Here is a 55381-nt window from a genome sequence, read left to right as displayed (position 1 = left end):
CCGGCGTGGTCACCGCGGCCGCGCTGTGGCGGCTCGCCGCGGACGAGGTGGGGGAGCGGGACGCCCGGTTCGCGGTCGTCAGCCTGATCTGTTTTCCCTACGCCGTCTTCCTGTTCGCCGCCTACTCGGAGGGTGTGTTCCTGGCCTTCGCGACCGCCTCGTGGCTGGCCGCCCGCCGCGAGCGCTGGTGGCTCGCCGGGCTGCTCGGGGCAGGGGCGGCGTCCGCCCGGATCAGTGGCGTCGCTTTCGGCGTGGCGCTGGCGGTGCAGTACGTCGTCTCCCGCCGGGCTGCGGGCCGTCCGGTGCTCGCCTGGCCGGCGCTGTCGCTGGCGCTCCCGCCGATCCCCGTCGTCGCCTACCTGGGCTACCTGCGGGTGCGCACCGGCGGGTGGGGGTCCTACACGGACGCCATGCGGGTCGGCTGGCACCGCGAGGTCGACTGGCCCTGGTCGGGATGGTCGGCCACCTGGTCGGCGGCGGTCGACGGCGACGGTCAGTCGGCCTTCGTCTGGTTCTGGCGCGGTGAACTGCTCGCGGTCGTCGTCGGCGTGGCGCTGACGATCGCCCTGCTTGTCGGGCGACGGTGGGGAGAAGCCACGTTCCTCGGCGTGATGACCGCGATCATGGCCTGTACGAACTACTACGCGTCGGGAATCCGCGGCATCCTCGTGGCCTTCCCGCTCTACCTGATGCTTGCCCGGCTCGCCGCCCGCTGGCCCTGGGTGGCCTCGACGTATCTGTGTGTGTGCGGGCCCGTGATGGTGGCGTTCGTGGTCGCCTTCACCCAGGGGAAGTGGGTCGACTGAGGTGGACGGGGGCGACGGAGTGGGAGTCGGCGACGCCGCGGACGGGGAGCGGGAGAGCGGCGCGATGGGCGCCGCCCAGGCCAGCGCCGGTCGGCCCGGGAACGCCGCCCGGTCCGCGCCGGGAAGCACCGTCTGGGTCCTGGTCGGATGTGCCCTGCTCGCCGTGCTCACCACGATCGTGCTGGCGGTCGCGGATCCGGCTCCGTCCCGGCATGTGCGCGGGCTGCTGGTGACCGCGGACCTCGTCTGCCTGGCCGGAGTGGGGACAGCCTGGCTGCGCGTGGTCCTGTCGGTTGGCGCGCCCAGGTCGACGGACCGGATCGAGTAAACTCACCGAGACATGCCGTGCGCTGGCGCACGCGCCCGTCTGCTGGTCAGGCCCCGATCGATCACCAGATCGATCGCCCTGCCGCGATCGGGTGCCGTGCCCTGGTGATCGTCCGGATGCGTCGCTGGTCCAGCCAACCCTGGTTGTGCCGCCTGGCGCGTTCGCGGCGACGCAGATCCGGTGCGCGGTCCCTCCTGCCACGGACGATCCGTGGCCGCTGAGTCCACAGGAGGTGGGTTCAACCTTGGCACGCCATTACGAGCTCATGGTGATCCTCGATGCCGATCTCGAGGAACGCACCGTGTCGCCGTCCCTTGACCAGTACCTCGGAGTCGTCCGTCAGGGCGGCGGCGTGGTGGAGAAGGTCGACGTGTGGGGCCGGCGGCGGCTCTCGTACGAGATCCAGAAGAACCATGAGGGCATCTACGCCGTCATCGACCTGCACGCGGAGCCGGCCGTGGTCGCCGAGCTCGACCGGCAGCTTCTGCTGAACGAGTCGGTCCTGCGTACGAAGGTCATCCGGCTCCCCGAGCCGAAGAAGCCTCGTCAGCCCCGCCGGGTAGCGGCATGATCCGGTCCACCCTGACGGCGGTGCTCCCGCTGTCGTGGGCCGCCGAAATTGGAGAGGGCGCCCATGGCCGGTGAGACGATCATCACCGTCGTTGGCAACCTGACCAGCGACCCCGAACTGCGGTTCACGCCCAACGGGGCGGCCGTCGCGAGCTTCACCGTGGCGTCCACCCCCCGCACGTTGGACCGTCAGTCCAACGAGTGGAAGGACGGGGAGGCGCTGTTCCTGCGCTGCTCCGTCTGGAGGCAGGCCGCGGAGAACGTCGCCGAGTCTCTGCAGAAGGGAGCCCGAGTCATCGTGTCGGGACGGCTGAAGCAGCGTTCGTTCGAGACCCGTGAGGGCGAGAAGCGAACCGTTATTGAGCTCGACGTCGACGAAGTCGGCCCGAGCCTGCGTTACGCGACCGCCAAGGTCGTCCGCGCTGCCCGCGGTGGCGGCGGTGGCGGATTTGGTGGCGGTGGTGGCGGCGGCTACGAGGCGCCCACCGGCGGACCTTCCGGTCCCCCGGCTGGCGGCGGCTTCGGAAACGCGGCGCCGAACGATGACCCCTGGTCGCAGCAGCCGGCCGGTGGCTACTCAGACGAGCCTCCGTTTTGAGCGGGCGCTCGTCGTCCTCCGCGAGGACGGCGCAACGGGGCCGTAGCACTTCCATGGCCAAGGCAGCCGTACGCAAGCCCAAGAAGAAGGTTTGCGTCTTCTGCAAGGACAAGGTCGACTACATCGACTTCAAGGACACCTCGCTGCTGCGCAAGTACATCTCCGACCGGGGCAAGATCCGTGCCCGGCGGGTCAGCGGCAACTGCAGCCAGCATCAGCGGGACGTGGCGACAGCGGTCAAGAACAGCCGCGAGATGGCGCTGCTGCCCTACACCGCGACTGCTCGCTAGGGGGCGGCGCGATGAAGCTCATCCTCACTCAGGAAGTCCCCGGGCTCGGTAGCCCCGGTGACATCGTCGAGGTCGCGAACGGCTACGGACGCAACTACCTGGTCCCGCGCAAGTACGCGATCCTCGCGACCAAGGGCGCGGAGCGTCAGGTCGAGCAGATCAAGCGGGCCCGGGACGCGCGCTCCGTGCGCGACCTGGACCACGCCAAGGAGATCTCCGGCCAGCTCGGCGGTCTCAAGGTCGAGCTCACCGGCCGTGCAGGCAAGGAAGGCCGGCTGTTCGGCTCGGTCACGGCGGCCGACGTGGTCGCAGCGGTGACCGCGGCCGGCGGTCCCGAGCTGGATCGGCGGCGGGTCGAACTGACCACCCCGATCAAGGCGCTCGGTTCCTACACCGTCGCCGTGCACCTGCACCCCGAGGTCACGGCCTCGGTCAAGGTCCAGGTGCGCAAGGCGTAAGGACGGCTGCGAAGCACCCAGGCCCGGCGCATGCCGGGCGTGTGGTGAACGTGGGCCGGCCCGGGTGGCCGGGCCCTCGTGCTGTGGAACTCCCCCGGATCGACTCGCCCGTGTGGCGGTCGGCCCGGGGGAGTTCGCGTTCCCCGGCCCGACCGTTCCCAAAATCTTTTTGCCGGCTAGTTATCCACAGGCGGGTTCCCGGCGGGGCCGCGCCGCACCTGGATTTGTCCGGGATGCCGACTCCCGTTATCCACAGGAGAGGCACGTTCGTCCCGAGCTTCTCCCCAGGTTCGCGGCAGTTACCCACAGCTTTTCCACAAGAGCCTGTGGATAACTTTTTGGCGGGGGTGGCTGCCGATCCATAAGGTCAGGCCGCCAGACTGGGGTGCCATCCGCGCGGCGGCCACCCCACGGCGGTGCCGCGCACCATGCGGCGCGGCCCGTTGACCGCCGCTCCGGCCTGTACGAACATGTGTTCGAATACGGATCTCCGGGCAGTCAGATCACTGGGCACTTCAGATCTTTGGGTAGATGGATCGCTGCAGGCGGGAGGGCGCGTCATGAGCGTCACTGAGATCTCGCGCGCAGGCGGGGGCGCCGCGGAGTTCGACCGAACCCCGCCGCAGGACCTCCCGGCCGAGCAGAGCGTGCTCGGCGGCATGCTGCTGTCGAAGGACGCCATCGCCGACGTGGTCGAGGTCCTGCAGATCGGGGACTTCTACCGGCCGGCGCACGGGATCGTCTACGAGGTCATCGGTGACCTGTACGGCCGGGGCGAGCCCGCCGACGTCATCAGCGTCGCCGCCGAGCTCAGTCGTCGCGACCAGCTCGAACGCGTCGGCGGCCCGGGCTACATGCACACCCTGATCTCCAGTGTGCCCACCGCCGCCAACGCCGGTTACTACGCTCGCATCGTCGCGGAGAAGGCGGTGCTGCGCCGCCTCGCCGAGGCGGGCACCCGCATCGTCCAGCTCGCCTACGGCGCCGCGCCCGACGTCAGCGACGTCGTCGACCGCGCCCAGGCCGCCGTCTACGAGGTCACCGAACGGCGGTCGAACGACGACTACGCCGCGCTGGCGGACCTGCTCCATCCCACCCTGGAGGAGATCGAGTCGATCGCCGGTCATGAAGGGACGCTCACCGGCGTGCCGACCGGCTTCACCGACCTCGACGAGCTCACCAACGGCCTGCACGGCGGCCAGCTGTGGATCGTCGCGGCCCGTCCGGCCGTGGGCAAGTCGACCCTGGGCCTGGACTTCGCCCGGGCGGCGTCGATCAAGAACGGGATGACCTCGGTCATCTTCTCGCTGGAGATGAGCCGGATGGAGATCACCATGCGGCTGCTGTCCGCGGAGGCGCGGGTGTCGCTGCAGAACATCCGCACCGGCCGGCTCACCGATGACGACTGGGGCCGACTTGCCCGCCGGATGGGCGAGGTGTCCGAGGCGCCGCTGTTCATCGACGACAGCCCCCATCTGACCATGATGGAGATCCGGGCCAAGGCCCGACGGCTGAAGCAGCGCAACGAGCTGCGCCTGGTCATCCTCGACTACCTGCAGCTCATGTCGTCGCCGAAGAAGGTCGAAAGCCGCCAGCAGGAGGTCAGCGAGATCTCCCGGTCGTTGAAGCTGCTGGCCAAGGAGCTGGAGGTCCCGGTCGTCGCGATCTCGCAGCTCAACCGTGCCTCCGAGCAGCGGGCGGACAAGCGTCCGCAGGTCTCCGACCTGCGCGAGTCCGGAAGCCTTGAGCAGGACGCGGACGCGGTGATCCTGCTGTACCGGGAGGACACGGTCGAAAAGGAGTCGGCCCGCGCCGGCGAGGCCGATCTGATCATCGCGAAGCACCGCAACGGGCCGACCGGCACCGTGACGGTCGCCTTCCAGGGGCACTACTCCCGATTCGTCGACATGGCCAACTAGTCGACGGTGTCGGTCAGGTGCGCCGGTCGGCGGACCATGGGCCGCCAACGGTGACACACTGGGCGTCACGACCCCGGCCGGTCGGGTCGCCCCCCGGGGGGGCCAGGGCGGACAGCGAGGAGTGTGACTGGTGAGTGACGACGGAGCTGGCGCCGCGGCCTCGGGAGTGCTGGAAATCGCTCGGATCACCGTGCGCCCGGGCACCGAGCTGGAGTTCGAGTCGGCCTATCGGCAGGCGCGCCCGGAGATCCTCGGGACGCTCGGCTGCCGGTCCGCTCGGCTGACCCGGCTCATCGAGGAACCGTCGGGCTTCGTGCTGCTGGTCGAGTGGGACTCCCTCGACAGTCACCTGCGAAACTTCCGGGAGTCCGAGCGTTTCGTCCGCTGGCGAGCGGCCCTGGGGCCGTACTTTGTCGACCAGCCGTTGGTGGTGCACGGCCGGGACGTCCCAGCCGAGTCCGACCCGGCCTGACCCGCGCCGAACGCCTGGACCCGCGACCATGGCAACGTTCTTCGCCTATCTTTTCCTCGCTCCGCTGACGGCCGTCTTCTTCGGCTTCCTCATCTGGCTGTTCCCCGCCATGTTGCTGCGGGACAGGATGAGCCAGTTCCGGATCCGGCCGTTCGCCTTCTTCGTCACCGGCTACGTTTTCACCGTCGTCCAGGCGATCTACCTGCTCGTCAGTCGGGTCTGGATCGCGCCGATCGCCGGGACCGTCGCCTCGCTCGGGCTGGTGTGGGTCGCCCGCGACCAGTGGCGCCGCCGCCGTCCGGCCGGGGCGGGGAAGCTGTTCCGCGCCCGTCGCGGCACGGGCCAGCCGTCCCCGGCCGACCCGAACGCGGCGCCCGGCCAGCAGCAGCCTCCCTGGGGCTACCAGGGCCAGCCGCCGGCGCCCGGCCATCCGGTGCCACCCGGCCACCCCTACTACGGACCGCCGGTGCCCCCTGGCGCGCCGCAGCCGCCGGGGTATCCGCAGTGGTCGGGTAATCCGCCGCCACCGGGTCAGCCCGGGCCGGCCCAGTCCTGGTCGGGACAGTCCTGGCCGGGACAGCCGTCGCAGGGACCGCAGCCGGGGCAGCAAGGCCCCCAGGGGTCGTCGCCCGCACCCGGCTGGGCCGGTGGTAAGCCGTGGTATCCGCAGCCGGGACCGGGCGGCGCCGACGGAGGCCAGCCGCCGGCCGCCACGCCGCGACCCGGGCAGGGGGGCGTCCCCGCAGTCGATCGACCCGGTCCGACGCCGACGCCGGCAGGGCGTCCCGGCGGCTCGTGGCCGCCGCCGCCCGGGCCGCCGTCGCAGCCCCCGGCGGACGACTCCCATCCCGAGCTTCCCCAGCTCGACGAGCCACTGCTGATCCCCGACTACCCGCCGAACTTCGACGACCTTCCCGCACCGCCCATGCCGGAGCGCAGGCCGAGGCCGGCGGGCTCCCCGCATCGGGACGGCCGCGACGTTCCCGCCGACGCCGGGGACGGCGCCGACGCGGGAACCCTCCCGGGCACCACGACGCCAGCCGCCGACGACGGCCGGGGCGCCTCCACGGGTCCCGGCGCAGGGCCCGACGTGCCCCCGCCGTCTGGCCGCGGTCCGGGGCGGCGCGCCGCCGGCTATCCCTGGGCGGCGCCGCCGCCGGGCGAACCGCCGAACCCCGGCCCGGAACCGCCCGATCCGGACGACCGACCCCTGACCTGACCTCTGACCGCCAGCTCAGGGCGGAATCTCGGTGGCCGTCCCCGGTCGATCGTGGTTCTGCGCGGTGGAGACGGCGATGTGGCGTACCGTCGTCTCATCGCCAGATAACCGCCGTCGGCGACCCCCGTCGCGGCGCTGCCGACGTGATGCTCGAGGTCGAGATGCCCCCTCTGCGCTCCCGAACGACCACACACGGTCGGAACATGGCCGGTGCCCGCGCCCTGTGGCGGGCCACCGGCATGACCGACGACGATTTCGGCAAGCCGATCGTCGCCGTGGCGAACAGCTTCACCGAGTTCGTCCCGGGCCACGTGCACCTGCGTAACCTCGGGGCGCTGGTCGCCGGCGCGGTGGCCGAGGCCGGCGGGGTGGCGCGGGAGTTCAACACGATCGCCGTCGACGACGGCATCGCGATGGGCCACGGCGGGATGCTGTACTCGCTGCCGTCGCGCGAGCTCATTGCCGACAGCGTCGAGTACATGGTCAACGCGCACTGCGCGGACGCGTTGGTGTGCATCTCCAACTGCGACAAGATCACCCCGGGGATGCTGCTCGCGGCGCTGCGGCTGAACATCCCGACCGTGTTCGTCTCCGGCGGGGCGATGGAGTCCGGCAACGCGGTCATCTCCGAGGGCACGGCGCGGTCCAAGCTCGACCTGATCACCGCGATGTCCGCGGCGGTGAACCCCGACGTCTCCGACGACCAGCTCGCGACGATCGAGCGGTCGGCCTGCCCGACGTGCGGTTCCTGCTCCGGCATGTTCACGGCCAACTCGATGAACTGCCTCACCGAGGCGATCGGCCTGTCGCTGCCCGGCAACGGTTCCACCCTCGCCACCTCCGCCGCCCGCCGGGAGCTCTTCCTGGAGGCGGGCCGGCTGGTCGTCGACCTCGCCCGCCGGTACTACGAGAAGGAGGACGAGGCGGTCCTGCCCCGCGCGATCGCCAGCGCCGCCGCCTTCCGCAACGCCTTCGCCGTGGACGTGGCGATGGGTGGCTCCACGAACACTGTGCTGCACCTGCTGGCCGCCGCCGTCGAGGCCGGGGTCGACGTGACCCTCGCCGACATCGACCAGATCTCCCGCACGGTGCCCTGCCTGTCCAAGGTCGCGCCGAGCTCCACCCGGTACTACATGGAGGACGTGCACCGCGCCGGAGGGATTCCGGCGATCCTCGGCGAGCTGGACCGCGGCGGCCTGCTCGACCGGAACACCCATTCGGTGCACGCGGCCAGCCTGCGCGAGTTCCTCGACCGCTGGGACGTCCGCGGCGCCAGCCCGTCACCGGATGCGATCGAGCTGTTCCACGCGGCGCCGGGTGGCGTGCGGACCATCGAGCCGTTCAGCTCCACCAACCGCTGGGAGTCCCTCGACACCGACGCCGAGAACGGCTGCATCCGCTCGGTCGAGCACGCCTACTCGGCCGAGGGCGGCCTCGCGGTGCTGTTCGGCAACCTCGCCCTCGGCGGCGCCGTGGTGAAGACCGCCGGGGTGGACGAGGCGCAGTGGAGCTTCCGCGGCCCGGCGCTCGTCGTGGAGAGCCAGGACGAGGCCGTCGACGCCATCCTCAACAAGCGGGTCAAGGCCGGCGACGTCATCATCGTGCGCTACGAAGGCCCCCGCGGTGGCCCCGGCATGCAGGAGATGCTCTACCCCACGGCCTTCCTCAAGGGCCGCGGCCTCGGCCCGAAGTGCGCGTTGATCACCGACGGCCGGTTCTCCGGCGGCAGCTCCGGCCTGTCGATCGGCCACGTCTCGCCGGAGGCGGCCCACGGCGGGATCATCGCCCTGGTCCGAGACGGAGACGTCATCGACATCGACATCCCGACCCGCCGCCTGGAACTCCTGGTGTCCGAGGAGGAGCTCGCCCGTCGGCGGGCCGAGCTGGAGGCAGCCGGTGGCTACCGGCCGGCGGACCGCCAGCGCATCGTCTCCGCGGCGCTGCGGGCCTATGCGGCGATGGCCACCTCCGCCTCCACCGGCGCCGCGCGCGACGTCGGCCTGCTCGGCGGCTGACCGAGCCCGGCCGGTCCGGCCGGGCTCGAGCAAGCTCAGACCGGGGCGCCCGTGGGGACGGACGACGGGGTCGCGAGGGTGACCGCGAAGTCTCCCTCCGGGTCGGTCCACCGCTGCGCGGTCGCCCAGCCAGCCTCCGCCAGCTCCGCGCTGATCCCGTTTGGAGTGAACTTCGCGCTGATCTCGGTGAGCAGGTCCTCGCCGCGCTGGAAGTCGATGGTCAGCGCGAGGGCGTTGATGGTCACCTGCTGGTCGCGGACGGCCCGCAGCCGCATCTCGATCCAGTTCTCGGCCGCGTTCCACAGCGCGATGTGGGCGAAGCCGCGGACATCGAAGTCCGCCCCGAGCTCGCGGTTGATCACACTGAGCACGTTGCGGTTGAAGGCCGCGGTCACCCCGGCGCCGTCGTCGTAGGCGGCGACCAGCCGGTCGGGACTCTTGACCAGGTCCGTGCCGAGCAGCAGCGCGTCGTCGGTCGACGCCTGCTCGCGCAGCGTCAGCAGGAACTCCCGGCGGGCGGCGGGACGCAGGTTGCCGAGGGTGCCGCCGAGGAAGGCGGTCAGCCGCCGCCCACCGCTGGGCAGGTACGACAGATGCCGTTCGAAATCACCGACGACGGCGTGCACGGACAGGTCCGGGTAGGCGTCGAGCAGTCCGTGCCCGGCCTTGGCCAGCGTGGTCTCGTCGACGTCGAACGCGACGAACCGTTTCAGGCTGCCGACGTCGCGCAGCGCGTCGAGCAGCAACCGGGTCTTCGCGGAGCTGCCGGAACCCAGCTCGATGAGGGTGTCCGCCGGGCAGGCCGCCGCGATGTCACCCGCGTGCCGGTCCAGGATGGCCCGCTCCCGGCGGGTCGGGTAGTACTCGGGCAGGCGGGTGATCTCCTCGAAGAGCATCCCGCCCGTCGCGTCGTAGAACCACTTCGGCGGTAGCTCGCGGGGGGCCGCGGTGAGTCCGGTGAGGACGTCGCGAGCCAGGGCGACGGCGCGGTCCTCCGCTCGCAGGTGCCGGTCCAGGGTGAGGCGCGAGCCCGTGTCCGGCTCGCTGGCCGACGGTGCCGGACCACTGCCACTGACAGTGGTCGCCGTCGGGGGGATGGCCGTCCCAGTGGGGGCGGTCGTCGGAGTCCTCGCTGTCATCGTGGCGTCCTCCATCGACGTTTGTGCAACCCACAGTAACTGTTCTAGGCGATCAAACTACGAAGAGTAACTTTGTGCGTGTCGGCCACCAAAAGATGATGGTCCGGAACAGTGATCCAGCCTGATTCGTCATCATCGGCTTCGCTGGCGACGAGCACGCCATCCGCCTCCACCCGGTAGCAGAGTGTGTCCCCCCAGGCGGTCGCCACGAGGTGCGAGCCATCGGTGACGAGCAGGTTGAGCCGAGCCCGCCCGAGTGCCGGCCGCTCGGTCCGATCCGGTACGGACCCAGTCGGTTCGGGGCCCGCCGGTTCGGACCCGGCCGGTTCGGGGGCCGGCAGTGCGGGGGCCGGCGGTTCGGGGCCGGCCGACCAGTCGACGGCCCAGGGCGTCGCGGTGCCCGCGCTGTCCGCGAGGTCCGCGGCGGCCAGGGAGGTCACGACGTCGGCGACCGCGTCGGCGAGCGGGGCTGCGCCGGCCCGCTCCCACACCAGCGCGGCCAGCAGCGCCGAGTCGCAGGTCGACTCGGGCGGCGGGGCGCCCGGCCGCGCGCGCAGCAACGCCCGCACGGCCGTCGCGTCAACCCGTCCGTTGTGGCTCAGCAGCCGGGTGCCGTCGGTGAACGGCGCCGTGGCCGACTCCTCCACCGGCATGCCGACGGTCGCGCTGCGCACCGCCGCCAGGACACAACCCGACGCGATCACGCCGGCCATTGACGCGTAGGACGCGTCCGTCCACATCGGCACCGCCCGCCGGACGCGGGCGGGCGCGGCCCGCAGCTCCGGGGCGTACCAGCCGGCGCCGAAACCGTCGGCGTTGATCGTGCCGTACCGCATCTGGCGCGGCGCCCAGGACTGCCGCAGCAGGCTGTGCGGCCGTTCCAGGGTGAGACGGGCGAGCGTCCGCGGCGCTCCGATCCAGGCGAGATGGCGGCACACGCACTGCTCCTTCCCACGACGCTGCTACCGCTCGCGATGTCGCTCGACCCGGCGGTGCTCAGTCGGCGTCCCGGGCCAGCCGGAAGCCGGCGAAGATCTGCCGGCGGATCGGGTAGTCCCAGTTGCGGAAGGTGTTGCGGACGGCGGTGGCGTCCGCCGCCCAACTGCCGCCGCGCAGCACCCGGAACGACGACGGCTCGCCGGGCTTCGGGAAGAAGACCTCGCTGTACTCGCGGTACGGATAGGACCGGAAGCCGGGGTATGGCGTGAATCCGCTCGCGGTCCATTCCCACACGTCCCCGATCATCTGCTCGGCTCCGCAGGGACTCGCGCCCGCGGGGTAGGCCCCCGACGGGGCGGGGCCGCTCGTGCGATGCCCAAGGTTGGCATGGTTCGGCGTCGGATCGGTGTCACCCCACGGATAGCGCAGTGAACGTCCGGTGACCGGGTCGTGTGCGGCTGCCTTCTCCCACTCCGCCTCGGTCGGCAGCCGCCGGCCCGCCCAGCGGGCGTGCGCCTCGGCCTCGTACCAGCAGACGTGCTGGACCGGCTCGTCCAGCGGCACCGTCTCGACCCGGCCGAAGCGGCGACGCAGCCAGGTGTCGCCGTCGCGCTGCCAGAACGCCGGCGCGGTCAGGCCCTCCCGCTGCCGCCACTCCCAGCCGGCCGGTGACCACAGCCGTTCGTCGTCGTAGCCGCCGGCCTCGATGAAGGCGATCTGCGCCCGGTTGCCGACCGGCAGAGTGTCGATCCAGAAGGCCGGCAGGTCCACCTGGTGCGCGGGTCGCTCGTTGTCGAGGGCCCACAGGTCGGAGCTGGTGCCGAGGGTGAACGGCCCCGCCGGCACCAGCACCTCGCGGTGCGGCACGGCCCGGCCCGGCGGTGGCGCTGCCCCCGCGTCGAGCAGCGGCGGCCCGGCGCGAAGCTGGTGGGTGGCGAGCATCGTCTCGTCGTGCTGGTGCTCGTGCTGGATGACCATGCCGTAGACGAAACCGTCGGTCAGGAGCCGCGCGGCGGGGTCGGCGTCGGCGGAGTGTGTGTCGGCCGGCAGGGGTGTGAACCGTTCGAGCAGGTCGAGGGTGCGGCCTCGAACCTCCCGGAGGTAGTCACGGGCGCCGTCCGGACCGAGCAGCGCGAGGCGGATCCGGCTGGCGCGGCTGTGCCGGAAGGCGTCGTAGATGTCGTCCAGACCGGGCCTGGTCGGGTCGGCCGCGCCCAGGGCCCGCACCAGCCACAGATCCTCGTAGTTGCCGATGTGGGCGAGGTCCCAGACCAGCGGCGACATCAACGGCGAGTGCTGGCGGACCAGCTCGTCCGCGTCGATGTCGGTGTAGGCGAGGGACCGGCGCCGCGCGCGGTCGAGGGCGTCCGCCACGGCCGCGGCGGTGACCGGCCGCAGCGGCGCCGACGGGTCGCGCCGGTCCCGCTCGTCCCCCGTGGTCGTCCTGTCGTCCGTGGTCGTCCTGTCGTCCGTGGTCGTCTCGGGCGCCGGGGTCGGCGCTTCGGGGGTCAGGCGACCGGATCGCACAGCTGTGCCTCCTCGTGCAGCACCGCGGCCGGCCCGATCCGGTCGAACCGCTCGGACAGCTCGTCGGCAGGACAGCGACCCCGCAGGGTATACCGCTGCGCGAACACCTCGGCGGACTCGGCGAGTTCCGGTTCACCGGCCCGCCGCAGTGCCGACGTCGCCAGTTCCAGGCAGCGCGCCGCCGCCCGCCGCAGCGGTTCGTCCGCCAGACCGCGCGAGGAGGCTGCCTGCCAGCTGCGGGCCACCGGAGCGCAGGCCTGCGCGGCGCCCGCCGCGGCGATCGGGTCGTCGAGCAGCGCGGTGGCGACCGCGACCGCCACCCGCCACCCCTGCCCGGGCTGGGCGTCGAGGTAGCGCAGCTCCCACCAGCCACGCGGGCGCACCGGCGGAAACAGCGTCGTCGCGTGGTACCGGAGGTCGTCGAGGGTGGGCGTCCGGCTGACCGGGCCGCGGCCGTCGAGCCAGTCGGCGAGCGTGTGGCCACCGGTCGCCGCGCGGAAGTGATGCTCCTCGCCGGGCGTGACCGGGACGGTGGCGCCGTCGAGGTCGGCTATCAGCATGAGCCGGGCGTCGCACAGGTAGCGGGCCCACCGTTCGGCCACCTCGGCCGGCGGCGGGGCCCCGTCGTCCTCGGCGGGGATGCCGCCGGCGCGGTCCGCCAGCTCGAGCACGGCGCCGGTGCGGCTGGCGTGGATGCCGGTCCAGATCCGCTGGCGGGACGAGCACCAGCCGGTGCGCCGCCCGGCCAGCGCGGGGGACGCGGCGAACATCGCGGTGAGCACCGGCCCCATGGTGTGCGCCAGTCGGAAGCGCTGTGCCGCTTCCCCCGCGGTCGCGCCCAGGTCGAGATTGACCTGGACGGACGCGGTGGAACGCATCATGTCCAGCCCCGCGGCGCCGCCGCCGGCGCGGAAGTGCTCCTCCATCGCCGCGTACCGGGACGCGGCGGTGTGCCGCACCCCGGCCCGCAGCGGATCGGTGCCCATCCCGACGATCGCCAGGCCGTCCTCGGCCAGCGCCGCCCGCACGAGCCGCAGGTCCTCGGCGGTGGACCGGATGGCGGCCGCGAGGTACGCCGGGGGTCCCGACAGCTCGAGCTGCCCGCCCGGCTCGAACGTGATCCGGCTCCCGCCGGGCAGGACCGATCCGGCCGCGAGGACCGCCTCCCCGGTGTCATGGCCGCCGCCGATGGCCGACAGCGCCCGCAGGGTCCGGGCCGGCTCGACCGGTCGGTGGACGTCCTGGCTGTCGACGACGAACCACTCTGTCTCGATCCCCACCCTCGTCCCCAGCCCGGCGGCTGTCCCCGGATCGGCGTTTTTCCCCAGTCCGGCGCCGGACGGGCCCGGGGCCGTCGAAGGGAGAACACAGTCGGCCGCGAAGGCGAGTACCGCGTCCCGGTTCAGCCGCAGTGCGCGGGAGACGCACCCGGGGCCGTCCCCGAGGCCGCTGCCGGCGGGGAGGGACACCTGTCGGGTGGCGGACGGTCGAGGCGCGGACGGGTGGGCCGTCGTCTCGACCGACGTGCTGTGGTCAGGGGGCGACGCGTCGGCCCCTGACCCCCGAGGTGTCGCGTGACGTGGCATCCTGCGGCTCCTTCTCGGTGCTGCAACCGGTCCGTGCCGCGTCCGATGGCGGCGGCCCCGGGTGTTCTCCCCAGCGCCGCCGGGTCCCTACCCGACCTGTCCACGCGGTGTCGTCTCGGCGGCCCCGCCGATGGGTGGTATAGATGTGGGTTTAACGTGGTTCTCTCTCGCATATTCCACGTCCTTGACCCTGTCGCTGTTGTGAATTCCATGGAATGGTGACCGGGATGGACCAGAAAGCCGGTGGCGCGTCGTGACTGACCGCCACCTGATCGGGTCCCGCCCCCGGAGACAGCACCAAGCGCGGCGGCGTCCTGACGGCGCCGGGAGGTGGTGACCGCGGCGTGTCCGATCGGCAGTCAGCGGGGCGTTCGGCGATGGCCGAATACCTGCGGCGCAGGGAGTTGTACTCCGCTGAACGCGGAGATCACAGACCGCGGGCCCTGATCCTCGCGGGAGTCGTCGCGGCCGCGGCGGTAGCCGTCGTCGTTCTGCTGGGCAGCGCCGCCGGACTAGCGGCGGGAGTAACCGTGCAACTGTCGGTACTCGCCGTGCTCGCGGTCGGCATTGTCGGGGCCGTGCGTTTCCTGCGCACTCCGCCCGAGATCGAGGCGTGGCGCCAGGACGCCGAGGCCGAACGCAGCACCGCCCGCGCCCTGGACCGACTGATCCGAGCGGGCTACACGGTGCTGCACGACCGGGCCCTCGCGGACTCCGCGGGCAACATCGACCATCTCGTCATCGGGCCGTCCGGCGCCTGGGTGATCGAGACCGACGCCCATCAGGGGCCGGTGCGGCAGAACTCCGCGGGCGTCTGGGCCGGCAAGGTGCCGCTGCGCGCGATGCTCGGGCTCGTCGCCTGGATGGGGGAGGAGGCCACCGCGCAGCTGCTCGGCGAGCTGCCGGGCGGGTGGCAGCTCGAGGTCCAACCGGTCGTCGCCTTCGCCCGCGCGGAGGTGCCCGCCGGGCTCGCCCTGGTCGAGGGCGTGCTGCTGCTGCCCGCGGCCGGCGTGGCCGACTACGTCCTGTCCGCTGGCGTCGTGCTGCGGCCGATCGATGTCGCGATGCTCGTCGACGTGGCCGAGCGGGCCTTCCCCGCCTACGAGGTGGCCGGTCCCCCGCCGTCCTGGCCGACCCGTTCCCGGCTGCGGGGCCTGCTGCGCCGCTGAGCCGCCGCGCCGGCCCCCACCTGGATCAACGACCGGCTGGATTCACGTGGAGCAATGGCCGTCGCCGGCAGGTCCGCCGCACATCGGACAGCCCGTCAGCGCCGGGATACCGTGGTACTGATCCAGCCGTCGCGGGCTGGACCGTCGCTGACGCGAACGCCGAGGCGAGCGCCGAGATGAGGGAGTCGACATGGCCCGCAAGATGACCGTGCTGGCGCTGCTGGCTGGTGCGGGAGCGGCCGTCACCGCCGTCCGGCGGCGGGCTCGGGGCGGCGAGGAGATCGACCTGTGGCGCGAGGCGACCTCCACCACCGGCACCCTGTCCGGCCAGCGCTGACGTTGTCGGGTCTGCGCTGACCCTGGCCGGGTCGCGCTGACGCGGCCGAAAGTCGGCTGACGGCAGGGCAGCGGATCGGGCACCATGAACGTCATGGTGCCCCGGGAGATCCAGGTACGCCCGGGGCTCGTGCTGCCTGCCGGCGAGCTGCGCTGGCGGTACTCCCGCTCGTCCGGTCCGGGCGGGCAGGGGGTGAACACCGCCGACTCCCGGGTGGAGCTCTCCTTCGACCTCGCCGGTTCGCCGACGCTGTCGGCGGTGCTGCGGGAGCGGGCGATGACCCGCCTCGCCGGCCGCCTGCACGACGGCGTGCTGACCATCGTCGCAAGTGAGCACCGTTCGCAGCTGCGCAACCGGGAGGCCGCGCTCGAACGGCTGGTGGACACGTTGCAGGCCGCCACCGCCCGCCCGCCGCGCGCCCGACGGGCGACCGCGCCGTCCCGAGGGTCCGTCGAACGTCGCCTGCAGGCGAAGAAACGCCGGTCCAGCACCAAGCGGAACCGGCGTTCCGGGCCGGGCGACGAGTAGGTGCGCCGACCGCGGCCTGAGCCTGACGCGCAGGTCCTGGCGGTCGGAGGTTCGGCCGGTGGCGGGGGTGGGCCCGGGCCGGCTTAGAGCTCGACGATGCCGACGTCGGCGACCAGGGTGCCGACCAGCCCCGCCGGTGCCGCCAGGTGCAGCTCGACGTGGGTCTCGGGGGTCAGGTCCTGGATGACACGCAGCGGGACGTGCACGGAGGCGCGGGCGCCGATCGGGAAATAGCGCATCGGTGTGCCGTCGCGCTGCAGGATCGCGCAGACGAGCTCGTCGGTGGAGTTGCCGCCGCGAAAATACAGCGGCTGCGCGGTGATGCCCGCCGGGACCACGTAGCTGAACTGCGCGCCCAGAGAGAACGGCGCGTCCAGGCCGCGGCCCTCGAACGGGACGATTCCCTGCAGGAAGCGAGGAGTCGTGAACATCCGCCCACCCTTCCGTCCGTCGCCTGATGAGACCCGCGACCTCAGCCTAGGCCACCACCGCGGCGACGTTACGATCATCATTCGCGCCGGGTGGATCAAACCGGCGGGAATCGATGTCGTCCCCGCCGGACCGTTGTCCCCAGTCGGCGATTTCCCCTGGCGTTACGCGGCCGCAGGGTGCAACGTGGGGCTATGGCTGCCCCCTCCTCATCCCGTCCCGTCGACACCGATGTGAGACCGGCCCAGGAGACCGGCCTCGAGTCCGCGGACGCCGCGGCGACGCCCGGGCACGTGCTGTCCGGTTCGGGCTATCTGCCCTCGGTCATCCCCCACGACCTGCTCGCCGGGGTCGTCGCCGCCCACCGCCGGCTGCTCGACCTGGCCGGCGGCCTCCACGACGACGTGCTGCGCCGCCCGAGCGGCCTGCCCGGCTGGAGCGTCGCCCACCTGCTCACCCATCTTGCCCGCAACGCCGACGGCCACCGCGGCATGGTCGAGGCTGCGTCGTGCGGCGAGGTTCGCAAGCAGTACCCGGGCGGCCAGCAGCAGCGCGACGACGACATCGCCGCCGGTCAGGACGTGACTGTCGAGGCGGCCCGCGCCGAGCTCACCGAGGCCGTCGCCAGCCTGGAACGAGCCTGGGACGCGGCCCACGTCGACGCCTGGCGCACCGGCCGCGGCTGGGTCAGCTCCTATGGCGACACGTCGCTCGCGGATCTGGTCTTTCTGCGCTGGCGCGAGGTCGAGATCCACCTCGTCGACCTCGACCTCGCCGATCTGGGCGGTCCGAGCTGGACGGACCTCGGCCGCGCGTACGTCGAGGTGGAGTGGGCGTGGACGGTGCGCGGCCTGCCGGCCCGGCTGCCCGCCGACGTCACCCTGCTGCTGGCCCCCGGCGACCGACCGTCGACCGCGGTCGGCCGCGGCGACCGCCTGGTCGTCGTCGACCTCCCGACGCTGCCCGCGCTGGCCTGGCTGACCGGCCGGGAACCAGGCGCGCCGACCTGGCCGGACCTCGGCCCGTGGTCGTGAGGGGCTGACGGCCCCGGTCGTGATGGGCCGTTGGCCGTGATGGCGGCTCCTGGCGGCTGAGGGTCGCTGGGGGCCGTTGAAGGTCCGAGGTGCGGCGATCCGCGTCACCCCGCTTCGCCCGCGCGTTGCGGGAAATCCGGCAGGCGCGAGAATGCATGCCGTGTCGGACATGACGGACAGTCGGGGTGGAGTTCCTCGTAGCAGCCGCGATCGGATCGCCGAGTGATCACGATGGCGCTGTTCAACAACAAGGGCGGCGTAGGCAAGACGACCCTCTGCTACCACCTGGCCCACATGCTCCAGCGGATGGGCCATCGGATCCTCGCCGTCGACCTCGACCCGCAGGCCAACCTCACCGCACAGTTCCTCGACGAGGACGAACTGACGATGCTGTGGGGCGAGCCGGAGGACACCGCGTCGTCCGCCCCGAAGCCGTTCGACCTCGACGCGCGCGTGCTCCGCACCAGCCCCGACACCGGCACGATGGCCTCCGCGATCGCGCCGATCATGGAGGGTGTCGGCGACGTCGACCTGTGCGCGCCGGTGACCATCGAGGACGGCCTGTGGCTGCTGCCCGGCGACGTCGAACTCAGCACGTTCGAGGACCGGCTGTCCGCCGCCTGGCCGAACAGCTTCCTTGGCAAGGACATCGCCGCCCTGCGCACCACGACTGCGCTACACCGCGTGATCGAGAACGGCGCCCGCTCCGTCGGCGCCGAGATCGTCCTGATCGACGTCGGCCCGAACCTCGGCGCGATCAACCGGGCGTCGCTGCTGTCCGCCGACACGGTGCTCATGCCGATCGCCGCCGACCTGTTCTCTTTGCGCGGCCTGCGTAACCTCGGCCCGACCCTGCGGGACTGGCGCTCCACCTGGCAGGGCACCGTGCTGCCGAAGGTCCCCGACCGCATCCCCGCGCCCCGCGGCCTGATGATGCCGATCGGCTACATCGTCATGCAGCCCCCCACCCGCACCGACCGTCCCGCCAAGGCCCACGACCGCTGGCTGGATCGCATCCCCGAGGTCTTCGCGACCTCGGTCCTCGGCTCCGGCAACCCCGGCTCGCGCGACCGCTCCTTCGAGATCGCGACCCTGCGCAACTACGCCAACCTGATCCCGTTGGCCCACGACGCCCGCAAGCCCATGTTCGAGCTCCGCGCCGGCGACGGCGCCCTCGGCGGCACCCAGACCGCCGTCCGCCGCTGCTACAGCGATTTCCGCGACCTGGCGATGAAGGTCCGCGAACGCCTCGCCTACATCGACCCCACCGTCCGCCGCCCCTCCTGACAGCTGACGGGCCCGCCGCCGGCCGGCGTGCCGCTCCACCTTGCGCATGGGACAGACCCTCCGGGCCGCTTCTGCAGGGCTCCTCGCCCGTTTTGCCCCTACAAAAGCGGCCCGGACCCGCTCAGCCACGCCCGCGTCCGCGGGGGACGCTGTGTTGAGATCGCCCCCGCTCCCGCCGCCGGCCGGATGTCGTACGCTAGGAACGCGCTCCGCCGCAGCGTGACCGGCCTCCGGGCCGGCCCGCGCCAGGGCGGCGCGTCCCGAGGGGGCGTAGCTCAATTGGCAGAGCACTGCCTTTGCAAGGCAGGGGTTCGGGGTTCAAATCCCCGCGTCTCCACGCGCTGGATTCCGCTGGTCGGTGCCCTCCGGGCACCTTCCCACCTGCCGTGATGCTGGCCGGGGGGACAACCCCCCGAACCCCCCGGATGTGGCGTGGCGGCCTCCTAAGATCGTTATGTAGCCGAGCGGGTCAGGCGGTTTCTGGCTTCGACTTCGGGCTCCCGCTCGCGGCCAGCATCGGGTGTCGCAGCGTTCTACGACCATCAGGCCCACGGTGAACCCGGGTCGATCGCCGGGAATTTCTCAGCAGCAGAAAACGAATGTCGTCAGGGTGCCAGGATATGGTTTTCCCCGCTTTTTGTGAAGTCGAAAGTGTTGCTCGTGAATACCCACGTCTACGGCGCCCCCGCTGCGCACTCGCCCTTCCTGCATCTTCACGCCCGGTCCGGCGGCCTGTTCGACCATTACGCGGCGAGCTTCGAGCGAGTCTGGGCCTCCACGGAAAGAGCCTGATACCAGTGGCAGTGGCACGGATCGACTACTTCAACGACCCGAACGCCCCCAAGGCGAACAGCGCGGCCGCCGCCACCGTCCTGCAACTGCATGGGCGGCTGTTCGATCGCCACAGGATGAGCTTTGAGCGCGGCTTTACGCGATTGCGGCTATGTCTCCGTCGTCGAAGTAGATGGCCTGGTGTAGTTGGCCGCCGAGGGCGGCGGCGTAGCGGGCGACGACGTCCTGGCCGGACAGTGAGCCCCGCTCGATCTGGGAGATTCGGCCCTTGGTTACTCCCATCCGTTCTGCCACCTGCTGCTGGGTCAGTCCTCGCGCTCGGCGCACCTCGGCAAGTCGATGGCCTACCGCGACAGCGAGAAGTTCCTGTCTGCCAGCGGCGACTGCGTCTTCCCCGCCGGCTCGGGCGACCTGCTCGGCGCGGATGTCGGACCACCGTGTGTAGCCACTCATCGTCGATCGCCCTCTTCCTGACCGCGTTCCACCAGGTAGTTCTTGTAACGCTGCTCCGCGAGCGGGATCGCCTCGGCGTACCAGGCGGTCCACTGCCCGGCTTTGTCTCCGGCGACGAGCAGGATGCTCGAACGCCACGGGTCGAAGCAGAACAGGATCCGCACCGTGCCTGGCCTGAGTTCCTTCAGGTTGGGGACAGACGAGCCGCTGATCGTGTCGACGAGTGGCCTCCCCAGCCCCGGGCCGGCCTCCGCGAGAAGATCTATTGCTTGCACGACACGGGCGTGCGCTGCCGCGTCGAGGCCGTCGATCCAGTCGCGGACCTCGTCGACGAGGTAGCCGTCCCAGGGTTGCCCTCCCACCAGGCGAGTATAGCTCCTGCTATACCTCGGGCCCTCCAGGTCCCCACCTGCCTCGGCTGACAGCCACGTTGCCCGGCCTGGGCACTCTTTCGCGACCGAGTTCTGCCGCCGCCGAGCCGGCGGGCTTGCGGCTGACGTCGGGTGAGGTCGCATGCTGGCGGTATGGGGTTTGAGCGGGCGTGGAAGGTTGGGGTGCTCGCGGAGGCGAGTGGGCTGACCGTGCGGACGTTGCACCACTGGGATCAAAGAGGCACCTCACGTGAACCGAGCGTTTCCACGCTCATCGAGGTTCTGCGGGCCATGGATGGTCCGGGTCCGCACGCCAACAGCGAGGCCGTGCGAGGTCACCTGGATTCCGAGCAGCAGCGTGCCTTGCAGGACCACGCCGCCGCGGTGGGGCCGGCCGCGCACTACCTGCTGGAGGTGGAGTGGCCGGAGCTGTGTCGCCGGGCCGAGGCGCTGCGCGTCGCCGGCGTCGATCCGGGCGCGCTCGCCGTCCAGAAGCTGGTGAAGCGGATGGACGAGCTGTCCGCGCTGTTCAGCGGCGGCGATTCCCAGCTTTCGTCCGCGGTGCGCGGGGCCTGGAAGCGCGAGGTGGAAGCGGCCGATTCGGCGGCCGAGACGGTTGTGGGGGGCGGAAACGGGCGCCGAGGTCCAGGTGGAGGCGGATGCGCGATCCGGGGGAGCGGGCGGGATTCGGCCTATTCGGCCGGCGCCTGGCGGGAGCTCATCACCTATCTCGATCGTGCCCGTGCCGAGACCTGATTGTCAGCTGGACCGTTCCGAGACCGACGTCGTTTCAAAGGAGAGAGCAGCATGACCCGCCGTACACGTTTCGGCATCGCCGTCGCTTCGGCCTTGCCGACGCTCGTCGTCGCCCTGGTCATCCTCACTGTGTTGGCGTCGGCCGGAGCGGTGCCGTGGAGTGTCGAACCGGCGGTCGTCGTCGCTCTGGTGCTGCAGGCATTCATCACGTTCATCAGGCTGGGGCATCGTGGCGGCACTCGGCCGGTGGACAACGCCGGTCACTGATGATGGGCGGCGTCAGCGTCCCACCGCATCCCGTGGGACGAGGCGGGTGAGGGAGCGGTCGGTGATGGTGAGGAGGAGTAGGAGTGCGGCGGCGGCGAGGGTGAAGACGGCGAGGCTGTGCAGGCCGTGGGTGGTGGCGCGTTGGCCGTAGAAGAGGCCGCTGGCGGAGGAGGCGATCATCGCGCCCAGGTACATGAAGGTGCGCAGCAGGCCGGCGGAGGCGCCGATGCGTTCGGGGGTGGCCTGGTGGCGGAGGGCGTTCTGGTTGGCGAGGCTGATCAGGCCCTGCGGTAGGCCGAGGATCACCGTGACGAGTACCAGCAGCCAGGGGGCGCTGCCGCCGTTCAGTGCCAGCAGCAATGCGCAGGCGATGAGCTGTGACCGCGCCGACCAGCGGTTTGCCGCGGACCTCGGAGCGTCGGCCGGTCAACGCGGAGACGGCGACGCCGACGCCGAACGTCGGGAGCAGGATCAGGCCGGCGGCTGAGGCGCCGAGGCCTCGACCGTCCTCCAGCCACTGCGTGTAGCCGTAGAGGAACGCGTACGCGTTGGTCACCCACTGCAGGCTTTCCAGAGTCGCGCCGAGGTCGCGGGCGATGAACGGGTTGGCGATCGACACAACCGTGCCGTCCAGGCCCACCATGACCACGCCGAGTGCGACGCTGACCAGCGTGAGCCACGGGTTGGAGCGCGGCCGGGCCAGCAGTCCGTCGCGCGGCCACTCGTGCTTCGGGGACGAGGACGGCGCGGTGGTGACGGGGGAGGATGTGGCCACAGGGACCTCCGGTGGATGGAAGGGCCTCGGTCCAAGTCTCGGCACTCCCCACCGAAATGGCAACTGTGTGCTATTTGGCATTTATCTGCCATCAGGCTACGCTGGGAGGTCGGGAGGCAGCGATGGGCTTGCGGGAACGGAAGAAGGAACAGACGCGCAGGGCGCTCGCCAGCGCCGCCGCGCAGCTGTTCACCGAGCGTGGATATGAGGCGACGACGGTGGAGGACATTGCCGCCGCGGCCGAAGTGTCCCCCCGTACCTTCTTTCGGTATTACCCGGCCAAAGAGGACGTCGTTTCCCAGATCTTTCGCTCGGCCGGCTTCGACAGTCTCGTCGACGCCCGACCGGCCGACGAGCCCGTCGCCGAGTCGCTGCGGGCGGCTGCCTTCTCCCTGCTGCGGGTGTGCGCCGAGGCGCCGGCGCCGGCGCTGGCCGTGCTGCGCATGATCGACACCCGGCCCGAGCTGCGGGTTCGCCTCTCCGAAGTCCAGTGGGAACGGTTCGAGGCACTGACCCCGCTGGTCACCGCCCGGCTCGGCGCCGAGCCCGACAGCCCGCTGCCCGGCCTGCTGGCCAGCTGGACCCTCGCCACCGTAGACACCGTCCTCGTGCACTGGTACACCACCGGCGGACGCCTTGACCTGCTCGAACTCGCCGCCGACGCCTTCGACCGGCTCGACCCTGCCCTGCGCGCCGCAGCCGAGAGCGACTACGCCGCCACCCATCCGCGCCGGCCGGCCGCCAACCTCGCCAGCTGACCAGATCGGCCGGTCGAACGGGTCTGCCACGTTGATCTGGCCTGTCACGTTCCCAGCCCGACGGGACACAGCCCGACGGGACACAGCCCGACCAGAAGTGGAGCGGGACGCCGGGCGCATGGGTCGTCGGAACTCGGTGGCTCGGTAGCGTCGACGCATGGCCGGTCAGTCGGACGTGGAGCAATACCGCGACGCCGCCGAGGCCGCCGTCCCCTGACCCGGGAACGGCGGCCGGCCGGTGGCGTTCCCGGCCGAGCGGCCGGAGCGGCTCAGGCGCTGTCCGCGCCGGGTGTCGCGGAGGTGCTGGCGTCCGGGTGGTGGGTCTGCGCGCCGGCGGTCAGGTGGCTGCCCTCGAGGTCGAGGTCGGGCAGGATCCGGCCGAGGCGGGCGGGCAGTGCCCAGGACAGGTGGCCGCAGATCTTCAGGATGGCGGGGACGAGGGTCATCCGGACGAGGAACGCGTCGACGGCGACGCCGACGGCCAGCGCCAGGCCGATCGACTTGATGACCGCGTCGTTGCCGAAGATGAAGCTGCCGAACACCGAGATCATGATGAGCCCGGCGGCGGTGATGACCCGGGCGGTCGTCGCCATGCCGGCGGTGATGGCCTCGCTCGGGTCGTGATGGCCGACGTAGTGCTCACGGATGCGGGAGACGAGGAAGACCTCGTAGTCCATGGCGAGTCCGAACAGGATGCCGATGAGCAGGACCGGCAGGAAGCTCACGAGCGGGCCCGCGGTGTCGACGTTGAACAGGCCGCCGAGATGGCCCTGCTGGAACACGAACACGGTGATGCCCAGCGACGCCGCGATCGAGAACAGGAAGCCGACGACCGCCTTGAGCGGCACGAGCAGCGACCGGAACACGACCATGAGCAGGATCAGCGCGAGGCCGATGATCAGGGCCAGGTACAGCGGGAGCGCGCCCGCGAGCTTGTCGGAGACGTCGATGTTGGACGCCGTGGTGCCGGTGACGTAGGCCTGCACGCCCTGCTCGGCGCGGAACTTCGCGGCGCCGGTGCGGATCTGTCCGACGAGGGTCTTCGTCGCGTCGGAGGAGGGGCCCGACCGGGGGGTGACCTGGAGGATCGCGACGTCGCCGGCCTTGTTCGCGACAGGCTTGCCGACGGCGGCGACGTCGGGTGTCACCATGAGATCACCGGCGCCCCGCGCGGCGAGCGCGGCGGCGTCCGTGCGTCCGGGGGTCGACACGACCAGCGTCAGTGGACCGTTGAAGCCGGGCCCGAAGCCCTGGGTGAGCAGGTCGTAGGCGCGCCGCTCGGTGGTGGAGCTCGGCTTGCTGGAGTCGTCCGGGAGGCCGAGCTTCAGGCTGGTCGCCGGCAGGGCGAGCACGACGGTGGCCGCGACGCAGACCAGCACGGTCAGCCACGGCCGGGCGGTGACGATCCCGGACCAGCGCCGGCCGAAGTTCATCCGGTCGCCGCGGGTCGCGGCCGTGACCCGGCGGGAGAGGAAACCGATGCGCCCGGCGTTCACCCGGGTCCCGAGGGCCGCGAGCATGGCGGGCACGAACGTCACCGCGATCAGCACCACGATCGCGACGGTGGCCGCGGCGGCCAGACCCATCACGGTGAGGAACGGGATGCCCATGACGGACAGCGCGGCCAGGGCGATCACCACGGTGAGCCCGGCGAAGACCACCGCGCCGCCGGCGGTGGCGGTGGCCAGGGCGATCGAGTCGTCCACGGCCATGCCGTCGGCGAGGTTCTGGCGGTGCCGCGACAGGATGAACAGCGAGTAGTCGATGCCGACGGCGAGGCCGAGCATGAGGGCCAGGGTCGGCGCCGTCGAGCTCAGCGAGACTGCACCGGAGATCGCCTGGATGCCCAGCAGCCCGAGCGCGACACCGACCAGCGCGGTGATCATCGGCAGGCCGGCGGACACCAGCGCGCCGAAGGTGATCGCCAGCACGACGAACGCGATGAGCAGGCCGTAGACCTCGGTGTTGCCCTCGGCTGCGGTGGTGGCGACGACCCCGCCGGAGAACTCGACCTGCAGCCCGGCGGCGCGCACCTCGGCGGCGATGGCGCGCAGGGCGTCCTTCGAGGCGTCGCTCACCTTGTCGACGGGCACGGCGTAGGTGATGTCGCCGAACGCGATCCGGCCGTCCTTGCTGACCGTGGCCTTCGCGGGGGTGACGGCGCTGATGACCTGCGGGGCCTTGGCGACCTGGGCGAGGGCGCGTTCCTGGACCGCCTGGTACTGCGGCTCGGACAGCTTGTGGCCGGCGGGGGCGGCGACGACGATGCGGGCCGCCGCGCCGCCGGTGCCGGGAAACTTCTCGTCGAGCAGGTCGATCGCGCGCTGCGACTCGGTGCCGGGGATCTGGAAGGCGCTGCTCGTGGGCCCGGAGAAGGTCGCCGCGCACACCCCCACGACGGCCAGGACGACCACCCAGCCGGTGATGACGAACCACCGCCGCCGTACGGCGAAGCGACCCAGTCGATGCAGCAGGGCTCCCACGGGCCCACCTCCTTCACGTCTTCCAGCCGGCAACCGGGCTGGAGCCAGGTCGTGAGGTGCACGACCCGTCGTCGGACCGTTCCTTTCCGGGCGGCCCGCGGCCAACCCGGGTGCGGCCGCGCTGGCGCGGGACGTTCAGCTCAGGTCGAGAACGCGCCGCGCGCCGGCGGCCAGTTCGTGGCGCACCAGCTCGGTCGGCTGGTCCGCCGCGCCGGCGGCGCCAAGGGTGATCGCGCCCAGTGCCATCCAGGCCCGTAACCGGTCCGGTGGTTCGGTCGACCGGCCGGCGAGGCAGCTCAGGAGGGGTTCCGGCTCCTGAGCTGCCTCGCCGGCGCCGTCCCCACGGGCGGCGCTGATGGCAGGCCCCTCGGCGAGCAGCAGATGGACCTCGCGGCGGAAACGCACGATGAGGTCGACCAGGCCCTCGACGGCCCGCGCCACGACCTGGTCATCGGGCTCGTCCCGTAGGCGGTCGGTCAGCTCGGTCATCGCGGCGGTGCAGGGAGCCAGCAGCTCGACCAGAATCGCTTCCTTGCTGGCGAAGTGGTACAGCAGCGAGGCTTTCGAACATCCGACCTCCCGCGCGATGTCCTGCAGCGACGTTCCCCGGAACCCGCGCTGGGAGAACAGCCGCAGCGAGGCGTCGAGGAGCTGCTGGCGCAGCGGGACGGTGGACCGGGTCACGCGGCTCAGTCTAGCTGTCCGATCGGTCAGGACTGTCCGATCGGACAGGAAAGCGGTCCCCGTCACAGCGTGCTACCACCGGGAGGTCCGGTGTGTCTGGCGGCGGGACTGGGTGTGGCCCTTTGCTATGGACAAAGCGGGCGCGACACGCACTAGAAGGGCCACGGTGGTCCCTCTGCCGCGCAGGCATCGGGCATCTCGGACGCATCGGGTGGCACAGCAGGTGAACGGCGGCGCGAACGCGGTGACGGTGAGCCCCGAGCGGCGATCTCGGCGGCTCACCGGCACGACACGGCACGGCACGGCGGGTGTGTCCGCCGGCGTCGGGAGGTGGCGATCGGGTGGTGCGAGGCGGAGTCCCGTGGCCGCGCCGTGCGCGGCGGGACGGATGGTCCGGTGGGCCGCTCGATGACCGGCGAGTGTCACCGAGCGTGGCCAGAAGGCCGTGGTGCTAGATGGGACGGGCGCAGTCCCGGCATCGGTCGTTGAGGATCGACAGGAGCTCGACGGCCTTGAGGGAGGCGTCGCGCACCTTGGCGAGGTCCTGCGACGAGTTCAGCCGGACCAGCGCGGTCTCCGCGCCATCCGAGGCGCCCTCACGAACCGCTTCGACGATCTCGGCTGCGGGGGTGCCGTACTGGAAGAGGAGAATCTCCTTGTCCTGATAGGCGGGCAGTTCAACCGGCAGGTGCCCCAGGCCGATACCGGCGAGGTTGCGGCTGAGGATCTGCCTTACGTTCGTGCCGAGTCGGCCGTAGCCACCGATCTCCCGCAGCATGCCCATGGTGGTCCTGAAGACTCCGTTGTTTCCCACCACGGCCGACCGCAGGTCCTCCCAGGTCCCGGGAGCGTCGGTTGGCACACCGATCATCTGCGCCTCCGACATCTCTACACTCCCAGCTGGCAACCGAGGTTCCCCGTGTACACGTCCACCGACACGCCCAGCTCCTTCCGCTCTCCCAGGCGGGAAAGCCCTGCGTTCCGCCGGTACCGGCGCGGCCCGACAGTACCGGCGTGACCAGGCTTCTTTTTTCTTATCCATAAGATATCCCAGGCGCTAGGACAGGTCCAACCCAGGAACTAGGACAAGGGTTTCGGAACCGTTAACCCTCGCTGCACAGGACGATGATGACGCCGTTCGGCCGTGCCGATTAGTGCGTACTCCGCACCGCCGGGGCGCGGGCGGTGCAGGGGCCGATGAGCACGTTTCCGCAACACTTGAATAGCGAAATAGGGGCCGACTGGCCGCCGCCGGAGACGGCCCGGCATCGCCGTGGTCGGCCGCGGCCGCCGGGCCTGCCATTTTCGACCGAGGCCGGCCCCGACCTCCGGTGAGGGGGGCGACCGCGTGGGCCCCGACCTCCGTCCCGCCGCACCCCAGCGGGGTGCGGGGGGCCACGCACGGGGGCGCCACCGGCGGCTCCGGAGTGGTCCCGAAGAAAAACTTATCCTTGAGTTTATCCTCGGAGATATCGTCGTCAATAACGTGACCGCATATCTTCCGCCCATCCGCGAAGAATACCTGTTAACCGCGAAGTTACCCGCGCTTGCCAGTCCGAAATAATCGGCTCCTAGTCTGATTCATGTCGCCGCCGAACAAACGGTGAACCACAGTTCGCGGCGCAGCCCATGGTCTTCAGTACCGGAGCGACGGCTGGTGATGACAGTGCGAGACAGCAGTTTTCCCAGCTCATCCGCCACGACGATGCGAGCGGACGCGGCGATCAAATTCTGTGACACCACGCTCCGCGACGGCGAGCAGGCGCCTGGTGTCGCATTCACCGCGGCCGAGAAACTCGCCATCGCCGCCGCCCTGGACGCCATCGGGGTGCACCAGATCGAGGCCGGTATCCCGGCGATGGGTGTCACCGAACGGGACGTGCTGCGGGAGATCCTCGCGACCGCCCCGCGGGCGGAGATCGTGGGCTGGTGCCGGGCCGACCACCGCGACGTCGAGGCCGCGGCGAGTTGCGGCATCGTCACCGCGCACCTGACCATCCCCGTCTCCGACCTGCACCTGAAGAGCAAGTTGGAGCGGGATCGGGCCTGGGCGCGGCGCCGGGTCAGCGACTGCGTCAAGGACGCGACGGACCGCGGAATGCGGGTCAGCGTCGGCATGGAGGACGCCTCCCGCGCCGACGACGGCTTCGTCACGGACCTGGCCGGCGAACTGCGGGAACTGGGCGTCACCAGGCTGCGCTGGGCCGACACCGTCGGCCTGCTCGACCCGGTGAGCGCGTACGACCGGCTGGGGCGACTGGTCAGGGCGGTCCCGGGGCCGTGGGAAATCCACGCCCACGACGACTTCGGCCTGGCGACGGCGAACACCATTGCTGCCGTCCAGGCGGGGTTCACCTGGGTCAGCACCACCGTGCTGGGCCTGGGCGAACGCGCCGGGAACGCTCCGATCGAAGAGGTCGCGATGGCGCTTCGGCACCTGCTGAAGCTCCCGGTCGACCTCGACACCACCTCGTTCCGCACACTGGCGCGGCTGGTGTCACGGGCCGCGGGCCGGCCGCTGCCGGCCGGTAAGGCGGTTGTCGGGGAGTCGGTGTTCGCGCACGAGTCCGGCATCCACGTGCACGGGATCCTGCGTCACCCGGCGACCTACGAGCCGTTCGACCCGGCCGAGGTGGGCGGGCGGCGCCGGCTCACCGTCGGCAAGCACAGCGGGCGGGCCAGTGTCCGCCACGCGCTGGAGCAGTGCGGCATCGAGGCCGACGAAAGCGAGCTCGAACCGCTCGTCGAGCAGGTTCGGATCGCCGCGACAAAGCACAAGCGTGGCCTGGGCAGCCGCGACTTCCACGAGCTTCTCGGGCGGGTCGAGATGCCGGCCCCCCGAGCGGGGATCCCGACGAGCGAAGAGCAGGTCTGACCGACCTCGCACACGCGCCGACGGATTCAGCACGACCAGCACAACGGTAGTGCCGACGTCCCGGTCCAAACGACCGGCGGCACGTCCGGCACCCCGCGGACACGACTGCGCGCGGCCGGCCCGACCGGCAGGGCCACGCCTGAGGATCCGCGAGCCGGGCAACCGTACCAAGGAGGAGCACCGAATGCGCCAGATCGCCTTCTACGGCAAGGGTGGTATTGGCAAGTCCACCACCCAGCAGAACACCATGGCGGCCATGGCCGAGATGGGTCAGCGGGTCATGATCGTCGGCTGTGACCCCAAGGCCGACTCGACCCGCCTGATCCTGCACGCGAAGGCGCAGACCTCCGTCATCCAGCTCGCGGCCGAGAAGGGTTCCGTCGAGGACCTGGAGCTCGACGAGGTGCTGGTCGAGGGTCAGTGGGGCATCAAGTGCGTGGAGTCCGGCGGTCCGGAGCCGGGTGTGGGCTGCGCGGGCCGTGGCGTCATCACCTCCATCACGTACCTGGAGGAGGCCGGCGCCTACGAGAACCTGGACTTCGTGACCTACGACGTCCTTGGTGACGTTGTGTGTGGTGGCTTCGCGATGCCGATCCGCCAGGGCAAGGCGCAGGAGATCTACATCGTCACCTCCGGCGAGATGATGGCGATGTACGCGGCGAACAACATCGCCCGAGGCATCCTCAAGTACGCGCACTCCGGCGGTGTCCGCCTCGGTGGGCTCATCTGCAACAGCCGTAACACCGACCGCGAGGACGAGCTGATCATGGAGCTCGCCCGCCGTCTGAACACCCAGATGATCCACTTCATCCCGCGTAACAACGTCGTGCAGCACGCCGAGCTGCGCCGGATGACGGTCATCGAGTACGACCCGACCAACAGCCAGGCCGACCAGTACCGCGAGCTGGCCAACAAGATCGTCAACAACGACATGAAGACGATCCCGACCCCGATCACCATGGACGAGCTCGAGGAGCTCCTGATCGACTTCGGGATCATGGCGCAGGAGGACGAGACCGTGATCGGCAAGGCTGCCGCCGTCGCCTAGTACTCCAAACTCCCTGCTCCGACACCGAGGATGAGGTCCTGACCATGACGACGACCCCGGCACCCGAGAGGGCCGAGACCGAGGCGATGATCGCCGAGGTTCTGTCCCAGTACCCCGCGAAGGCAGCCAAGTTCCGGGCCAAGCACATCAAGTCCAACGACCCCGAGGGGTCGAAGGAGTGCGAGGTCAAGTCCAACATCAAGTCCCGTCCTGGGGTCATGACGATCCGTGGCTGCGCCTACGCCGGTTCCAAGGGTGTGGTGTGGGGCCCGGTGAAGGACATGGTCACCATCAGTCACGGGCCGGTCGGTTGCGGTCAGTACTCCTGGGCCACCCGGCGCAACTATGCCCATGGCCACCTGGGCGTCGACAACTTCACGGCGATGCAGATCACGACCGACTTCCAGGAAAAGGACATCGTCTTCGGCGGTGACACCAAGCTGGAGAAGGTCCTGGACGAGATCGTCGAGTTGTTCCCGCTGGCCAAGGGCATCTCGGTGCAGTCCGAGTGCCCGATCGGTCTGATCGGCGACGACATCGAGGCCGTTGCCAAGAAGTCCGCGAAGAAGAACGACATCCCGGTCATCCCGGTTCGCTGCGAGGGCTTCCGCGGCGTCAGCCAGTCCCTGGGCCACCACATCGCGAACGACGCGGTTCGCGACCACGTGCTTGGCACCGGCGGCGGCACCTTCGAGCAGACCGACTACGACGTCGCGCTGATCGGTGACTACAACATCGGCGGCGACGCGTGGGCGTCGCGGCGGATCCTCGAGGAGATGGGCCTTCGGGTCATCGCCCAGTGGTCCGGCGACGGCACGATCAACGAGATGAAGTCGACGCACCTGTCGAAGCTCAACCTGATCCACTGCTACCGCTCGATGAACTACATCTGCACCACCATGGAAGACCGCTTCGGCACCCCGTGGACCGAGTTCAACTTCTTCGGCCCGTCGAAGATCATCTCCTCCATGCGCAAGATCGCCGAGTTCTTCGATGACGAGATCAAGGCGAAGACCGAGGCGGCGATCGCTCGTTACCAGGTCCGCTTCGATGAGATCACCAAGGCGTTCCGGCCCCGGCTGGAGGGCAAGCGGGTGATGCTCGCGGTCGGTGGCCTGCGCCCCCGCCACACCATCGGCGCGTACGAGGACCTTGGCATGGAGGTCGTCGGTACCGGCTACGAGTTCGCCCACAAGGACGACTACACCCGGACCTACGCCATGCTCAAGGAAGGCACCGTTCTCTACGACGACCCGACCGCGTTCGAGCTCGAGGAGTTCGCCAAGTTCCTCAAGCCGGACCTGATGGGTGCGGGCGTCAAGGAGAAGTACGTCTTCCACAAGATGGGCATCCCCTTCCGGCAGATGCACTCCTGGGACTACTCCGGGCCCTACCACGGAGTGGATGGCTTCGCGGTCTTCGCCCGTGACATGGACATCGCGATCAACAGCCCGGCCTGGGACCTCCTGGAGGCTCCCTGGTCGAAGGCCGGCGAGGTGTCCTGACCCAGCCGTCCACACGGCACTCGGCATGAGCGGCCAGGCGTGAGCCGGCGCTAGCCGAACCGCCGGGCGAGGAACCGCCCGGCACCCGCGGTACGCGCGGTTTCCCAGCACTGGCCGATAGCAGCCGCCAGCGACCAGCGGTGGCTGGCGGCTGCCGGCCAGGCATCAAGCCCCCGTAGGGGACAGCCCCACAGGGGAGAGGAGGACGTCCGGTGACGACGACCCCGGAGAACAGCAGCGAAGTCCCACTGCGTGTCCTCGACCACAACGACATCTTTCGTGACGAGGTCTACCAGAAGCAGTTCGAGGGCAAGCGCGAGTTCGAGGACGCGGCCTCCAAGGAAGAGGTCCAGCGCGTCCTGGACTGGACTCGTGGGTGGGAGTACCGCGAGAAGAACTTCGCCCGCGAGGGCCTGACCGTCAACCCGGCCAAGGCCTGCCAGCCGCTCGGCGCGGTTCTCGCCGCGCTCGGCTTCGAGGGCACCATGCCGCTGGTCCACGGCTCGCAGGGCTGCGTGGCGTACTTCCGCAGCCACTTCGCCCGGCACTTCAAGGAGCCGGTGCCCGCCGCCTCCACCTCGATGACCGAGGATGCCGCCGTGTTCGGCGGGATCAACAACCTCGTCGAGGCGATGGAGAACATCAGCGCCCTCTACAAGCCGAAGCACATCGCGGTCAGCACCACCTGCATGGCCGAGGTCATCGGTGAGGACCTGTTCGCCTACATCGGCGCGGCACGCGAGCAGGGCGTCATCGCCGAGGACTTCCCGGTGTCGTACGCCCACACCCCGTCCTTCGTGGGCTCGCACATCACCGGCTACGACGTGATGCTCAAGGGCATCCTCGAGATGCTGGCGAAGTCCCCGGACGCGGACGCGTCGAAGGTGAAGAAGTCGGACAAGCCCCGGCTGAACGTCATCCCCGGCTTCGACACCTACGTCGGCAACCACCGCGAGTACCGGCGCATCCTCGAGCTGATGGGTGTCGACCCGCTGATCCTGGGCGACCACTCCAGCTCGCTGGACTCCCCGGCCGAGGGCGAGTACTTCCTCTACCCGGGTGGCACCCCGCTCGCGCAGGGCGCGCAGGCGAAGTTCAGCCGCGCGAGCCTGATCCTGCAGCAGACCTCGCTGCACCGCACCACCGAGTACATCCAGAAGGACTGGAAGCAGGAGACCGTCCTGCTGGAGACCCCGCTCGGGGTCAAGGGCACCGACGCCTTCCTGACCGAGGTCGCCCGGGTCGCGGAGGTCAGCGTCCCGACCGAGCTCACCGTCGAGCGCGGCCGCCTCGTCGACGCGATCACCGACTCGCACGCCTACGTGCACGGCAAGCGCGTCGCGATCGCCGGCGACCCGGACCTCGTCATCGCGCTGACCCGGTTCGTGCTCGAGCTCGGGATGATCCCCATCCACATCGTGAGCACGAACGCCGACAGCACGTTCAAGGCCCGCATGGAGAAGGTGCTCTCCGCCAGCAAGTTCGGCTCGGAGGCCACCGTCTGGCCGGAGAAGGACCTCTGGCACCTGCGGTCGCTGGTCTTCACCGAGCCGGTCGACCTGCTCATCGGCAGCATGCAGCTCAAGTACATCTCCCGTGAGGCGAAGGTGCCGCTGGTCCGGGTCGGGTTCCCGATCTTCGACCGGCACCACCTGCACCGCTTCCCGATCGTCGGGTACACGGGCGGGCTGCACCTGCTCACCCAGCTCGTCAACACGATCCTCGACGAGATGGACCGCGAGGCCCCCGACCACAGCTTCGACGCGGTCCGCTGACCTGTCACCTGCTGTAGCCGGGATCGCCACCGGCGTCGCCGCTCACCGCGGCGACCAGCCGGGGCCAGACGTGGTCGGCCGGTCGCGCCCACCGCGCTCCCTGCGGCCGGCCGACCACTCCCCGCGGGTCGAGACGGGCCAGGACCACCTGCACCGACTCCCCGCTCACGGGCGGGTCGGTCGACTCCCTCCCGGGTCGACCGACCCCCTTGTCCAGCCTCACCCGAGGACCGCCCCCTCCCGAGGATGGCCTATGTCTGCTGCAGACCGTGCCGCGTTGTTCACCGAAACCTCCTGTGACACCAACACCACCAAGAGCGAGAAGCAGCGCAAGGCCGGTTGCCCCAAGCCCAAGCCGGGTGGCACCTCCGGCGGCTGCACCTTCGACGGCGCGATGATCACCCTGGTGCCGATCGTCGACAGCGCGCACATCGTCCACGGCCCGATCGCCTGCGCCGGCAACTCCTGGGACGGCCGCGGCAGCCTGTCGTCCGGGCCGACGCTGTACCGCCGCGGCTTCACCACCGACATGACCGAGAACGACGTGGTTCTCGGCGGGGAGCAGCGGCTGTTCGACACGATCCTCGACGTCGTCGAGCGGTTCGCGCCCCCAGCGGTCTTCGTCTACACCACCTGCGTCACCGCCATGATCGGCGACGACCTCGACGCGGTGTGCACGGCCGCCACCGCGCAGACCGGCGTGCCGGTCATCCCGGTCGACGCCCCCGGCTTCGTCGGGAACAAGAACCTCGGCAACAAGATCGCCGGCCAGGCACTGCTGGACCACGTGATCGGCACCGTCGAGCCGGCCGACGTCGGCCGGTTCGACGTGAACCTGATCGGCGAGTACAACATCGCCGGCGAGCTGTGGGACGTGCTGCCGCTGCTCGGCCGGCTCGGCATCCGGGTCCGGGCGTGCATCAGTGGCGACGCCCGCTACCACGACGTGGCCGCCGCCCACCGGGCGAAGGCGTCGATGGTCGTCTGCTCCCGGGCGCTGCTCGGCCTCGCCCGCGGGCTGGACGAGCGCTACGACATTCCCTGGTTCGAGGGCAGCTTCTACGGCACCCGGGCGATGGGCGACACCCTTCGCGGCTTCGCCCGCCTGCTCGGCGACGACGAGCTCACCCGGCGCACGGAGGAACTCATCGCCGCCGAGGAGGCCGCCACCGAGAAGGCGCTCGCGCCGTACCGGGAGCGCCTGGCCGGCCGCAGGGCGGTGCTCTACACCGGCGGCGTCAAGAGCTGGTCGATCGTCTCCGCGCTGCAGGACCTCGGCATCGAGGTCGTGGGCAGCGGCATCACGAAGAGCTCCGACGGGGACGTCGAGAAGATCCGTGAGCTGCTCGGCGACGCGAAGATGATCAAAGAGGGCAGCCCGCGGGAACTGCTGCGGGTGGCCGCGGAGACCGGCGCGGACATCCTCGTCGCCGGTGGCCGCAACCAGTACACCGCGATCAAGGGCCGGCTGCCGTTCCTCGACATCAACCAGGAACGGCACATCCCCTACGCGGGCTACACCGGGATGGTCGAGTTCGCCCGCCGCCTCGACATGGCGATCTCCAGCCCCGTCTGGGAGCAGGTCCGCCGGCCCGCGCCGTGGGACGCCCCCGCCCCCGCCCTCGCCGACCTGGCCGGGGTGGCGTGATGGCGAAGATCGTCATTGCCGAGCGGGGCGCCGCGATCGACCCGCTCAAGCTCAGCCAGCCGCTCGGCGCGGCGCTCGTCTTCCTCGGCCTCGCCGGCTCGCTGCCGATCATGCACGGCTCGCAGGGCTGCGCGTCGTTCGCCAAGGCCCTGCTCACCCGGCACTTCAACGAGCCGATCCCGCTGCAGACCACGGCGATCAGCGAGGTGACCGCCGTCGTCGGCAGCGGCGAGGCGATGGTCGCGACCCTCGACGCCATCCGCAAGAAGCAGCGCCCGGACGTGATCGGCCTGCTCACCACCGGCGTCACCGAGGTCTCGGGGGAGGATGTCGGCGGCCAGCTGCGGTCCTACCTGGCGGCCTGGGCCGAGGCCGACACCGACAGCGCGCGCCCCGACGGCGCCCCGGACACCACCACCGCCTCGGCACCGCTGATCATCGGGGTGTCCACCCCGGACTTCGTCGGCGGCCTCACCGACGGCTGGTCCGCGGCCCTGGAGGCGCTGATCCGCGCGGTCATCCCGGCGCCGACGACGGCCCGCGGCCCGGCGGACGGGGCGACCGCGCTGGTCGCGGCCTCGACCCCGGCCGCCCTCAGCCGGTCGGCCGGCACCGCTCGCGCGATCCCCGCGACGGAGCCGGCCGCCACCGCCGCACAGGTCACGACCGCCGTGCCGGCCTCGCCCCTGACCCGGCAGGCCAGGACGGCCAGCGTGACCCGTCCGGCCGGAAGCGCCGGCGAGGACGGCGACCTGATCGCCATCCTCGCCGGTCCCGGACTCACCGCGGCCGACCTGGACGAGCTCGCCGGCCTGGTGCGCGCGTTCGGCCTCGTCCCGGTGCTGGTGCCGGACCTGTCCGGCTCGCTGGACGGGCACCTCGCCCCCGCCTGGCAACCCACGACCACCGGCGGTACCACGCTCGCCGAGCTGCGCTCGCTGCGCGACGCCCGGGCCGTCCTGGTCGCCGGGGCCGCAGCGACCACCGCGGGCGAGCTGCTCGCCGCCCGCACCGGCGCCCCGCTGTTCGACCACCCCCACCTGACCGGCCTGACCGAGATGGACGCCCTGGTCAGCGAGCTGATGGTGGTCAGCGGCCGGACCGCCCCGCGGGAGGTCCGCCGGGCCCGCGAACGCCTCGCGGACGGACTGCTCGACGCGCACTTCGTGCTCGGCGGCGTCCGGGTCGCGATCGCCGCCGAGCCCGATCTCCTGGTCGCGGCCGGGTCGCTGCTGCACGACGCCGGTGCCGAGATCGTCACCGCGATGGCGCCGACCTCGGAGCCGGTCCTCGCCGACGCGCCCTGGGCCGAGGTCGTCGTCGGCGACCTGGACGAGTTCGCCGAGCGGGCCGCGGCGGCCGGTGCCGAACTGGTGCTCGGCTCCAGCCACACCCGCGAGGTCGCCCACCGGATCGGCGCCGCGTTCCTGCCGCTCGGCTTTCCGATCTTCGACCGGCTGGGGGCGGCGCTGGCCAGCACCGCTGGCTACGCCGGCAGCCTTCGCCTGCTCCTCGACGCGGCCAACCGCGTCCTCGACCACGGGCCCGGCGGGCACACGAGCGACGGGCGGTCCACCACGGACCTCACCCGTCAGCCGGGCGCCACGGCCGACCCCGATGAACTCGACGACCTGTTCCAGGAGTCACCGTGTTGAAGATCGCCTTCGCCACCAGCGACGGAACCGCCGTGGACCAGCACTTCGGCTGGTGCCAACGGTTCGACGTGTACGAGGTCGGCCCCACCGGGTCGCGCCTGCTGGAGCGCCGCCTGCTGGACGCGGCCTCCGACGACGAGGAAGGCAAGATCGAATCCAGGCTCGCGGCGGTCCTCGACTGCGTGATCCTCAACATCAGCGACATCGGCGGCACAGCGGCCGCCCGCGTCGTGAAGGCCAAGATCCATCCGGTGAAGGTGGCCAAGGGCACCAGCGTCGAGGACCTGCTGGCCCGGTACATCTCGACCCTCGCCGGCACTCCGCCGCCGTGGCTGCGCAAGGTGATGCGGGCCCGAGACCCGCAGCCGGCCGAGCAGAGCTGGACCCGCAGCGTCGCCGCGGTGCTCAAGGGAGATGCGGCATGACCGAGACGACCGGATTCCTGCGCGACCTGGTCGACCAGGTCCGCGCCAGCGACGCGTACGGCCAGCTCGACCGGTTCTCCGACGACCACCTGCTGGCGCCGTTCGTCCTCACCCGCGAGGACCGCCGCAACATCGCCGCCAACTGCGACCTGGAACCCGCGACCGAGGCCCGGCTGCGGTCGTTCTACCAGGCCGTCGCCGCCGCCACCGAGCGGGCCACCGGCGCCTTCACGACGACGATCCTCGACCTCAGTCACGAGGGCTTCGGCCGAGTGATCATCTTTGCCGGCCGGCTCGTCGTGGTCTCCGAGGCGCTGCGCGACGTGCAGCGCTTCGGCTTCGACTCGCTGGACAGGCTCAGCGCCCGCGGCGAGTCCCTGGTGACCGGCGCGACCAAGGTGATCGAGCAGTACGGGGAGGTCGCCCGCGATGACGCCTGACCCCGCACCCGAGGCCGTCCGACGCGAAGACGCTGCCGAACTCGACCCGGAGGCGGCCCGCAAGCGGTTGCGCCGGCTCAACAGCCGCGCCTCGCAGCTGAAGCTCGATCTGCACGACCTCTCCGAGGAGCTCCCGCTCGGCTGGGAGTCGATCCTCGACGTCGCCCAGCGCACCTACGACGCCTACGCCGAAATCGCCCTGCTCGAGGGCCAGGCCGAGAAGGAGACGTCGGCATGAGCACGACCACCGCCGCGGCCCAGCTCGCCGAGTTCCACCGCTGCACCACCGCGGAGCAGTACCTCGACCTGCTCGGCGTCGCCTACGACCCGCGCGTCGTCGCCGTCAACCGGCTGCACATCCTGCGGCTGTTCGGCGACGAGCTGGGCCGCCTGCACGACGCCGGCGACGGCGAGCAGGCCGACCCGGCGGAACTGCTGCGCGTCTACCACGACGGCCTCGAGCGCTGCTACCAGGCGTTCCTCAATGCCACGGCGCTGGACCACCGGGTCTTCAAGGTCCTCAAGGACCGCGCACCTGAGGCGGCGGGCTTCGTGCCGTCGTCCGACATCACCGTGCAGCGGCCGGGCGACGCCCGGCCGGCACCGACCGCGCAGCCGGAGGAGGACCAGTGAGCAGCAACACCTACGACGTCGGAGATGTCGTCGTCACCGTCAAGGAGCTGCGCAACGACGGCACCTACCCCGACCCGGCGGTCTCCGTCGGCGAAGTGCTGGTCGAGGCGGGTACCCGGGGCGAGGTCATCAACGTCGGCCTCTACCTGCAGGAACACATCGTCTACGCGGTCGCCTTCCGCAACGGCCGGGTTGTCGGCGCCCTGGAGCGCGAACTCGCTCCGCTGCCGGACGGCGAGGGAGAACCCACCCGCGAGCCGAGCGCGCCGCCGGTCGCCGTCCCGATCGCGACGAGTGTGTCGACCTCGGCGCCGACCGCGGACGAGCACCACGGCGGGTCTGGTGGCGGCTGCAAGCACGGCAAGGCCGACTGCTCCGGCGGCGGTGGCAAGGGCCACGGCCACGGCGACAAGGCCGGGAGCGAGCCGGCGGCGAAGTCGACCGTTGCGGGGGCGGCCGGTGGGAAGGACGGCCCCCGATGAGCGCCGGCTGCCGGAGCACCACCAGCTGCGGCACCACCACGCCGCAGCAGGACCCGGAGATCGCCGAGAAGATCGCCAACCATCCGTGCTACAGCGCTGAGGCGCACCAGTACTACGCCCGCATGCACGTCGCGGTCGCCCCCGCCTGCAACATCCAGTGCAACTACTGCAACCGGAAGTACGACTGCGCCAACGAGAGCCGGCCGGGCGTCACCAGTGACCTGCTGACCCCCGAGGACGCGTTCGCCAAGGTCAAGCTGGTCGCCAGCGAGATCAAGCAGATGAGCGTGCTCGGCATCGCCGGACCCGGTGACCCGCTGGCCAACCCGAAGCCGACGTTCCGCACGATGGAACTGGTGGCCCGGGACTGCCCGGACATCAAGCTCTGCCTGTCGACCAACGGGCTGCGCCTGCCCGAGTTCGTCGACCGCATCGCCGACCTGAACGTCGACCACGTGACGATCACGATCAACATGATCGATCCCGCGGTCGGCGAGCGGATCTACCCGTGGGTCGCCTACAGGGGCAAGCGGTACACCGGCCAGGAAGCCTCGCGGATCCTCTCCGAGCAGCAGCTCGAAGGCCTCGCCGCGCTGGCCGACCGGAAGATCCTCTGCAAGGTCAACTCGGTGCTGATCCCCGGGGTCAACGACGAGCACCTCGTCGAGGTCTCCCGGACGGTCAAGGAGCTCGGCGCGTTCCTGCACAACGTGATGCCGCTGGTCTCGGCGCCCGAGCATGGCACCCACTTCGGCCTGACCGGCCAGCGCGGGCCGACCGCGCAGGAGCTCAAGCTCCTGCAGGACCGGTGCGAGCAGGACGACGGCGCCGAGATGAACATGATGCGGCACTGCCGGCAGTGCCGCTCCGACGCGGTCGGCCTGCTCGGCGAGGACCGCGGCGACGAGTTCAGCCCCGAGACATACCAGGGTCGCGAGATCGCCTACGACCTAGAAGGCCGGCAGGCCGCGCACGAGGAGATCGAGCGCTGGCGCTCCGAGGTCGCCATGACCCGGGAGAGCCTCAACATCTCCACCGGCCTGACGATCCCGACTCCCCCGGACGAGCCGGCCGCCCCGGCGGTCCGCCCGGACGAGGTGGTCCTCGTCGCCGTCGCGACCAAGGGCAGCGGCGTCGTCAACCAGCACTTCGGCCACGCCGGCGAGTTCTGGATCTACGAGGCCGCACCCGGCTGGGCGCGGCTGGTGCAGACCCGCGACGTCGACCGCTACTGCAACGGCCCGTCCGACTGCGACGAGGACGAGGGCGACGGCAAGGGCCCGTCGAAGCTCGCCCAGACCATCGAGATGCTCGCCGACTGTGCCGCGGTGCTCTGCAGCAAGATCGGCCCGGGGCCGACCGACGCCCTGGCCGAGGCCGGCATCGAGCCGGTGGAGATCTACGACCTCATCGACAAGGCGGTGGCCGAAGTCGGCGGCCGCCTCATCACCGACCGTGCACCCGCGGAGGTTGGCACCCCATGACCACGACCACCCCTGTCATCGAGCTGACCGAGCGGGCCCGCACGCAGGTGCGTCACCTGCTCACCTCGACGCCCGGGACGGACGGCTTCGCCCTGCGCATCGGCGTCGAGACGGGCGGCTGCGCCGGCTACACCTACAACCTCTCGCTCGTTCCCGGCGCCGAAGCCGAGGACGCCGTCTACGGCCAGGACGGCTTCGACGTCGTCGTCGCCTCCTCGGTGGCACATCTGCTGCGGGGCATGCGGGTCGACTACGCCGAGACCCTCACGTCCTCCGGGTTCACCTTCACCAACCCGAACGCCAAGAGCTCCTGCGGCTGCGGGTCGTCGTTCGGCGCCTCGGACGCACCGGAGCGCTCCGAGGCCGACGCGTTGCTGCGCGAGCGGGTCGAGGAGGCGATGGCGGAGATCCGTCCGTTCCTACAGGGCGACGGCGGCGACGCCGAGATCGTCGCCGTCCTCGCCGGCGGCGGCCAGCCGGGTTCCGCCGAGGTGCACATGAAGCTGACCGGCGCCTGCGGGAGCTGCTCCAGCGCGGGCGCGACCCTCTCCGGGGTGATCGAGGCCCGGCTCAAGGAGCTGCTGCCGGAGATCGGCCGGGTCGCGCTGGTCTCCTGACCGGCCACGGCTCGGCGGAGCAGCCCGCCCTTTTCCACCCGTCCTGCCGATAACCGCGGAGCGCACGATGGTCACTGCCCGATCCCACTCCCACCCGCGCCTGAGGACGATCTGCCCCGGACCGCCAGCGCGGACCGTGCCGGTCCCGTCAGCGTTGCCCGTCCAGTCCGCCCCGCCCGGTGCCGACGTCTCCCGACGCTACGACCGGCAGGTGAGCATCCCCGGCTTCGGGGTCGCGGTCCAACGGCGGCTGAGTCAGGCGACGGTGCTGGTGGCCGGGGTCGGCGGGGTCGGCGGGGCGGCGGCGACCTACCTGGCCGCCGCCGGGGTCGGCCGGCTCATCCTGGTGCACCCCGGTGACCTGGAGGAGCCCGACCTCAACCGGCAGACGCTGATGCGTCCGGAGCGGGTCGGGCAGTCGCGGGTGCTCTGCGCCGCCGACACACTGCGCGCGCACCACCCGCAGGTGGAGATCGTCGCGATCGACCGCCCGCTGGACGACCCCGCCGTGCCGAGCCTGATCGCCGAGGCCGACGTGGTCGTCGACGCCCGGCACAACTTCCCCGAGCGTTATCTGATCAACCGGTTGTGTGTGCGCAACGGGGTGCCGCTGGTCGTCGCGGCGATGAACTCCACCGAGGCGTACCTGTTGGTGGTCCGGCCGGGGGAGCCGTGCCTGCGGTGCGTGTTCCCGGAGGGCGACCCGTCCTGGGAGCCGCTCGGCTTCCCGGTGCTCGGCTCGGTCGCCGGGACGGTCGGCTGCCTGGCGGCGACCGAGGCGCTGAAGGTCGCCGGCGGGTTCGCCGAGCCCGCCGTCGGCCGCCTCGTCCACGTCGACCTGTGGGACGTCGACATGCGGGCCCCGCGGACCCGGCGCGACCCGGCCTGCCCGGACTGTGGACCAGGCAGCCCGGACAGCCCGGACAGCCCGGACAGCCCGGAACACGACCCCGGCGGCTCCGCATGATCTATCTGGACCACAACGCGACGACCCCGGTCGACCCGGAGGTCCTCAACGCCATGCTGCCGCTGCTGCGGGAGCACTTCGCGAACCCGGCGAGCCCACACCCGGCCGGTCAGGCCGTCGCCCGGCTCGTCGACCAGGCCCGCCGCGACATCGCCACGCTCGCCGGGGCCCGGCCCCGCGACGTCGTGTTCACCAGCGGCGCCACCGAGGCCGCGAACCTGGCGATCGCCGGGATCCTCGCCGGCGAGCCGCCGACGCGGCGCCGGGTGCTGGTCGGCGCCACCGAGCATCCGGCGGTGCTCGCTGCCGCGCGCGCCGCCGCCGAGCGGCACGAGGGCAGCGTGCAGACCATCCGGGTCCACCCGGACGGCGTCCTCGACCTCGCCCACCTGCGCGCACTGCTGCGCCCGACGCCCGCCGGCGGCGAGGTCGCCCTGGTCGCGGTGATGGCGGCGAACAACGAGACGGGGGCGCTGACCGACCCGCGGCCGGTCGCCGAGCTGGCCCACGAGGCCGGGGCGCTGTTCCTCTGCGACATCACCCAGATCTTCGGGCGCCTGCACGTCTCGGTGGTCGACGCCGGCATCGACCTGGCCGTCGCCTCCGCGCACAAGATCTACGGACCGAAGGGCGTCGGCGTGCTCGTCGCCGGGCGCCGGGTGCGGGCCCGGCTCGTGCCGCTCGTCCACGGCGGTGGGCAGGAACGCGGGCTGCGGTCCGGGACCCTGAACACCCCGGGGATCGTCGGCTTCGGCGCCGCCGCCCGGATCGCCGCCGCGGTGATGGACGACGAGGCCACCCGCCACCGCGACCAGACCGAGCTGCTCTACGACCTGCTGGTCGGCTGGCTCGGCGCCGAGACGGTGCAGGTGAACGGGCCGGCCGTGGTCGGCACCGGCCGGCCTGGCCAGGACCGACTGCCGAACACGCTGAACCTGCGTTTCGTCGGTGCCGACGCCGACGCCGTGCAGTCGTGCCTGCCGGACGTGGCGGTCTCCGCCGGCTCCGCGTGCCACGGCGGGGGGCAGGAGCCGTCGCCGGTGCTGCTCGCGATGGGCCGTTCGGCGACCGCGGCGCGGGAGAGCCTGCGCTTCAGCGTCGGCCGGTTCACCACCGTCGACCAGCTCCACGCCGCCGCGGCGACGGTGGCCCGCGCGGTGCTGCGGGTGCAGTCGCTGCACGCGGTCGGTTCCGGCGAGCTGCCCCGGCCCGCCGATCCCGCCGATCCCGCCGATCCCGCAGACCCAGCCGACCCCGCCGACCCGGCCGACCCGTTCGGGTCGGCCGGCGAGGCCGCCTCGATCGGTGGTCGGGCCCCCGAACTGCCCGTTCCCCGATCTGCCCTGCCCTGATCACTGATCCGCGCCGCCCGTCTCGCCGAGCACTCCCCGGTGATGTTCGGCGCGGGACGCGACGCCTGAAATGAGGTCTCCCATGCCCACCGAGCAGTTGTCCGAGCGGCCCGACGGGGTCAGACGGCTGGAGAACGTGGTGATCCGGTTCGCCGGTGACTCCGGCGACGGAATGCAGCTCACCGGAGACCGGTTCGGCGCCCAGGCCGCCGCGATCGGCAACGACGTGGCGACCCTGCCGAACTACCCGGCGGAGATCCGCGCGCCAACGGGAACCGTGGCCGGGGTGTCGAGCTACCAGCTCCACATCGCCGACCACGACATCTCGACCCCCGGCGACCAGCCCGACGTCCTGATCGCGATGAACCCGGCGGCACTGAAGGCCAACGTCACCGAGCTGCGGCCCGGCGGCGTGATCATCGTGGACACCGACACCTTCACGGTCCTGGGCCTGGAGAAGGCCGGTTACGAGGCCGACCCGCTCACCGACGGTTCGCTGGACGCCTACCAGGTGCACGCGATCAACCTGACCGGGTTCGCCTCCGCGGCCGTCGCCGACCACAACCTCAAGCGCAAGGACGCCGCGCGGACGAAGAACATGTTCGCCCTCGGCCTGGTGTCCTGGATGTTCAGCCAGCCGATCGAGGACACGATCGAGTACCTGCGCAAGCGGTTCGCGTCCAAGCCGGACGTGCAGGCCGCGAACATCGCCGCGCTGCGGGCCGGGGTGATCTACGGCGAGACGACCGAGGCGTTCGCGAACGTCTACGAGGTGAAGCCGGCCGCGCTCCCGCCCGGCACGTACCGGCATCTCAAGGGCAACAAGGCGGTCGCCTACGGCCTGGTCGCCGCAGCCCACCAGGCCGGGATGCCGCTGTTCCTCGGCGCCTACCCGATCACGCCGGCGTCCGAGATCCTGCACGAGCTGGCCATCCTGGCCTCCAACGACGTGCGGTCCTTCCAGGCCGAGGACGAGATCGCCGCGATCGGCGCGGCGATCGGCGGGTCGTTCGCCGGCATGCTCGGGGTGACCGTCACCTCCGGCCCCGGCATGGCGCTCAAGGCCGAGGCGCTCGGCCTCGCGGTGATCATGGAGCTGCCGCTCGTCATCGTGAACGTGCAGCGCGGCGGGCCGTCCACCGGCCTGCCGACCAAGACCGAGCAGTCCGACCTGCTGCAGGCCCTCTACGGCCGGCACGGCGAGGCGCCGATCCCGGTCATCGCCGTGCGCTCCCCCGCGGACGGCTTCAACGCGGCGATGGAGGCGGCGCGGATCGCGCTGGCCTACCGGACCCCGGTCATCCTGCTCTCCGACGCGTACATCGCCAACGGCAGCGAGCCGTGGCGGGTACCCGAGGTGGCGGAACTGCCGTTCATCGGGATTGACCTCGCCACCGAGGCGAACGCGGTCGACGAGGCGGGCAACCCGGTCTTCCACCCCTACGCCCGCGACCCGGCGACCCTCGCCCGGCCGCTGGCGATTCCCGGCACCCCCGGTCTGACCCACCGCATCGGCGGCCTGGAGAAGGCCGACCAGACCGGCGCGGTGTCCTACGACCCGGACAACCACGACCTGATGATCCGCACCCGGCAGGCCAAGATCGACGGCATCGACGTGCCGCCGCTCGAGGTCGACGACCCGAGCGGGGCGCCCGGGTCCGGCGCGGACGTGCTCGTGATCGGCTGGGGCTCGACCTGGGGTCCCATCGGCGAGGCCTGCCAGACGGTGCGTGCCGCGGGGATGAAGGTCGCCCAGGCGCACCTGCGGCACATCTCGCCGCTGCCCGCGAACCTCGCGTCGGTGCTGTCCGAGTACCACACCGTGCTCGTGCCGGAGATGAACCTCGGTCAGCTCGCCGGTCACCTGCGCCGGGAGACCCTGATCGACACCGTTGGCTACAACCAGACCCGCGGCATGCCGTTCCGGTCGGCGGAGCTCGCCTCGGTGATCATCCGGGTGATCCAGGGGATCACCGAGGAGGACACCACGGGCGACAACGCCGCGAAGGTGCTCGGCGACGTCGCCGCGCGCCTCGCCGCCAGCACCGGCGCGGCCACCGCGGGCACCGCTACCAGTCAGGACGCGACCCCGGAGGCGGGACGATGAGCGAGGTCAACGAGACGAGCGGGGCGACGGCGGAGGAGCCGGCCGGCGGCGGGAGCGGCCGGCGGGCCCCGACCGTGGCAGACTTCACCACCCCCCAGGAGGTCCGCTGGTGCCCCGGCTGCGGGGATCACGCGATCCTCTCGACGATGCGAGGGCTGCTGCCCGCGCTCGGCGTCGCCCCGGAGAACACGGTCATCGTGTCGGGCATCGGCTGCTCCTCCCGGCTGCCGTACTACCTCGACACCTACGGCATCCACTCCATCCACGGGCGGGCCCCGTCGTTCGCGACCGGCATCTCGATCAACCGGCCGGACCTGTCGGTCTGGGTGGTCACCGGTGACGGCGACGCGCTGTCCATCGGTGGAAACCACCTGATCCACGCGCTGCGCCGCAACGTCAACCTCAAGATCCTGTTGTTCAACAACCAGATCTACGGTCTGACCAAGGGGCAGTTCTCGCCCGCGTCCAAGGTCGGCACGGTCAGCCCGTCGAGCCCGCACGGCTCGCTGGACTACCCGTTCAACCCGGTCGCGCTCGCGCTCGGCGCCGGTGCGACCTTCGTGGCCCGCACGGTCGACTCCGACCGTCGGCACCTCACCGCGACCCTCACCGCCGCCGCCGCCCACCAGGGCGCCGCGCTGGTCGAGATCCGCCAGGGCTGCCCGACGTTCAGCGCGATCCCGCGCCAGCCGCGCGGCGCCGCGGGGGCACCGTCCGACACGGACAACCCGGCGTCGCCGGACCTGGGCCCGATCCGGCTCTCGCCTGGCCTGCCGATCGTGTTCGGCGGCAACGAGCAGTGGGGTGTCATCCGCGACCCGAGCACCGGTGAGCTGGCGATCGGCAACGGCGGCGACTCCCGCGTGGTCGTGCACGACCCGGGCACGCCGAACTCGACCTACGCGTACGGGCTCGCCCGGCTCGCGGAGACGGCGCTGGCCGAGCCGCCGATCGGCGTGTACCGATCGGTGTCCCAGCCGAGTTTCGACCAGCTGTACCAGGAGCGGCTGGCGACGGCCCGGCCCGGCGGCCGCGGTGACCTGCGGACGCTGATGACCGGCGCCGATTCCTGGGTGGTCGCCGGCTAGGGTGCTGCGCCCCTGGCCGGAGCAGACGGGCGGCCGGGCGGACCGCCCGTCTTGCGCAGGAGGGGATCAGGCCGAGAACTCTGTCGGCCTGATCCCCTCCTTGCGCGCGTTTCACCGACTCCGCGCCCAGCCGTCCCAGCTCGTGTCCGGGCGATCTTGCTGGTGGGCGAGTCGTCTCTGCATGTGCTGTGGCCTGGTTGGCCGGCAGCTGGTTGCTGGGGCTCGGTGTTCGGTGTTCGGTGTGCCCGCGACCGCCGCGGCTGGCTCCCTGCCGCCCGCGGCCGCCCGCCGCCGTCCGCGGCCGACCGGGGGATTCGAAGGTCACGGTGAGCGACGATAGTCAGGGGCCGCCGCGGTTCAGGGGGACCACGGTTGTCGTTCTGTATGGTTCGGCGCCCGTTTTGGTCGCCATATGCTGTGCTCTGGTCGCCTTGTGTTATCTTTGACGGACGGCATCACCGGCGGTGAGCGCGTTCCGGCGGCCATGCGTGGGAAACGGCCTACCTGTCTTCTCGGCAAGGGTCCGCGCCCGATTTGCCCCTGTCAAAGCGGCAGGTATCCGCTTGCCCGTGCGGCCGGTCCGGACCTGTTACCGGGACGGGCCACGGAGGGTGACCTTGCGCTGCGTTGCGCTGGAGCGACGCGACGTGCTGCGACGTGCTGCGGGGCGGTGCGACGCGCTGCGGGGCGGTGGGGCGCGGGGCGGTGTGACGCGGGAGGGCTTGGCTGTCGGTGGGTGGCCGCGGTTGTCAGGGTTGGTGGTCGCGCACGTTCGGGCAATGGGGACCGGGTCGCGCCTGCCTGATGGCGATGGCGCGAAAAGGCGGTGCCCGGAAGTGGCTGCGCTTTCGTGCCGGCTGCTCCTTCGAGTCGGCGATGTTGTCGCGCCGGCTGCGCTTTCGTGCCGGTTGAGCCCGTCGTGCCGGTTGAGTCGTCGTGTCGGCTGCGGCGGCGTGGTGGTTGATTTGCCGTGCCGCCTGAATGAGGCAGACGGCTGGTCATCGTGCCGGCTGGAATTCGGTCACGGCGAAAAGCCGCCCGCCGGTCGCGTTTCATCGCGGCCGGCCGGCGGCTTTTTCACGTTGAAAGGCCGGTGCCCGGACGGGGGTGGTCCTGGGCACCGGCCGTGGGCCGGCGGTCCCGCTGACGCCGTGGCCGCGTCAGCCTTCGCCGGCGGTCTGTGCCGTCAGCGTCCGTACCCCGCGACGAAGGGGGTGTCGGCCCGGACCGGGCCGAGCCTCCCCGCGCCGCCCGGATCGCCGACGGGTGTGTTCCGCCCTGGTAGAACCGTGTGGAAGAAGCGCGCCTCGTCCGCGATGAACTCGATCTCCGCCTCCGGTACCAGCTTCGCGTTCATGATCGCTTCAACGGGGCAGGCCGTCTCGCACGCCCCGCAGTCGATGCACTCGTCCGGATGGATGTACAGCTTCCGGTCGCCCTCGTAGATGCAGTCCACGGGACACTCGCCCACACACGCGGTGTCCTTCACATCAATGCACGCGGACGTGACGACAAACGTCATGAGTGCCTTCCCCGCGGATCGCCCGTACGGTCGAGGTTTGCACTTCTCGGTTCGGCATTGCTTGCGGCTTCCAGGAAAGCGTAACAGGGCATCGGCCCCATGGACCGGGAGAGCTGTAAAGGAACCGTAAACAAGTTGGCGTTCGCCGGCGCGCGAAGGATATCGGCAAGCTACGGGCCCAGGAAAAACCCAGGGACAGGTTTTTCCTGGGCCGCGGCGCGGTCCGCGGACGGGGGGCCGGTCAGACCTGCGCCGCGCGCACGGCGTCGGCCAGCGTGACGGCCGGCCGGCCGAGCAGCCGGGCGAGGTCACCGGTGTCGAGGTCCAGCGCGCCATGGCGGATGGACGTGTCGATGCCGGCGACGAACGCCGCCGTGGCCTCGTCCAGCCCGGCCTGGCCGAGGGTGGCGATGAGCTCCGCCTCCGAGACGTCGCGGTAGGTGACGGGTGTGCCGGTGACCTCGGTGATCGTCGCTGCCAGCTCGGTGAGAGTGAACGGCGGGCCGCCCAGCTCGTAGGTCGCGTTGTCGTGGCCGTCGCTGGTCAGCACGACCGCTGCGGCGGCGGCCAGGTCGGCTCGGGCGGCAGCGCCGATCCGGCCGTCGCCGGCCGCGCCGAGGATGAATCCCTGGGCCAGGTACTCGCCCAACCGGGCGGTGTGGTTCTCGAGGTACCAGTTGTTGCGGAGCAGGGTGTAGGGCACGCCCGCGGCGGCCAGCACCTGCTCGGTGCCGCGGTGCTCGACGGCGAGGGACAGGTCGGTGTCGTCGGCCCGGGGCGCGCTGGTGTAGACGACGCGGCCCACACCCGTTGCGACCGCCGTCTCGATCACGGCGGTGTGCTGGGCGACGCGTCGACCGACCTCCGAGCCGGAGACGAGCAGGAGCACGTCCACCCCGGCGAGGGCCGCGGGCAGGCTGGCTGGGTCGGAGTAGTCGGCCGCCCGGACCACGACACCCCGGTCGGCCAGCTTGGCGGCGCGGTCGGGATGTCGAGAGATCGCCACGATCGTGGCCGGTTCGGTCCCGGCCCGCTGCAGCTCGTCGATGACGAGGCGGCCGAGATGTCCCGTCGCGCCGGTGACAGCAGTCGTAGTCATGATCCGTCCTCCCAGTTCTAGGTTCCCAATGGTTAGTACTAACTATCAGAAAGGTTCCGGTCCCGGGTGGGATCGTAGGCTGTGCTCATGAACTCCGGGCCCGATACGGACGCGGCGAGGGGTGAGCCCGGCCCCGCGCTGGACGAGCCGAGCGACGAGCTCGTCGTCGACGTGTTCGCCCGCCACTGCAGCTCGCGGGCCGCGCTGGAGGACGTGGGGTCCAAGTGGGGGATCCTCGCGATGCTCGCGCTTGGCGAGGGCAGCTACCGTTTCAACGCGCTGCGCCGCCGGGTGGAGGGCGTGAGCGAGAAGATGCTCTCGCGGACGCTGCAGATCCTGGAGCGCGACGGGCTCCTCGTCCGCGAGGTGATCAGCACGATCCCGGCGCGGGTCGAGTACTCGCTGACCCCGCTGGGGGAGCGGGTCGCCGCGCAGCTGCGGGTCCTCGCCGACCTGTTCGAGGCGTCGGCCGCCGACATCAGCCGGGCGCGGGCCGACTTCGACACCAGCCGCCGGGCCTGACCCGGCCTGATCGGCCGGGGCGCCGCGGGACCGGACCACGGCCGGCAGTCCGCGGGTCAGCGGGTCAGCGGGCCGCGGGGTCCGGTTCGGCGGCTGGGGCGGCGGCGAGCCGGCGGCTCATCGACTCGGCGATCCGGTCGGCCTGGAGCTTGGCCCGGTCCGCGTTGGGACCGCGGTGCCGTTCGTCGACCGTGGCCTTCCAGAGGGTCAGCCAACGAGCGAACAGCTCGTCGGTGAGCGGGACGCGCGCGTGCAGGTCGGCGTGCACCCCGAAGGCGTTGCGCCGGTAGGTCCCCGCGCGGAAGATCACCGCCTGCCAGAAGTCACAGATCACCGGCAGGTGCGCCGGCAGATCGAGGCGGGCGACGTCAATGAACACCGGCCCGAGCTCGGGGTCCGCGAAAGCCCGCTGGTAGAACGCCGTCACGAGGGCCGCGATGTCGTCGCGGCCGGCGATGTCGCGCCGACTACCCGGGTCGGCGTCGCCGGGCCGAGTGGAGCCGCGGTCGATGGAGTCGTTCCGATGGGTGTCCGTGGTGACCTCCGGGACTGTGACCTCCGGGACTGTGACCTCCGGGACTGTGACCTCCGGGACTGCGAGCTCCGGGACTGCGAGCTTCCACACGGGGCGCCAGGCATGGTCGGGTGCGGTCAGACGTCGGTGTCGCCGGGCTGGTCGGCAGGCGATCCATGATCACTGGCTCCGCTGCCGGCGGAGCGGTGCCGGCGGGCGCTCACGGGGGAGCGCTGCGCCTGCGTAGCCGAGCGTACGCGGTCTGACCTCGCGGTTGGGAGGGCCCGAATCAACGGATCAGCCGGGTCACTCGACCCCCGCGCGGAGGTCTCCTGGCCCGGCCGGTCGTCGTGATGGCTGTGCGGGCCGTCACTGGCGTGCGGGCCTTCACCGGCGTGCTGGGCGGTCACTGGCGTGCGGGTTGTGATCGTCGTCCGGGTCGGCGCCGTTGTCCCGGTGCGAAGCGGCCTGCGCGCGGCGGGCGTCGGCGGTTCCCGGACCACCGGACATCAGGATCGCCACCCCGATGGCCTCCGCCGCCTGCGCGCGCTCACCCCGTGTCGGACCGCGGCCCGCGCGTGGGCCGCCATGCAGTCCTCACACTGTGAGTGCACGGCCAGGGCCAGCGCGATCAGATCCTTCGTCCGCCCGTCCCGGGCGCCGTCGGCCAAGGCCGCGTCCCGCAGCGCGCCGAAGGCGTCGTACACGGCGGGGATGCGCTGGCGCAGCTCGTGGCCGCGTCCTCGGTCGGCTCCGCGGCATGGTTCTGACTCTGCCCAGCGGGCAACGGCGGCAATCACCCACCGCCGGCCGGGACGGGCGGCGACCTCGGCGCGGCACCAGTTTGGGGGGCGACAGGCCGGTTCCCGCGGCGTACGGTCAGATATCCCCCGATCCGGGGAACCGGGTCCCGGTCTCCGACCGGCGAGACGTTCGGCCTGCGCCGGACGATCCGGCCGGACGTTCCCCCGCTCCTCTCGTCCTCGGCCGACGCCCCTGCGCGGGCCCCGGCGACCTGATCACGAGGCGTTCCCGCCGGGCGGGTCCGCCCACTTCGCGAGGTGCTCCATGACGACGAGTCCGCCCGCCCACTCGTTCGACGTTCTGCTGGTCGAGGATGATCCGGGGGATGTTCTGATGACCCGCGAGGCGTTCGCCGACGACCGGATCGGCGGCGTCCTGCACGTCGTGAACGACGGCATCGAGGCGATGGCCTTTCTGCGGCGCGAGGCGCCGTTCACCGACGCGCCCGAGGCCGATCTGGTCCTGCTCGACCTCAACCTGCCGCGCCGTGGCGGCATCGAGGTGCTTGCCGAGATCAAGGCGGACGAGCGGCTGCGCCGCATACCGGTCGTGGTGCTCACGACGTCGGACGCCGTCGAGGACATCGATCGCAGCTACCAGCTGCACGCCAACGCCTACGTCACGAAGGCGGTGGACTTCGACCGTTTCGTCGACGACGTGCGCAGCATCGATGACTTCTTCGTGACGGTCGTCCGGCTGCCGGGGCGCTGACCGACCGCCTCCCGCCGCCAGCTGCCGCGTCAGCGGTCGGTGGCCGGCTCCCGCCGCCAGACCAGGGCGAAGGTGAACGGATGGCCGAGGAAGTCGCCCCAGCGTGGCTTCACCTCGAGCCAGGACTCGTCGACGACGTTCTCCCGCATCTCGATCAGTGACCAGCCGGCCGCGAGCCCGGCGGCGACCTGCTCGCTGATCAGGTGGAGGTGGGTCGTGATCGCCCGCGGAGTGCCGGTGCCGTCGCGGTAGTGCGTGGGCATCCCGGACATCATCATGAAGTGTGGGTGGTAGCCGACCAGGACGAACAGGCCGCTCGGCCGAGTCAGTCGGGCGGCCTCCGCATACAGCGGGGTGAGCTCGGCGAGATGCTCGTCCATCAGGCAGGACACGGCCAGGTCGTAGCTGGCCGCCGGCAGCCCGGTATCGGTCGCGTCGGCCTCGATCAGCCGGTCGTGAGCGCCCCGGCGGCGGGCGAGCGCGAGCATCGGCGGGGTCAGGTCCACGCCGTCGACCGCGACCACGCCGCGGGAACGCAGCCAGGCACCGGTGCGGCCGGTGCCGCAACCGAGATCGGCCGCCCGGGCCACCTGCGACCAGGCGGGCGATCTCAGTCTGTCGAGCAGGGCGAGGTCCATGACATCCTCGACGGTCCGCTCGTACGTTGCCGACCACTCGCCGTAGCCGGTGCGGACGTCAATGGAGGTGTAACCCCGCCGGTCGAACTGGGAGAAGGTGGGCACCGGGGCAGTATCTGCGCCGGCTACCCGACCCTCAACGCGATTTCGGCGCGTGACCCCGGCGGGGGCCACGCGCCGAACGCGAAGCTCAGGTGGTGCGACGGTCAGACGGGCTGGACGTTGTCCGCCTGCGGACCCTTCTGGCCCTGCACGATCTCGAACTGGACGCTCTGGCCCTCATCCAGGGACTTGTAGCCGTCCGCCACGATCGAGGAGTAGTGGACGAACACGTCCGGGCCGCCACCGTCGACGGAGATGAATCCGAAGCCCTTCTCCGCGTTGAACCACTTGACGGTACCCTGCGCCACGATGCTTTCTCCTTGCCGCGCTCCCGGTAGGCGTCCTTCGCTTACCGGCTTCGCACCAGACCCCGACCGGTTCCGGAGCCTGGTCGTGCCGTTCCCTGCGTAGGTCACGCACCGAGAAACAAGCAACACCTGAAGCCTACCCCGTGCCCGCCGGCCGCGCGCCAGAGCAGCACTATCCGCTTCTGGTCCGGTTGGACACCGCCGACCGGGCGTCAGCGCGGCCCCTGCGGGCCCGGGTTCGTCACCCGCCCAGGGCCGCGGCGACGGCCGTGGCCGCCGGGGTCGTCCGCCCTGTGCGCACCAGCTCGGCGCGGAAAGCCAGGTTGCACCCGCGCAGCGGCACGGTCGTCGCGCCGGAGCGCGGCGCGCGCGCCGGCAGCAGACCGAGACCGTGGCCGGCGGCGATCAACGCGAGCAGGCCGCCGAGATCCGTGCCGTCGTAACGCAGCCGGGCCCGGAACCGTCGCTCGCCGGTGACCACGCGAAGATCCGCCAGCGCTGCGCCGAGAGCGGGTGCGTCGATCCAGCCGGCGTCGACGAGGTCCGCCAGCCGTGGACCGGACGACCGGGCGAGCGGATGATCAGCGGGCAGCGCCAGGCAGGCCGTCTCCTCGGCGATCCCCACCGCCCGGATGGGCCCCACGTCGGGCAGGCGCAACGGGTCACCGGCGGTGGCCAGGCCGACGATGACGGCCAGGTCGAACTCGCCCCGGGCCACCCCGGTCGTCGCCTCGGCGGTGCCCGCGGCGACCACGCGGACGTCGAGTCGGGGCCGGTCGGCCAGCACCGCCGCGAGGACGGCGGCGAGCCGCTCGGTGCCCAGCGGGTGCACGGCGACGGTCAGGCGTTCGGTGGGTGCGCCCGCGGCCCGCACGACGTCGGTTCGGGCCGCCGCCAGCCGCAGCAGTAGCGGACCCGCGTGCTCGAGCAGCCGGGCGCCGGCCTCCGTCACCGCCACGGTCGGCCGCCGCCGAAGCAGCACCACCCCGAGGTCGGCCTCGAGCGCCGCGACCTGCTGGGAGACGGCGGACTGGGTGTAGCCCAGCGCGCGGGCGGCGGCCGAGAACGAACCGGCGGTCGCGACCTCGACGAACGTGCGCAACTGGTGGATGTCCACGCTCATCAGTGTTCCTTATGCGAAGTGCGCGAATTATCGTTGGACCTGAACGGGCGGCCACCGGACCATCAGCGCATGTCGTCGCCCACGCCGCCGTCCGCGGCCCGCCGCCTTCGCTCGCTTCCGTCCGCCCCGGCTCTGCCGCAGTCCCGCCCGCCCGGTCCCCGACCGGCGGCGGAGGTCCGGGTCGCCGCGCCGGTGGCCCGGGTGGCGCTCGTCGGCGACCGCAGCGCCGATGTCGCGGCGCACGGCCGGGTGCCGGACCTGCTCGAAGCCCTGCGCCGCCGGGACGGCCTGCCACTCGACGCCTACTGGATCCCGACGGACGAGGTCGCGACAGCCGCACTGGACGCGTTCGACGGCGTCTGGCTCGTGCCCGGTGGCCCGTACGCCAGTGAGCGGGGAGCACTCACGGCGATCCGGGTGGCCCGGGAGCGCGGCATCCCGTTTCTCGGCACCTGTGGTGGCCTCCAGTACGCGGTGCTGGAGTTCGCCCGGGCTGTCTGCGGCCTGTCGGAGGCCGCCCACGCCGAGGTCGACCCGCAGGCCCCGGACCCGTTGATCGTGCCGATCGCCTGTGCGCTGAAGGGGCACGAGGGCGTCGTCCTGATCACGCGGGACTCCCTGGCCGAACGGGTTGTCGGCGCGGATCGCACGGTCGAGCGCTACTTCTGCTCGTACGGGATCAACCCGAGCCAGGTCGGCCCGCTGCTGGCCCACGGGTTGCGGTTCAGCGGGGTCGACGACGCGGGCGAGGCCCGCATCGTGGAACTGCCCGGCCATCCCTTCTTCCTGGCCACGCTGTTCCAGCCCGAGCTCGGGCCGGACACCAGCCGGCCGCATCCGATCATCCGTGGATTCGCCGAGGCCGCGGTCGCGCGGGCGGCCGCCCGCGTCACGGCACGCCGTCCAGGCTGATTCCGTTCGGCGGCACTGGGCGGCACAGGGGGCGGCGCAGTGCGGCGCGGGCCGGATTCCGCGTCGGCGGAGATGCGCCACGAGACGGGTGTGTTAGGGGCGGCGGCCCGGGGATGAGCGTCCTGACTGCATCTCGCGACGAGGCAGGAGGCACCATGGCAACCACGGTCCAGGAATCGATCGACGTCCATGTTCCGATCCGCACCGCGTACAACCAGTGGACGCAGTTCGAGTCCTTCCCCAACTTCATGGACGGCGTCGAGTCCATCGCGCAGCTCGACAACACGCACACCCACTGGAAGATCAAGGTCGGCGGCCAGGAGCGCGAGTTCGACGCGGCCATCACCGAACAGCTTCCCGACGAGCGGGTCGCCTGGAAGAGCACCGGCGGCTCGCAGCACGCCGGCGTGGTGACCTTCCACCGGATCTCGGCCGACGACACCCGGGTCACCGTGCAGATGGACTGGCAGCCCGAGGGGTTCGCCGAGAAGGCCGGCGCCGTCCTCGGCGCTGACGACCGCCGGGTCAAGGCCGACCTGCGCCGGTTCAAGTCCTTCATCGAAGAGCGGCAGACCGAGACCGGCGCCTGGCGCGGCGAGGTGCCCCGCCCGGACGCTGCCGGCGGCGCCCAGCAGTTCGACGCCCCCGCCGGCAACCAGGGTCACGGCACCCCCGCCGGTGGCCAGGGGCACGACGCGCCCGCCGGTGGCGAGGGCTACGGCACACCGGCCGGCGGACGGGGTTACGACACCCCGGCTGGCGGTCCGGGTTACGGCACCCCGGCTGGCGGTCCGGGTTACGGCACCCCGGCTGGCGGACGGGAGTTCGGGGACGAGGCGGGCTACACCGAGCCGCCCACGTCCGGCGACTCGGCTCGCAGCCAGGCCTACAGCGACGAGCCGGACCTCGGCGGCCCGCGCACGCCGGGCAGCCCCGCCGGCGGTTGGTGAGCCTCGCTTCTCCGGACGGCCGTGGGGCCGCGCCGCCGAGCGGCCGCCCCCGCCGCCGCCCCCCCCCGCCCGGGCACGACAACACC

General features: G+C 71.5%; 58 protein-coding genes, 1 tRNA gene and 1 pseudogene (1 of these 60 cut by a window edge). 41 read left to right on the top strand and 19 right to left on the bottom strand.

Annotation, left to right across the window (positions count from 1 at the left end; all coding sequences use genetic code 11):
* The 10 genes from MXD60_RS01485 to ilvD form a co-directional block, all read left to right on the top strand.
* Positions 1-806, top strand: the 3' portion of a protein-coding gene (locus tag MXD60_RS01485) for a putative hexosyltransferase (protein ID WP_248816928.1). 448 nt of this gene lie to the left of the window's left edge; 806 of the gene's 1254 nt are visible here — the last part of the coding sequence; the start codon falls outside the window, past its left edge; it ends in the stop codon at positions 804-806.
* 1 nt (position 807) lies between these two features.
* The gene (locus tag MXD60_RS01480) at positions 808-1134 is read left to right on the top strand and encodes a hypothetical protein (RefSeq protein WP_248816926.1); all 327 of its coding nucleotides are present in this window, start codon (positions 808-810) and stop codon (positions 1132-1134) included.
* 244 nt (positions 1135-1378) lie between these two features.
* A complete protein-coding gene (rpsF, locus tag MXD60_RS01475; protein WP_283097583.1) occupies positions 1379-1705 on the top strand; it encodes a 30S ribosomal protein S6 in 327 nt (108 codons plus the stop codon).
* 63 nt (positions 1706-1768) lie between these two features.
* The gene (locus tag MXD60_RS01470) at positions 1769-2302 is read left to right on the top strand and encodes a single-stranded DNA-binding protein (RefSeq protein WP_248816924.1); all 534 of its coding nucleotides are present in this window, start codon (positions 1769-1771) and stop codon (positions 2300-2302) included.
* A gap of 53 nt (positions 2303-2355) precedes the next feature.
* Positions 2356-2592 (top strand): 30S ribosomal protein S18, encoded by a 237-nt coding sequence (gene rpsR, locus MXD60_RS01465; RefSeq protein ID WP_248816922.1) that lies wholly within the window; start codon positions 2356-2358, stop codon positions 2590-2592.
* 11 nt (positions 2593-2603) lie between these two features.
* A complete protein-coding gene (rplI, locus tag MXD60_RS01460; RefSeq protein ID WP_248816920.1) occupies positions 2604-3050 on the top strand; it encodes a 50S ribosomal protein L9 in 447 nt (148 codons plus the stop codon).
* 560 nt (positions 3051-3610) lie between these two features.
* Positions 3611-4969 (top strand): replicative DNA helicase, encoded by a 1359-nt coding sequence (dnaB, locus tag MXD60_RS01455; protein ID WP_248816918.1) that lies wholly within the window; start codon positions 3611-3613, stop codon positions 4967-4969.
* Between the two features lie 130 nt (positions 4970-5099).
* Positions 5100-5441, top strand: a complete 342-nt coding sequence (locus MXD60_RS01450; RefSeq protein ID WP_248816916.1) for an antibiotic biosynthesis monooxygenase family protein — start codon at positions 5100-5102, stop codon at positions 5439-5441.
* Positions 5442-5469: 28 nt separating this feature from the next.
* Positions 5470-6660 (top strand): hypothetical protein, encoded by a 1191-nt coding sequence (locus MXD60_RS01445; protein WP_248816914.1) that lies wholly within the window; start codon positions 5470-5472, stop codon positions 6658-6660.
* A 161-nt stretch (positions 6661-6821) separates the two neighbouring features.
* Positions 6822-8675 carry a dihydroxy-acid dehydratase gene (gene ilvD / locus MXD60_RS01440; RefSeq protein ID WP_248816912.1) on the top strand — a complete coding sequence of 618 codons (1854 nt, stop codon included), beginning with the start codon at positions 6822-6824 and terminating at the stop codon, positions 8673-8675.
* A 35-nt stretch (positions 8676-8710) separates the two neighbouring features.
* Here ilvD and egtD read toward each other — a convergent pair whose 3' ends face one another.
* The 4 genes from egtD to egtA form a co-directional block, all read right to left on the bottom strand.
* Complete coding sequence (gene egtD / locus MXD60_RS01435) at positions 8711-9814, bottom strand: L-histidine N(alpha)-methyltransferase (RefSeq protein WP_248816910.1); 1104 nt, start codon at positions 9812-9814, stop codon at positions 8711-8713.
* Positions 9815-9858: 44 nt separating this feature from the next.
* Complete coding sequence (gene egtC, locus MXD60_RS01430; protein WP_248816908.1) at positions 9859-10752, bottom strand: ergothioneine biosynthesis protein EgtC; 894 nt, start codon at positions 10750-10752, stop codon at positions 9859-9861.
* Between the two features lie 58 nt (positions 10753-10810).
* Positions 10811-12151 (bottom strand): ergothioneine biosynthesis protein EgtB, encoded by a 1341-nt coding sequence (gene egtB, locus MXD60_RS01425; protein ID WP_248816954.1) that lies wholly within the window; start codon positions 12149-12151, stop codon positions 10811-10813.
* A gap of 110 nt (positions 12152-12261) precedes the next feature.
* Positions 12262-13866: an ergothioneine biosynthesis glutamate--cysteine ligase EgtA gene (gene egtA, locus MXD60_RS01420; RefSeq protein ID WP_283097582.1), complete on the bottom strand. Its 1605-nt coding sequence runs from the start codon at positions 13864-13866 to the stop codon at positions 12262-12264.
* Positions 13867-14243: 377 nt separating this feature from the next.
* Here egtA and MXD60_RS01415 point away from each other — a divergent pair, with 377 nt between their 5' ends.
* The 3 genes from MXD60_RS01415 (at position 14244) to arfB (ending at position 15900) form a co-directional block, all read left to right on the top strand.
* On the top strand, positions 14244-15035 hold the full coding sequence (locus MXD60_RS01415) for a nuclease-related domain-containing protein (RefSeq protein ID WP_248816953.1): 792 nt from the start codon (positions 14244-14246) through the stop codon (positions 15033-15035).
* Between the two features lie 190 nt (positions 15036-15225).
* Positions 15226-15372, top strand: a complete 147-nt coding sequence (locus MXD60_RS01410; RefSeq protein WP_248816904.1) for a DLW-39 family protein — start codon at positions 15226-15228, stop codon at positions 15370-15372.
* Between the two features lie 93 nt (positions 15373-15465).
* Entirely contained in the window at positions 15466-15900 is a 435-nt protein-coding gene (gene arfB / locus MXD60_RS01405; RefSeq protein WP_248816952.1) for an alternative ribosome rescue aminoacyl-tRNA hydrolase ArfB, read from the top strand.
* 83 nt (positions 15901-15983) lie between these two features.
* Here arfB and MXD60_RS01400 read toward each other — a convergent pair whose 3' ends face one another.
* Positions 15984-16331: a molybdopterin oxidoreductase gene (locus MXD60_RS01400; RefSeq protein WP_248816903.1), complete on the bottom strand. Its 348-nt coding sequence runs from the start codon at positions 16329-16331 to the stop codon at positions 15984-15986.
* Between the two features lie 231 nt (positions 16332-16562).
* Here MXD60_RS01400 and MXD60_RS01395 point away from each other — a divergent pair, with 231 nt between their 5' ends.
* The 3 genes from MXD60_RS01395 to MXD60_RS01385 all read left to right on the top strand — a co-directional run bounded on the left by MXD60_RS01395 (position 16563) and on the right by MXD60_RS01385 (position 18987).
* Positions 16563-17363 (top strand): maleylpyruvate isomerase N-terminal domain-containing protein, encoded by an 801-nt coding sequence (locus MXD60_RS01395; RefSeq protein WP_248816901.1) that lies wholly within the window; start codon positions 16563-16565, stop codon positions 17361-17363.
* Positions 17364-17585: 222 nt separating this feature from the next.
* On the top strand, positions 17586-18650 hold the full coding sequence (locus MXD60_RS01390; protein ID WP_308222332.1) for a ParA family protein: 1065 nt from the start codon (positions 17586-17588) through the stop codon (positions 18648-18650).
* Positions 18651-18914: 264 nt separating this feature from the next.
* Positions 18915-18987, top strand: a tRNA-Ala gene (locus MXD60_RS01385).
* Positions 18988-19577: 590 nt separating this feature from the next.
* Here MXD60_RS01385 and relB read toward each other — a convergent pair.
* Both relB and MXD60_RS01375 read right to left on the bottom strand, forming a co-directional pair.
* Positions 19578-19895, bottom strand: coding sequence for a type II toxin-antitoxin system RelB family anti-toxin (gene relB / locus MXD60_RS01380; RefSeq protein ID WP_248816899.1), 318 nt, complete (start codon positions 19893-19895; stop codon positions 19578-19580).
* Positions 19892-20257, bottom strand: a complete 366-nt coding sequence (locus tag MXD60_RS01375) for a type II toxin-antitoxin system RelE/ParE family toxin (protein ID WP_248816898.1) — start codon at positions 20255-20257, stop codon at positions 19892-19894. The genes relB and MXD60_RS01375 overlap by 4 nt, the downstream gene beginning before the upstream one ends.
* 162 nt (positions 20258-20419) lie before the next feature.
* Between MXD60_RS01375 and MXD60_RS01370 the strand changes: the two genes are divergently transcribed.
* Entirely contained in the window at positions 20420-21022 is a 603-nt protein-coding gene (locus MXD60_RS01370; RefSeq protein ID WP_248816896.1) for a MerR family transcriptional regulator, read from the top strand.
* A 51-nt stretch (positions 21023-21073) separates the two neighbouring features.
* Positions 21074-21289, top strand: a complete 216-nt coding sequence (locus MXD60_RS01365; protein WP_248816894.1) for a hypothetical protein — start codon at positions 21074-21076, stop codon at positions 21287-21289.
* Positions 21290-21301: 12 nt separating this feature from the next.
* On the opposite strand, the pseudogene MXD60_RS01360 reads toward MXD60_RS01365, so the two are convergent.
* Positions 21302-21676 (bottom strand): annotated as a pseudogene (locus tag MXD60_RS01360) (hypothetical protein); the annotation flags it as partial.
* A 510-nt stretch (positions 21677-22186) separates the two neighbouring features.
* Here MXD60_RS01360 and MXD60_RS01355 point away from each other — a divergent pair.
* On the top strand, positions 22187-22822 hold the full coding sequence (locus MXD60_RS01355; protein ID WP_248816891.1) for a TetR family transcriptional regulator: 636 nt from the start codon (positions 22187-22189) through the stop codon (positions 22820-22822).
* A gap of 269 nt (positions 22823-23091) precedes the next feature.
* Here the strand turns inward: MXD60_RS01355 and MXD60_RS01350 are convergent, their stop codons facing one another.
* From MXD60_RS01350 to MXD60_RS01340, 3 genes are all read right to left on the bottom strand, one after another.
* A complete protein-coding gene (locus tag MXD60_RS01350; protein WP_248816889.1) occupies positions 23092-25305 on the bottom strand; it encodes an MMPL family transporter in 2214 nt (737 codons plus the stop codon).
* 135 nt (positions 25306-25440) lie between these two features.
* Entirely contained in the window at positions 25441-25989 is a 549-nt protein-coding gene (locus tag MXD60_RS01345; protein WP_248816887.1) for a TetR/AcrR family transcriptional regulator, read from the bottom strand.
* Positions 25990-26440: 451 nt separating this feature from the next.
* On the bottom strand, positions 26441-26860 hold the full coding sequence (locus tag MXD60_RS01340; RefSeq protein WP_248816885.1) for a hypothetical protein: 420 nt from the start codon (positions 26858-26860) through the stop codon (positions 26441-26443).
* A 786-nt stretch (positions 26861-27646) separates the two neighbouring features.
* On the opposite strand from MXD60_RS01340, the gene nifV reads away from it, so the two are divergent.
* From nifV to nifK, 4 genes are all read left to right on the top strand, one after another.
* Positions 27647-28864, top strand: a complete 1218-nt coding sequence (nifV, locus tag MXD60_RS01335) for a homocitrate synthase (protein WP_248816883.1) — start codon at positions 27647-27649, stop codon at positions 28862-28864.
* 184 nt (positions 28865-29048) lie between these two features.
* Positions 29049-29912: a nitrogenase iron protein gene (gene nifH, locus MXD60_RS01330; protein WP_248816881.1), complete on the top strand. Its 864-nt coding sequence runs from the start codon at positions 29049-29051 to the stop codon at positions 29910-29912.
* 44 nt (positions 29913-29956) lie between these two features.
* Complete coding sequence (gene nifD, locus MXD60_RS01325; protein WP_248816879.1) at positions 29957-31417, top strand: nitrogenase molybdenum-iron protein alpha chain; 1461 nt, start codon at positions 29957-29959, stop codon at positions 31415-31417.
* Between the two features lie 212 nt (positions 31418-31629).
* The gene (gene nifK, locus MXD60_RS01320) at positions 31630-33192 is read left to right on the top strand and encodes a nitrogenase molybdenum-iron protein subunit beta (protein ID WP_248816878.1); all 1563 of its coding nucleotides are present in this window, start codon (positions 31630-31632) and stop codon (positions 33190-33192) included.
* Between the two features lie 4 nt (positions 33193-33196).
* Here nifK and MXD60_RS01315 read toward each other — a convergent pair whose 3' ends face one another.
* Complete coding sequence (locus MXD60_RS01315; RefSeq protein WP_248816877.1) at positions 33197-33361, bottom strand: hypothetical protein; 165 nt, start codon at positions 33359-33361, stop codon at positions 33197-33199.
* Between the two features lie 84 nt (positions 33362-33445).
* On the opposite strand from MXD60_RS01315, the gene nifE reads away from it, so the two are divergent.
* The 13 genes from nifE to MXD60_RS01250 all read left to right on the top strand — a co-directional run bounded on the left by nifE (position 33446) and on the right by MXD60_RS01250 (position 46090).
* Positions 33446-34840, top strand: a complete 1395-nt coding sequence (gene nifE, locus MXD60_RS01310) for a nitrogenase iron-molybdenum cofactor biosynthesis protein NifE (RefSeq protein ID WP_248816876.1) — start codon at positions 33446-33448, stop codon at positions 34838-34840.
* Positions 34840-36495, top strand: coding sequence for a nitrogenase component 1 (locus MXD60_RS01305; RefSeq protein WP_248816875.1), 1656 nt, complete (start codon positions 34840-34842; stop codon positions 36493-36495). Before nifE ends, MXD60_RS01305 begins: the two co-directional genes overlap by 1 nt.
* A complete protein-coding gene (gene nifX, locus MXD60_RS01300) occupies positions 36489-36920 on the top strand; it encodes a nitrogen fixation protein NifX (RefSeq protein WP_248816874.1) in 432 nt (143 codons plus the stop codon). Before MXD60_RS01305 ends, nifX begins: the two co-directional genes overlap by 7 nt.
* Positions 36917-37360, top strand: a complete 444-nt coding sequence (locus MXD60_RS01295; protein ID WP_248816873.1) for a NifX-associated nitrogen fixation protein — start codon at positions 36917-36919, stop codon at positions 37358-37360. Before nifX ends, MXD60_RS01295 begins: the two co-directional genes overlap by 4 nt.
* Positions 37350-37598: a CCE_0567 family metalloprotein gene (locus MXD60_RS01290; protein WP_248816872.1), complete on the top strand. Its 249-nt coding sequence runs from the start codon at positions 37350-37352 to the stop codon at positions 37596-37598. Before MXD60_RS01295 ends, MXD60_RS01290 begins: the two co-directional genes overlap by 11 nt.
* Positions 37595-37993 carry a nitrogenase-stabilizing/protective protein NifW gene (gene nifW / locus MXD60_RS01285; protein ID WP_248816871.1) on the top strand — a complete coding sequence of 133 codons (399 nt, stop codon included), beginning with the start codon at positions 37595-37597 and terminating at the stop codon, positions 37991-37993. Before MXD60_RS01290 ends, nifW begins: the two co-directional genes overlap by 4 nt.
* Positions 37990-38475, top strand: a complete 486-nt coding sequence (locus MXD60_RS01280) for a nitrogen fixation protein NifZ (RefSeq protein ID WP_248816870.1) — start codon at positions 37990-37992, stop codon at positions 38473-38475. Before nifW ends, MXD60_RS01280 begins: the two co-directional genes overlap by 4 nt.
* Positions 38472-39959 (top strand): nitrogenase cofactor biosynthesis protein NifB, encoded by a 1488-nt coding sequence (gene nifB / locus MXD60_RS01275; protein ID WP_248816869.1) that lies wholly within the window; start codon positions 38472-38474, stop codon positions 39957-39959. Before MXD60_RS01280 ends, nifB begins: the two co-directional genes overlap by 4 nt.
* Entirely contained in the window at positions 39956-40576 is a 621-nt protein-coding gene (locus tag MXD60_RS01270; protein WP_248816868.1) for an iron-sulfur cluster assembly accessory protein, read from the top strand. Before nifB ends, MXD60_RS01270 begins: the two co-directional genes overlap by 4 nt.
* A gap of 67 nt (positions 40577-40643) precedes the next feature.
* Positions 40644-41543: a HesA/MoeB/ThiF family protein gene (locus MXD60_RS01265; protein WP_248816867.1), complete on the top strand. Its 900-nt coding sequence runs from the start codon at positions 40644-40646 to the stop codon at positions 41541-41543.
* Positions 41540-42895: a cysteine desulfurase family protein gene (locus tag MXD60_RS01260; RefSeq protein WP_248816866.1), complete on the top strand. Its 1356-nt coding sequence runs from the start codon at positions 41540-41542 to the stop codon at positions 42893-42895. Before MXD60_RS01265 ends, MXD60_RS01260 begins: the two co-directional genes overlap by 4 nt.
* Before the next feature lie 82 nt (positions 42896-42977).
* Positions 42978-45002, top strand: coding sequence for a 2-oxoacid:acceptor oxidoreductase subunit alpha (locus tag MXD60_RS01255; protein ID WP_248816865.1), 2025 nt, complete (start codon positions 42978-42980; stop codon positions 45000-45002).
* On the top strand, positions 44999-46090 hold the full coding sequence (locus MXD60_RS01250) for a 2-oxoacid:ferredoxin oxidoreductase subunit beta (protein WP_248816864.1): 1092 nt from the start codon (positions 44999-45001) through the stop codon (positions 46088-46090). Before MXD60_RS01255 ends, MXD60_RS01250 begins: the two co-directional genes overlap by 4 nt.
* A 1186-nt stretch (positions 46091-47276) precedes the next feature.
* Here the strand turns inward: MXD60_RS01250 and fdxA are convergent.
* Positions 47277-47612 (bottom strand): ferredoxin, encoded by a 336-nt coding sequence (fdxA, locus tag MXD60_RS01245; RefSeq protein ID WP_248816862.1) that lies wholly within the window; start codon positions 47610-47612, stop codon positions 47277-47279.
* Positions 47613-47853: 241 nt separating this feature from the next.
* Complete coding sequence (locus MXD60_RS01240) at positions 47854-48711, bottom strand: SDR family oxidoreductase (protein ID WP_248816860.1); 858 nt, start codon at positions 48709-48711, stop codon at positions 47854-47856.
* A gap of 87 nt (positions 48712-48798) precedes the next feature.
* Here MXD60_RS01240 and MXD60_RS01235 point away from each other — a divergent pair, with 87 nt between their 5' ends.
* Positions 48799-49233 (top strand): winged helix-turn-helix transcriptional regulator, encoded by a 435-nt coding sequence (locus MXD60_RS01235; RefSeq protein WP_248816858.1) that lies wholly within the window; start codon positions 48799-48801, stop codon positions 49231-49233.
* Positions 49234-49297: 64 nt separating this feature from the next.
* Here the strand turns inward: MXD60_RS01235 and MXD60_RS01230 are convergent, their stop codons facing one another.
* Complete coding sequence (locus tag MXD60_RS01230; RefSeq protein ID WP_518467151.1) at positions 49298-49744, bottom strand: group III truncated hemoglobin; 447 nt, start codon at positions 49742-49744, stop codon at positions 49298-49300.
* A gap of 12 nt (positions 49745-49756) precedes the next feature.
* Here MXD60_RS01230 and MXD60_RS29635 point away from each other — a divergent pair, with 12 nt between their 5' ends.
* Entirely contained in the window at positions 49757-49927 is a 171-nt protein-coding gene (locus MXD60_RS29635) for a pentapeptide repeat-containing protein (RefSeq protein WP_368861159.1), read from the top strand.
* Between the two features lie 329 nt (positions 49928-50256).
* Here MXD60_RS29635 and MXD60_RS29630 read toward each other — a convergent pair whose 3' ends face one another.
* Positions 50257-50454: a carboxymuconolactone decarboxylase family protein gene (locus MXD60_RS29630; RefSeq protein WP_368861158.1), complete on the bottom strand. Its 198-nt coding sequence runs from the start codon at positions 50452-50454 to the stop codon at positions 50257-50259.
* A 361-nt stretch (positions 50455-50815) separates the two neighbouring features.
* Between MXD60_RS29630 and MXD60_RS01225 the strand changes: the two genes are divergently transcribed.
* Positions 50816-51262, top strand: coding sequence for a response regulator (locus MXD60_RS01225; RefSeq protein ID WP_248816855.1), 447 nt, complete (start codon positions 50816-50818; stop codon positions 51260-51262).
* A 29-nt stretch (positions 51263-51291) separates the two neighbouring features.
* On the opposite strand, the gene MXD60_RS01220 is transcribed toward MXD60_RS01225, so the two are convergent.
* The 3 genes from MXD60_RS01220 to MXD60_RS01210 all read right to left on the bottom strand — a co-directional run bounded on the left by MXD60_RS01220 (position 51292) and on the right by MXD60_RS01210 (position 53433).
* Entirely contained in the window at positions 51292-52005 is a 714-nt protein-coding gene (locus MXD60_RS01220; protein WP_248816853.1) for a class I SAM-dependent DNA methyltransferase, read from the bottom strand.
* Positions 52006-52106: 101 nt separating this feature from the next.
* Positions 52107-52310: a cold-shock protein gene (locus MXD60_RS01215; protein ID WP_011438823.1), complete on the bottom strand. Its 204-nt coding sequence runs from the start codon at positions 52308-52310 to the stop codon at positions 52107-52109.
* Between the two features lie 241 nt (positions 52311-52551).
* Positions 52552-53433, bottom strand: a complete 882-nt coding sequence (locus MXD60_RS01210) for a LysR family transcriptional regulator (protein ID WP_248816851.1) — start codon at positions 53431-53433, stop codon at positions 52552-52554.
* Positions 53434-53502: 69 nt separating this feature from the next.
* Between MXD60_RS01210 and MXD60_RS01205 the strand changes: the two genes are divergently transcribed.
* Positions 53503-54345: a CTP synthase C-terminal region-related (seleno)protein gene (locus MXD60_RS01205; protein ID WP_248816850.1), complete on the top strand. Its 843-nt coding sequence runs from the start codon at positions 53503-53505 to the stop codon at positions 54343-54345.
* 155 nt (positions 54346-54500) lie between these two features.
* Positions 54501-55295: an SRPBCC family protein gene (locus MXD60_RS01200; RefSeq protein WP_248816848.1), complete on the top strand. Its 795-nt coding sequence runs from the start codon at positions 54501-54503 to the stop codon at positions 55293-55295.
* Positions 55296-55381 lie beyond the last annotated feature (86 nt).

It is taken from the genome of Frankia sp. AgB32 (assembly GCF_023243045.1).
Lineage (GTDB): Bacteria > Actinomycetota > Actinomycetes > Frankiales > Frankiaceae > Frankia.
This window is presented reverse-complemented; position numbering and strand designations above follow the sequence as displayed.

What these genes read in the sequence shown, in the direction of transcription:
- MXD60_RS01470 (WP_248816924.1), top strand. Translation starts at nt 1,769, where the DNA reads ATGGCCGGTGAGACGATCATCACCGTCGTTGGCAACCTGACCAGCGAC.
- rpsR (WP_248816922.1), top strand. Translation starts at nt 2,356, where the DNA reads ATGGCCAAGGCAGCCGTACGCAAGCCCAAGAAGAAGGTTTGCGTCTTC.
- rplI (WP_248816920.1), top strand. Translation starts at nt 2,604, where the DNA reads ATGAAGCTCATCCTCACTCAGGAAGTCCCCGGGCTCGGTAGCCCCGGT.
- dnaB (WP_248816918.1), top strand. Translation starts at nt 3,611, where the DNA reads ATGAGCGTCACTGAGATCTCGCGCGCAGGCGGGGGCGCCGCGGAGTTC.
- MXD60_RS01445 (WP_248816914.1), top strand. Translation starts at nt 5,470, where the DNA reads ATGGCAACGTTCTTCGCCTATCTTTTCCTCGCTCCGCTGACGGCCGTC.
- ilvD (WP_248816912.1), top strand. Translation starts at nt 6,822, where the DNA reads ATGCCCCCTCTGCGCTCCCGAACGACCACACACGGTCGGAACATGGCC.
- egtD (WP_248816910.1), bottom strand. Translation starts at nt 9,814, where the DNA reads ATGACAGCGAGGACTCCGACGACCGCCCCCACTGGGACGGCCATCCCC.
- egtA (WP_283097582.1), bottom strand. Translation starts at nt 13,866, where the DNA reads ATGCCACGTCACGCGACACCTCGGGGGTCAGGGGCCGACGCGTCGCCC.
- MXD60_RS01415 (WP_248816953.1), top strand. Translation starts at nt 14,244, where the DNA reads ATGGCCGAATACCTGCGGCGCAGGGAGTTGTACTCCGCTGAACGCGGA.
- MXD60_RS01410 (WP_248816904.1), top strand. Translation starts at nt 15,226, where the DNA reads ATGGCCCGCAAGATGACCGTGCTGGCGCTGCTGGCTGGTGCGGGAGCG.
- arfB (WP_248816952.1), top strand. Translation starts at nt 15,466, where the DNA reads ATGGTGCCCCGGGAGATCCAGGTACGCCCGGGGCTCGTGCTGCCTGCC.
- MXD60_RS01400 (WP_248816903.1), bottom strand. Translation starts at nt 16,331, where the DNA reads ATGTTCACGACTCCTCGCTTCCTGCAGGGAATCGTCCCGTTCGAGGGC.
- relB (WP_248816899.1), bottom strand. Translation starts at nt 19,895, where the DNA reads ATGAGTGGCTACACACGGTGGTCCGACATCCGCGCCGAGCAGGTCGCC.
- MXD60_RS01370 (WP_248816896.1), top strand. Translation starts at nt 20,420, where the DNA reads ATGGGGTTTGAGCGGGCGTGGAAGGTTGGGGTGCTCGCGGAGGCGAGT.
- MXD60_RS01365 (WP_248816894.1), top strand. Translation starts at nt 21,074, where the DNA reads ATGACCCGCCGTACACGTTTCGGCATCGCCGTCGCTTCGGCCTTGCCG.
- MXD60_RS01355 (WP_248816891.1), top strand. Translation starts at nt 22,187, where the DNA reads ATGGGCTTGCGGGAACGGAAGAAGGAACAGACGCGCAGGGCGCTCGCC.
- MXD60_RS01340 (WP_248816885.1), bottom strand. Translation starts at nt 26,860, where the DNA reads ATGATCGGTGTGCCAACCGACGCTCCCGGGACCTGGGAGGACCTGCGG.
- nifH (WP_248816881.1), top strand. Translation starts at nt 29,049, where the DNA reads ATGCGCCAGATCGCCTTCTACGGCAAGGGTGGTATTGGCAAGTCCACC.
- nifD (WP_248816879.1), top strand. Translation starts at nt 29,957, where the DNA reads ATGACGACGACCCCGGCACCCGAGAGGGCCGAGACCGAGGCGATGATC.
- nifE (WP_248816876.1), top strand. Translation starts at nt 33,446, where the DNA reads ATGTCTGCTGCAGACCGTGCCGCGTTGTTCACCGAAACCTCCTGTGAC.
- MXD60_RS01305 (WP_248816875.1), top strand. Translation starts at nt 34,840, where the DNA reads ATGGCGAAGATCGTCATTGCCGAGCGGGGCGCCGCGATCGACCCGCTC.
- MXD60_RS01295 (WP_248816873.1), top strand. Translation starts at nt 36,917, where the DNA reads ATGACCGAGACGACCGGATTCCTGCGCGACCTGGTCGACCAGGTCCGC.
- MXD60_RS01290 (WP_248816872.1), top strand. Translation starts at nt 37,350, where the DNA reads ATGACGCCTGACCCCGCACCCGAGGCCGTCCGACGCGAAGACGCTGCC.
- nifW (WP_248816871.1), top strand. Translation starts at nt 37,595, where the DNA reads ATGAGCACGACCACCGCCGCGGCCCAGCTCGCCGAGTTCCACCGCTGC.
- nifB (WP_248816869.1), top strand. Translation starts at nt 38,472, where the DNA reads ATGAGCGCCGGCTGCCGGAGCACCACCAGCTGCGGCACCACCACGCCG.
- MXD60_RS01270 (WP_248816868.1), top strand. Translation starts at nt 39,956, where the DNA reads ATGACCACGACCACCCCTGTCATCGAGCTGACCGAGCGGGCCCGCACG.
- MXD60_RS01265 (WP_248816867.1), top strand. Translation starts at nt 40,644, where the DNA reads ATGGTCACTGCCCGATCCCACTCCCACCCGCGCCTGAGGACGATCTGC.
- MXD60_RS01260 (WP_248816866.1), top strand. Translation starts at nt 41,540, where the DNA reads ATGATCTATCTGGACCACAACGCGACGACCCCGGTCGACCCGGAGGTC.
- MXD60_RS01255 (WP_248816865.1), top strand. Translation starts at nt 42,978, where the DNA reads ATGCCCACCGAGCAGTTGTCCGAGCGGCCCGACGGGGTCAGACGGCTG.
- MXD60_RS01250 (WP_248816864.1), top strand. Translation starts at nt 44,999, where the DNA reads ATGAGCGAGGTCAACGAGACGAGCGGGGCGACGGCGGAGGAGCCGGCC.
- fdxA (WP_248816862.1), bottom strand. Translation starts at nt 47,612, where the DNA reads ATGACGTTTGTCGTCACGTCCGCGTGCATTGATGTGAAGGACACCGCG.
- MXD60_RS01240 (WP_248816860.1), bottom strand. Translation starts at nt 48,711, where the DNA reads ATGACTACGACTGCTGTCACCGGCGCGACGGGACATCTCGGCCGCCTC.
- MXD60_RS01235 (WP_248816858.1), top strand. Translation starts at nt 48,799, where the DNA reads ATGAACTCCGGGCCCGATACGGACGCGGCGAGGGGTGAGCCCGGCCCC.
- MXD60_RS29635 (WP_368861159.1), top strand. Translation starts at nt 49,757, where the DNA reads ATGGGTGTCCGTGGTGACCTCCGGGACTGTGACCTCCGGGACTGTGAC.
- MXD60_RS01225 (WP_248816855.1), top strand. Translation starts at nt 50,816, where the DNA reads ATGACGACGAGTCCGCCCGCCCACTCGTTCGACGTTCTGCTGGTCGAG.
- MXD60_RS01210 (WP_248816851.1), bottom strand. Translation starts at nt 53,433, where the DNA reads ATGAGCGTGGACATCCACCAGTTGCGCACGTTCGTCGAGGTCGCGACC.
- MXD60_RS01205 (WP_248816850.1), top strand. Translation starts at nt 53,503, where the DNA reads ATGTCGTCGCCCACGCCGCCGTCCGCGGCCCGCCGCCTTCGCTCGCTT.
- MXD60_RS01200 (WP_248816848.1), top strand. Translation starts at nt 54,501, where the DNA reads ATGGCAACCACGGTCCAGGAATCGATCGACGTCCATGTTCCGATCCGC.